The organism is Streptomyces sp. NPDC037290 (genome assembly GCF_055603245.1).
The window spans coordinates 1-50,808 of the sequence record NZ_JBVJVZ010000012.1 but is presented as its reverse complement, the minus strand read 5'-3'; the positions used below and the strand labels follow the sequence as shown (position 1 = coordinate 50,808).

The 50,808-nt window shown below is 71.9% G+C and carries 37 protein-coding genes and 1 rRNA gene; 21 read left to right on the top strand and 17 right to left on the bottom strand.

Annotated features, from left to right (window positions below):
- From ACZ7HQ_RS32395 to ACZ7HQ_RS32385, 3 genes are all read left to right on the top strand, one after another.
- Positions 1–1,527 (top strand): CDP-glycerol glycerophosphotransferase family protein (locus ACZ7HQ_RS32395; RefSeq protein ID WP_470997683.1); only part of this gene is annotated, 1,527 nt, incomplete at its 5' end.
- 115 nt (positions 1,528–1,642) lie between these two features.
- On the top strand, positions 1,643–3,847 hold the full coding sequence (locus tag ACZ7HQ_RS32390) for a bifunctional glycosyltransferase/CDP-glycerol:glycerophosphate glycerophosphotransferase (RefSeq protein ID WP_470997680.1): 2,205 nt from the start codon (positions 1,643–1,645) through the stop codon (positions 3,845–3,847).
- 6 nt (positions 3,848–3,853) lie between these two features.
- Positions 3,854–6,070, top strand: a complete 2,217-nt coding sequence (locus ACZ7HQ_RS32385; RefSeq protein ID WP_470997678.1) for a bifunctional glycosyltransferase/CDP-glycerol:glycerophosphate glycerophosphotransferase — start codon at positions 3,854–3,856, stop codon at positions 6,068–6,070.
- Positions 6,071–6,131: 61 nt separating this feature from the next.
- Here the strand turns inward: ACZ7HQ_RS32385 and ACZ7HQ_RS32380 are convergent, their stop codons facing one another.
- On the bottom strand, positions 6,132–6,545 hold the full coding sequence (locus tag ACZ7HQ_RS32380) for an organic hydroperoxide resistance protein (RefSeq protein WP_470997675.1): 414 nt from the start codon (positions 6,543–6,545) through the stop codon (positions 6,132–6,134).
- Between the two features lie 96 nt (positions 6,546–6,641).
- Between ACZ7HQ_RS32380 and ACZ7HQ_RS32375 the strand changes: the two genes are divergently transcribed.
- The gene (locus tag ACZ7HQ_RS32375; protein ID WP_470997673.1) at positions 6,642–7,136 is read left to right on the top strand and encodes a MarR family winged helix-turn-helix transcriptional regulator; all 495 of its coding nucleotides are present in this window, start codon (positions 6,642–6,644) and stop codon (positions 7,134–7,136) included.
- Here ACZ7HQ_RS32375 and ACZ7HQ_RS32370 read toward each other — a convergent pair.
- Positions 7,081–8,568, bottom strand: coding sequence for a glycosyltransferase family 39 protein (locus ACZ7HQ_RS32370; protein WP_470997959.1), 1,488 nt, complete (start codon positions 8,566–8,568; stop codon positions 7,081–7,083). The genes ACZ7HQ_RS32375 and ACZ7HQ_RS32370 overlap by 56 nt on opposite strands.
- 268 nt (positions 8,569–8,836) lie before the next feature.
- Between ACZ7HQ_RS32370 and ACZ7HQ_RS32365 the strand changes: the two genes are divergently transcribed.
- The 3 genes from ACZ7HQ_RS32365 (at position 8,837) to galE (ending at position 12,911) form a co-directional block, all read left to right on the top strand.
- On the top strand, positions 8,837–10,105 hold the full coding sequence (locus ACZ7HQ_RS32365; RefSeq protein WP_470997671.1) for a glycosyltransferase 87 family protein: 1,269 nt from the start codon (positions 8,837–8,839) through the stop codon (positions 10,103–10,105).
- 69 nt (positions 10,106–10,174) lie between these two features.
- Positions 10,175–11,866 (top strand): glycosyltransferase family 2 protein, encoded by a 1,692-nt coding sequence (locus tag ACZ7HQ_RS32360; protein WP_470997668.1) that lies wholly within the window; start codon positions 10,175–10,177, stop codon positions 11,864–11,866.
- A gap of 64 nt (positions 11,867–11,930) precedes the next feature.
- Complete coding sequence (gene galE, locus ACZ7HQ_RS32355; RefSeq protein WP_470997666.1) at positions 11,931–12,911, top strand: UDP-glucose 4-epimerase GalE; 981 nt, start codon at positions 11,931–11,933, stop codon at positions 12,909–12,911.
- A 14-nt stretch (positions 12,912–12,925) separates the two neighbouring features.
- Here the strand turns inward: galE and ACZ7HQ_RS32350 are convergent, their stop codons facing one another.
- A complete protein-coding gene (locus ACZ7HQ_RS32350) occupies positions 12,926–13,552 on the bottom strand; it encodes a TetR/AcrR family transcriptional regulator (RefSeq protein WP_470997663.1) in 627 nt (208 codons plus the stop codon).
- A 222-nt stretch (positions 13,553–13,774) separates the two neighbouring features.
- Between ACZ7HQ_RS32350 and ACZ7HQ_RS32345 the strand changes: the two genes are divergently transcribed.
- The 5 genes from ACZ7HQ_RS32345 (at position 13,775) to ACZ7HQ_RS32325 (ending at position 20,312) form a co-directional block, all read left to right on the top strand.
- The gene (locus tag ACZ7HQ_RS32345) at positions 13,775–14,689 is read left to right on the top strand and encodes an ABC transporter permease (RefSeq protein ID WP_470997660.1); all 915 of its coding nucleotides are present in this window, start codon (positions 13,775–13,777) and stop codon (positions 14,687–14,689) included.
- Positions 14,682–15,503, top strand: a complete 822-nt coding sequence (locus ACZ7HQ_RS32340) for an ABC transporter ATP-binding protein (RefSeq protein ID WP_470997656.1) — start codon at positions 14,682–14,684, stop codon at positions 15,501–15,503. Before ACZ7HQ_RS32345 ends, ACZ7HQ_RS32340 begins: the two co-directional genes overlap by 8 nt.
- Before the next feature lie 85 nt (positions 15,504–15,588).
- Positions 15,589–17,802, top strand: a complete 2,214-nt coding sequence (locus tag ACZ7HQ_RS32335) for a CDP-glycerol glycerophosphotransferase family protein (RefSeq protein WP_470997653.1) — start codon at positions 15,589–15,591, stop codon at positions 17,800–17,802.
- A complete protein-coding gene (locus tag ACZ7HQ_RS32330) occupies positions 17,799–19,463 on the top strand; it encodes a glycosyltransferase family 2 protein (protein ID WP_470997650.1) in 1,665 nt (554 codons plus the stop codon). The genes ACZ7HQ_RS32335 and ACZ7HQ_RS32330 overlap by 4 nt, the downstream gene beginning before the upstream one ends.
- A 120-nt stretch (positions 19,464–19,583) precedes the next feature.
- On the top strand, positions 19,584–20,312 hold the full coding sequence (locus ACZ7HQ_RS32325) for a rhomboid family intramembrane serine protease (RefSeq protein WP_470997647.1): 729 nt from the start codon (positions 19,584–19,586) through the stop codon (positions 20,310–20,312).
- Here the strand turns inward: ACZ7HQ_RS32325 and ACZ7HQ_RS32320 are convergent.
- The 3 genes from ACZ7HQ_RS32320 to ACZ7HQ_RS32310 all read right to left on the bottom strand — a co-directional run bounded on the left by ACZ7HQ_RS32320 (position 20,309) and on the right by ACZ7HQ_RS32310 (position 27,349).
- Positions 20,309–21,820, bottom strand: a complete 1,512-nt coding sequence (locus ACZ7HQ_RS32320) for a hypothetical protein (protein ID WP_470997644.1) — start codon at positions 21,818–21,820, stop codon at positions 20,309–20,311. The two genes, ACZ7HQ_RS32325 and ACZ7HQ_RS32320, sit on opposite strands and share 4 nt — an antisense overlap.
- The gene (locus ACZ7HQ_RS32315; protein ID WP_470997641.1) at positions 21,801–22,205 is read right to left on the bottom strand and encodes a GtrA family protein; all 405 of its coding nucleotides are present in this window, start codon (positions 22,203–22,205) and stop codon (positions 21,801–21,803) included. The genes ACZ7HQ_RS32320 and ACZ7HQ_RS32315 overlap by 20 nt, the downstream gene beginning before the upstream one ends.
- 209 nt (positions 22,206–22,414) lie before the next feature.
- A complete protein-coding gene (locus ACZ7HQ_RS32310; protein WP_470997638.1) occupies positions 22,415–27,349 on the bottom strand; it encodes an NAD-glutamate dehydrogenase in 4,935 nt (1,644 codons plus the stop codon).
- Between the two features lie 695 nt (positions 27,350–28,044).
- On the opposite strand from ACZ7HQ_RS32310, the gene ACZ7HQ_RS32305 reads away from it, so the two are divergent.
- Entirely contained in the window at positions 28,045–28,611 is a 567-nt protein-coding gene (locus ACZ7HQ_RS32305) for a DJ-1/PfpI family protein (RefSeq protein ID WP_470997635.1), read from the top strand.
- 166 nt (positions 28,612–28,777) lie between these two features.
- On the opposite strand, the gene ACZ7HQ_RS32300 is transcribed toward ACZ7HQ_RS32305, so the two are convergent.
- Both ACZ7HQ_RS32300 and ACZ7HQ_RS32295 read right to left on the bottom strand, forming a co-directional pair.
- The gene (locus ACZ7HQ_RS32300; RefSeq protein WP_470997632.1) at positions 28,778–29,446 is read right to left on the bottom strand and encodes an HAD family hydrolase; all 669 of its coding nucleotides are present in this window, start codon (positions 29,444–29,446) and stop codon (positions 28,778–28,780) included.
- A gap of 57 nt (positions 29,447–29,503) precedes the next feature.
- Entirely contained in the window at positions 29,504–30,022 is a 519-nt protein-coding gene (locus tag ACZ7HQ_RS32295) for a DUF6912 family protein (protein ID WP_470997629.1), read from the bottom strand.
- A 330-nt stretch (positions 30,023–30,352) separates the two neighbouring features.
- Between ACZ7HQ_RS32295 and ACZ7HQ_RS32290 the strand changes: the two genes are divergently transcribed.
- Positions 30,353–30,967, top strand: coding sequence for an Rv3235 family protein (locus tag ACZ7HQ_RS32290; RefSeq protein ID WP_470997626.1), 615 nt, complete (start codon positions 30,353–30,355; stop codon positions 30,965–30,967).
- Between the two features lie 183 nt (positions 30,968–31,150).
- Here the strand turns inward: ACZ7HQ_RS32290 and secA are convergent, their stop codons facing one another.
- Complete coding sequence (secA, locus tag ACZ7HQ_RS32285) at positions 31,151–33,958, bottom strand: preprotein translocase subunit SecA (protein WP_470997623.1); 2,808 nt, start codon at positions 33,956–33,958, stop codon at positions 31,151–31,153.
- Between the two features lie 252 nt (positions 33,959–34,210).
- Here secA and ACZ7HQ_RS32280 point away from each other — a divergent pair, with 252 nt between their 5' ends.
- Together ACZ7HQ_RS32280 and ACZ7HQ_RS32275 are read left to right on the top strand one after the other, a co-directional pair.
- Positions 34,211–34,780, top strand: a complete 570-nt coding sequence (locus ACZ7HQ_RS32280) for a GNAT family N-acetyltransferase (protein ID WP_470997620.1) — start codon at positions 34,211–34,213, stop codon at positions 34,778–34,780.
- 170 nt (positions 34,781–34,950) lie between these two features.
- A complete protein-coding gene (locus tag ACZ7HQ_RS32275) occupies positions 34,951–36,153 on the top strand; it encodes a winged helix-turn-helix domain-containing protein (RefSeq protein WP_470997616.1) in 1,203 nt (400 codons plus the stop codon).
- A gap of 14 nt (positions 36,154–36,167) precedes the next feature.
- Here ACZ7HQ_RS32275 and ACZ7HQ_RS32270 read toward each other — a convergent pair whose 3' ends face one another.
- From ACZ7HQ_RS32270 to mtnA, 7 genes are all read right to left on the bottom strand, one after another.
- On the bottom strand, positions 36,168–36,914 hold the full coding sequence (locus ACZ7HQ_RS32270) for a response regulator (RefSeq protein ID WP_470997613.1): 747 nt from the start codon (positions 36,912–36,914) through the stop codon (positions 36,168–36,170).
- Between the two features lie 201 nt (positions 36,915–37,115).
- Entirely contained in the window at positions 37,116–37,808 is a 693-nt protein-coding gene (gene hpf / locus ACZ7HQ_RS32265; RefSeq protein WP_470997611.1) for a ribosome hibernation-promoting factor, HPF/YfiA family, read from the bottom strand.
- A 313-nt stretch (positions 37,809–38,121) separates the two neighbouring features.
- Complete coding sequence (locus tag ACZ7HQ_RS32260) at positions 38,122–38,982, bottom strand: ComF family protein (RefSeq protein WP_470997608.1); 861 nt, start codon at positions 38,980–38,982, stop codon at positions 38,122–38,124.
- 125 nt (positions 38,983–39,107) lie between these two features.
- Positions 39,108–40,946, bottom strand: coding sequence for an LpqB family beta-propeller domain-containing protein (locus ACZ7HQ_RS32255; RefSeq protein WP_470997605.1), 1,839 nt, complete (start codon positions 40,944–40,946; stop codon positions 39,108–39,110).
- Positions 40,936–43,047 (bottom strand): MtrAB system histidine kinase MtrB, encoded by a 2,112-nt coding sequence (gene mtrB, locus ACZ7HQ_RS32250; RefSeq protein ID WP_470997602.1) that lies wholly within the window; start codon positions 43,045–43,047, stop codon positions 40,936–40,938. Before mtrB ends, ACZ7HQ_RS32255 begins: the two co-directional genes overlap by 11 nt.
- Position 43,048: 1 nt before the next feature.
- Positions 43,049–43,738 carry a two-component system response regulator MtrA gene (mtrA, locus tag ACZ7HQ_RS32245; RefSeq protein ID WP_470997599.1) on the bottom strand — a complete coding sequence of 230 codons (690 nt, stop codon included), beginning with the start codon at positions 43,736–43,738 and terminating at the stop codon, positions 43,049–43,051.
- 4 nt (positions 43,739–43,742) lie between these two features.
- Positions 43,743–44,885 carry an S-methyl-5-thioribose-1-phosphate isomerase gene (gene mtnA / locus ACZ7HQ_RS32240; RefSeq protein WP_470997596.1) on the bottom strand — a complete coding sequence of 381 codons (1,143 nt, stop codon included), beginning with the start codon at positions 44,883–44,885 and terminating at the stop codon, positions 43,743–43,745.
- 140 nt (positions 44,886–45,025) lie between these two features.
- Here mtnA and ACZ7HQ_RS32235 point away from each other — a divergent pair, with 140 nt between their 5' ends.
- Genes ACZ7HQ_RS32235 through ACZ7HQ_RS32215 form a run of 5 tightly spaced genes read left to right on the top strand, consistent with a single transcriptional unit; the run spans position 45,026 to position 50,624 of the window.
- On the top strand, positions 45,026–46,348 hold the full coding sequence (locus ACZ7HQ_RS32235) for a DUF7847 domain-containing protein (protein WP_470997593.1): 1,323 nt from the start codon (positions 45,026–45,028) through the stop codon (positions 46,346–46,348).
- A gap of 4 nt (positions 46,349–46,352) precedes the next feature.
- Positions 46,353–47,132, top strand: a complete 780-nt coding sequence (locus tag ACZ7HQ_RS32230; protein ID WP_470997590.1) for a DUF4129 domain-containing protein — start codon at positions 46,353–46,355, stop codon at positions 47,130–47,132.
- On the top strand, positions 47,129–48,325 hold the full coding sequence (locus ACZ7HQ_RS32225; RefSeq protein ID WP_470997589.1) for a DUF4350 domain-containing protein: 1,197 nt from the start codon (positions 47,129–47,131) through the stop codon (positions 48,323–48,325). Before ACZ7HQ_RS32230 ends, ACZ7HQ_RS32225 begins: the two co-directional genes overlap by 4 nt.
- On the top strand, positions 48,325–49,314 hold the full coding sequence (locus ACZ7HQ_RS32220) for an AAA family ATPase (RefSeq protein WP_470997956.1): 990 nt from the start codon (positions 48,325–48,327) through the stop codon (positions 49,312–49,314). Before ACZ7HQ_RS32225 ends, ACZ7HQ_RS32220 begins: the two co-directional genes overlap by 1 nt.
- The gene (locus ACZ7HQ_RS32215; protein WP_470997586.1) at positions 49,314–50,624 is read left to right on the top strand and encodes a DUF58 domain-containing protein; all 1,311 of its coding nucleotides are present in this window, start codon (positions 49,314–49,316) and stop codon (positions 50,622–50,624) included. Before ACZ7HQ_RS32220 ends, ACZ7HQ_RS32215 begins: the two co-directional genes overlap by 1 nt.
- A gap of 115 nt (positions 50,625–50,739) precedes the next feature.
- Here the strand turns inward: ACZ7HQ_RS32215 and rrf are convergent.
- Positions 50,740–50,808: ribosomal RNA gene (gene rrf / locus ACZ7HQ_RS32210) — 5S ribosomal RNA — on the bottom strand; the annotation flags it as partial.

Here is a 50,808-nt window from a genome sequence, read left to right as displayed (position 1 = left end):
AGGAGGCCAGGGGGGGGGGGGTGGCTCTGGGGTTTGCCCCGCCGCGTGGTTGACCCCCGCTCGACCCCCCCCCCCCCCCTCGCCCCCCCCCCCCCCCCCCCCCACGGCGACTTCCTGCGCCGGGCCCGCGCCCACTACCGCCGCTACCGCGTCCCGGGCACCCGGATGCGGCGGCGGAACATCCTGGTCCGATTCGGCCTGCACCGCACCTTCCGGGCGCTGCGGCTGGCCTCGGCCGTGTGCCGGCGCACGCTGAAGACGGCGGTGAAGCTGGCCCGGGCCGTGCGCACCGGGGTGCTGCGGCTGCACTACCGGATCCAGCTGCGGCTGCCCGTCCGTTCCGACCGGGCGGTGTTCACCTCCGGTGCGGGACGCGGCCACGGCGGCGACCCGGGCGCACTGGAGGAGGCGTTCCGCACCCACGCCCCGCACATCCGCACCGCGTGGATCGCCGGCAGCGAGCACCAGCACACCCTCCCGCCCGGCCCGCGCCGGCTGCGCCCCGGCACCTTCTCCTCCTGGACGGCGCTGGCCCGCTCCAGGTACCTGGTCACCGACGACGTCCTGGACCGCGGGCTGCGCAAGCGCAGCGGTCAGGTGGTGATCCAGACCCGGCAGGGCACGCCACTCAAGCACATGGGCCTGGACCTGCAGGAGCGCCCGGCGGCGGCCCACGGCACGGACTTCGCCGAGCTGCTGCGCGGCGTCGACCAGTGGGACGTCGTCCTGTCCGGCAACCGCCACTCGACGCTGGTCTGGGAGCGGGTCCTCCCGGGCCGCTACACGACGCTGGAGTACGGCGCGCCGCGCAACGACGTCTTCCAGCGGGCGACCTCGGCGGACGTGGCCCGGCTGCGTGAGTCGCTGGGCATCCCCGAGGGCGCGGTCGCGATCCTGTACGCGCCGACCTTCCGCGACCACGTGCGCACCCAGCGCCCGCTGCTGGACCTGGAGCGGATCGCGCGCCGCCTCGGCCCGCGCTTCGTGATCCTGGCCCGCCCGCACCCCACCCACGGCGGCCCGCTCGGCACGGGCACCCGGGTCATCGACGTCGGCGGTCACCCGAGTGTGGAGTCGCTCTGTCTGGCCTCGGACGCGCTGGTCACCGACTACTCGTCGATCATGTTCGACTACGCCAACCTGGACCGGCCGATCGTGGTGCACACCGGCGACTGGGAGGCGTACCGGGCGGCCCGCGGCACCTACTTCGACCTGCGCGCCTTCCCGCCGGGTGCGGTCGCGCGCAGCGAGGACGAGCTGATCGACATCTTCGCGACCGGCCACTGGCGCGGCTCGCGCTCGGCCCAGCTGCGGGCGGCGTTCCGGGAGCGGTTCTGCCCGTACGACGACGGACGCGCCGCCGAACGGGTCGTACGGCACGTGGTGCTGGGCGGGACGGGCCTGCCGCCGGTGGTGCCGCTCGCGGAGCGGCACCCGGTGCCGTCGGCCTGCGCGACCTCCCCGCTGGCCACCGTGCCGCAACCTTCCGGTTGCCGCCCCGTCACCGAGGGGGCCGAACGCCGTTGATCCCTGCGGGAGTTCCCCTGCCCCTCGGCTCGACGCGGCCCAGCCCGAGCCGGCCGTCCACCTGGCGTCCGGCGGGCCGGCCCGGCCGCGTCCGCAAGACAACAGAAAGTACAGAATGCCCCGCTTCAGCATCATCGTCCCGTCCCATGGGGTCGCCGCCCGGCTGTCCCAGGCTCTGGACTCGGTTCTCGGCCAGTCCTTCGGCGATCTGCAGCTGATCCCCGTCTGCGACGCCCCCGACGCCCCGGCCGCGGAGGTGGCCGCCGGGTACGCGGCGCGGGACTCCCGGGTGACGCCGGTCCACTCGCCGCCGTCCGCCGGGCTGAGCGGGGCGCGCAACGCCGGGATGCGGGCGGCAGCCGGCGCGTACGTGCTGTTCCTCGACGGCGACGACCTGCTGCTGCCGGGCGCGCTCGCGGCGCTGGACACCCGGCTGACCGAGACCGCCGGTGTGGACGTGCTCTACGTCGAGCACGAGCGCGTCCCCTGGTGGGAGGGCGAGCCGAGCAACCCGGCCCGGCCGCTGCTCGCCGGGGCCCCGAAGGACGCCTTCGCCCCCGCCGAGCTGCCGGAGCTGACCGGCGTGCAGTTCCCGGCGTGGAGCGCGGTCTACCGCCGCGCCTTCCTCACCGAGCACCACCTCGCCTTCCCCGACAGCCACTTCACCGACCTCGGCTGGGGCGGCCTGGTGACGCTCGCCGCCGGGCGGATCGCGGTGCTGCGCCGGGTCGTCGTACGGCACCGGCTGCGCCGCCAGGGCAGCCGGCTCAATCTGCCCGGGCCGCACCAGCACGCCCTGCTCGACCAGGTGGACCTGGTGCTGACCCGGGCCGCGGAGGCCGCCCTGCCCGCCGAGCGGATCCGGCCGCTGTTCGAGCAGCTCTTCTGCCACGTGCTGAGGACCGCGTCCCGGCCGGAGCGGCTGCCGTCCGGGCACCGGGCGTTCTTCCGCCGCGCGGCCCGTCTCCACCGGCGTCACCGGCCGGCCGGCTTCCGGCCGCCGGAGGGCAGCCTGGGCCTGCAGCACCGGCTGCTGGCGACGGGTGCGTACACCGCCTTCCGCGGTCTGCGCGGCGCCAACCAGGTGGCGGCCGGGGCCGCCGAGCGGCTGCCGCGGCCGCGCATGGTGCGCACCCGGCTGCGCTACGCCCGCGACCTGCACCGCCCGCTCGACCCCGAACTGGCCGTGTACTGCGCCTACTGGGGCCGGGGCTACGCCTGCAACCCGGCCGCGATCCACGCCAAGGCCCGCGAGCTCGCCCCGCACCTGCGCTCGGTGTTCCTGGTCGAGGCCGACCAGGCGCACGCCATGCCGGAGGACGTGGACCACGCGGTGATCGGCTCACGCCGCTACTGGGAGGTGCTGGCCCGGGCGAAGTACCTGATCAACAACGCCAACTTCGCCGAGGGCGTCGTCAAGCGGCCCGGCAGCGTGCATCTGCAGACCCAGCACGGCACCCCGCTGAAGACGATGGGCGTGGACCAGTCGACGTACCCGGTGGTGGCGGCCCAGTCGGGCAGCTTCACCAGGCTGCTGGGCCGGGTCGACCGCTGGGACTTCAACCTCTCCTCCAACCGCCACTCGACCCAGATGTGGGAGCGCGCCTTCCCCGGCTCGTACGAGCATCTGGAGTACGGCTATCCGCGCAACGACGTCTACTACACGGCGACCGCCGAGGACGTGGCCCGCGTGCGGCGGGAGTTGGGCGTCCCCGAGGGCAGCACGGCCGTCCTGTACGCCCCCACCCACCGCGACCACCACAGCGGCTTCGAGCCCGGCCTGGACCTGGCCGCGTTCTGCGCGGCGGCCGGCGAGGACGTGGTCGTGCTCCTCCGCGCCCACTACTTCTACGACCGGGGGCGGCTCGGCCGCGGCGACGACCGGATCATCGACGTCACCGCGCACCGCTCCTCGGAGGATGTGTGCCTGGCGGCGGACGCACTGGTCACCGACTACTCGTCGATCATGTTCGACTACGCCAACCTGGACCGGCCGATCGTCGTGTACGCCGACGACTGGGACGTCTACCGGGAGACGCGGGGCGTCTACTTCGACCTGATGACCGAGCCCCCCGGCCCGGTCGCGCGCACCCCTCAGGAGCTGGCCGCCGTCTTCCGTGACGGCTCGTACGCGGGCGAGGAGGCCAGGGCCCGGCGGACCGCGTTCCGGGAGCGGTTCTGCGAGTTCGACGACGGGCGGGCCGCCGAGCGGGTCGTACGGCGGGTGCTTCTCGGCGAGCCCGCGGAGGCGGTCCCGCCGGTGATCCCGCTCGCGGAGCGCGTCCCCGCCCCCGCCGCCGCGACCCTCGTGAGGAGCTGACCCGCCGTGCCCCGCTTCAGTGTGATCGTGCCCTGTTTCAAGGTGCAGGGCTTTCTGCGCGAGTGCCTGGACTCGGTGCTGCTGCAGTCCTTCAACGACTTCGAGCTCATCGCCGTGGACGACCGCTCCCCGGACGGCTGCGGCGCCATCCTCGACGAGTACGCCGCGCGTGACCCCCGCGTGAAGGTGCTGCACCTGCCGGAGAACGTGGGCCTCGGGCGGGCCCGCAACGCCGGGATGCGCCGCGCCACCGGCGACTACCTGTTCTTCCTGGACAGCGACGACACCCTCACCCCGGGCGCGCTGCGGGCCGTCACCGACCGGCTGGCCGAGACCCGGGACCCGGACGTGCTGGTCTTCGACTACGCGCGCACCTACTGGTGGGGCGGCACCCGGCGCAACGTCCTGGCCGACGTGCTCACGCAGGCCGGTCCGGACACGTTCACCGCCGACGCGTTCCCGCAGATCCTGGATCTGCTGATGGTGGTGTGGAACAAGGTCTACCGGCGCCGGTTCGTGGAGTCGGAGGGCTTCGAGTTCCCGCCCGGCTACTACGAGGACACCCCCTGGACCTTCCCGGCCATGCTCAGCGCCCGGCGGATCGCCGCGCTGGACCGGATCTGCCTGAACTACCGGCAGCGCCGGCAGGGCAACATTCTGTCCACGACCAGCCGCAGGCACTTCGACATCCACGACCAGTACGAGCGGGTCTTCGCGTTCGTCGAGCAGCGGCCCCAGCTGGCGCACTGGCGGCCGTACCTGCACCGCAAGATGGGCGAGCACTGCCTGGACGTCCTGGCCAAGCCGGACCGGCTGCCGCCCGCCGACAAGGCCGAGTTCTTCCGGCGTACGGCGCGGATGTTCCGCGACCACCGGCCCGCGGACGCCCTGGTCGACGGCGAGGTCCGGGCGCTGGAGGGCTCCTGGACGGCCTACCGGATCAGGCGGCGGGCGGCATGGGCCGGGCAGGAGACGGCACGGCGGGCGGCCCTGGTGCGCGGCTCGGCCGCCGAGCGGGCCCGCGCCGGCTGGGCGTTGCTGCACACGCACCGCCCGCTCGACCCGCACCTGGTCGTCTACTCGGCGTCCTCGCACCGGGGCATGCTCGGCGACCCGGCCGCGGTGTACGCCAAGGCCCGTCAGATCGCCCCGCAGCTGCGCGGGGTGTGGGTGGTCCGGGACGCGGAGACGGCGGCGCGGCTGCCGCCCGGCACCGAGCACGTGATCGTCGGCTCCCGGCGCTATCTGGAGGTCACCGCGCGGGCGGCGTTCTTCGTCAACGACGTCAACTGGCCCGGCAGCCTCGCCAAGCGGCCCGGCAGTGTGCACATCCACACCCACCAGGGCACCCCGCTGAAGTACATGGGCGCCGACCTGCGGGACAAGCCGGGTGCCCGGCTCGGCTTCGACGTGCCGCAGATGCTGCGCCGGGCCGACCGCTGGGACTACAGCCTGGTCGCCAACCGCCACTCCGAGCTGGTGTGGGAGCGGGCCTACCCCTGCCACTTCACCTCGCTGCGCACCGGCAGCCCGCGCAACGACGTACTGGTGAACGGCGGTTGCGGTGACAGCGGTGGCTTCCGCGAGCGGCACGGCATCCCTGCGGACCACACGGTCGTGCTGTACGCGCCGACCCGCCGGGACTACCGGCGCAGCGGGCACGTGGACCGGATCGACCTCGCCCGGTTCGCGGCCGACCTGGGCGAGGGGCGCACCCTCGTGGTCCGGCTGCACCCGTCGCTGGCGAACGGTCCCGCGCGCGGGATGGGCCTGGCTGAGCTGGCCCGGCGCGGGATCGTGGTCGACGCGACCGAGGAGCCGCGGGTCGAGGACGTCCTGCTCGCGGCGGACGTGCTGGTCACCGACTACTCGGCCGTGATGTTCGACTACGCCAACCTGGACCGGCCGATCGTGGTGCACGCCGACGACTGGGAGGCGTACACGGCGAGCCGGGGCGCCTACCTCGACATCACCGCCGTGCCGCCGGGCCATGTCTCGCGCTCGTACCGGGAGCTGGCCTGGCTGTTCGCCTCGGGGTCCTGGCGGGACGAGGAGTCGGCGCGGCTGCGGGCGGACTTCCGGGCCCGGTTCTGCGAGTTCGACGACGGCCGGGCCGCCGAGCGCGTCGTACGCACGCTGCTGCTGGGCGTGCCGATGAGCGGCGAGAGCGCGGTACGGATCCCCGGGCAGGCGGGCGTGCGGGACACGCTGTCGTCGGCGTAGCAGTGCGCGTGCGAGGGTGCCGGCCCCTGCCCGGCACCCTCGCTCAGCCTGTCCCGCGGTCTTACTCGATGACGAGGTCGACGTCGATGTTGCCGCGGGTGGCGTTGGAGTAGGGGCAGACCTGGTGGGCGGTCTCGACCAGCTTGCGGCCGGTCTCCCCGTCCACGGTGTCGGGCAGCTCGATGCGCAGCGTCACCTTGAGGCCGAAGCCCTCGCCCTGCTTGCCGATGCCGACCTCGGCGGTCACCGCCGCGTCGCTGACGTCCACCTTCGCCTGCCGGCCGACGAGGCCGAGGGCGCTGCCGAAGCAGGCGGCGTAACCGGCGGCGAAGAGCTGCTCCGGGTTGGTGCCCTGGCCGTTGCCGCCCAGCTCCACCGGCGGGGCCAGCTGGAGGTCGATCTTGCCGTCCGAGGACACGGCACGACCGTCACGGCCGTGGGTGGCGGTGGCGACGGCGGTGTAGAGCGCGTCCATGAAGACCATCCCTTACGAAAGTCGGGTTCCGGCGGCCCCTGTCCTGGCCGCCTCACGGTCACGAGTAGAGCACACAATTAAGTTGTGCACAACTAAATGGACCGCAAGAGCTACTCTGGAGACATGACCGACACGGAGTGGCTGCGCCTGGACCGCCAGATCTGTTTCTCCCTGCACGCGGCGTCCCGCGCCTTCAACGGCGTCTACCGCGTGATCCTCAGGGATCTCGGGCTCACCTACCCGCAGTACCTCGTGATGCTCGTCCTGTGGGAGCAGGGCGATCTGCCCGTCAAGACGCTCGGCGAGCATCTGCGGCTCGACTCCGGCACGCTGTCCCCGCTGGTGAAGCGGCTGGAGGGAGCCGGCCTGGTGCGCCGGGAGCGCAGCGCGCAGGACGAGCGATCGGTACGGGTCAGGCTCACCGAGGAGGGCGCGGCGATGCGCGAGCGGGCCCTGGAGGTGCCGCGCCGGATCATGGGCGCCACCGGCTTCGACCTGGCGGAGATCGCCGAGCTGCGCGAACGCCTCGACCGGCTCACCACCGCGCTGGACGCGGCAGCACTGGCGGAGGGGCGACAGGACGGACCCTAGGCCCGCCGGCCGCGGACGGGTGCCTGCGGACGTACAGCCGTACGGCCGTCCCGCCCCGCGGGATCTCCTCCCGCACGGTGAAGTCCCTGCGCAGTACGGCGAGTTTGGCCCGCTCGGCGGGATTGCGGGGGCTCCAGCGCCCGGCGAGCAGGGCCTGGTCCGCCACGACCCACACCCGCTCCAGCCGCGCCATCCTGCGCCGCACCTCACGGGACCCGGCCTCCCGCCCGTACAGGGTTCCCGACTCGGCGGCCCCCTCCACCAGCGCCACGTCCCGCGCACCCCGGAACGCCCGCGGATAGGCGAGGGCCACGTTCCGGGCGTTCGCCGGCAGGAACACCACCGCTTCGCCCGGCCCCAACTCCCGCGCCACGACCCGGGAGACGGCCCCGAGATCGTCCGGCCGGGTACCGGGGTCGCGATCGGCGCGCAGGACGGGGAACTGGAGGAGCAGGACGAGGCAGACCGCCGGCACACCGGCCAGGGTCACGAAGGGGGACCGCAACAGACGGCGCCCCTTCCATCCGGCCCCACCACGAACACCGGCGGACAGCCGCCCCACGACCTCGGCCACCCCCGCCGCACCCGCCGCCACCAGCAACGGCGCCCCGCTCAACGCGTACAGCACATACCGGTCGACGTACAACGGCGAGACCTGAGAGGCCAGCATCAGCATCACAGGCGGCACCACGGTCAACGGCAGCGCCACCCTCGAAAGAGTGAGACCCCGCCGCCCGACGAGCCCCGACAGCCCCGCCGAGGCAAGCAGCAGACACACCGCGAACACCCCCGTGGTGGGCCCGAGGAACCCCCGCAGCAGCCCTTCCGCCGAAGCCGCCGTGGGCCTGCGCAGCCACGCCACCTGCGCCGCCTGCCCCCGCGACACCAGGGCCATCGGAAGCAGCGACACCACGACACCGCCCGCCGCGCACGCCCAGCCCCGCCACACCCGCGCCCCTGCGGTCCGGGCCAGCACCAGCGTCCCCGCGTGGGCGCACAGCAGCAGCACCGCGAACTCGTGCAGCCAGCAGGTGAGGCCGAGGACGACGCCGTACGCCCACCAGGAGCCCCCCTGCACCGCCCGCACGAAGAGCAGCGTCGCCCCCGTGGCCCCGGCGGCCACCAGCGCGTAGGAGCGGCCCTCCTGCGCGTAGTGGCCGGCCATCGGCGCGACGGCGTAGAGCAGTCCGGCCCACAGCCCGACGCGCGGCCGGGCCAGCCGGGTGCCGAGCGCCGCCACCAGCGCGGCCGTCACCGCCGCCGCGCCCACCGACGGCAGCCGCAGGGCGACCTCGCCGGGGTGGACGGCGAGGACGGCGTGCATGAGGAGGTAGTAGAGACCGTGCACCGCGTCCACGTCGTGCAGCAGCCGCCAGATCTGCGGCACCGTACGCCGGCCGACCTGGAAACTGACGGCCTCGTCGCGCCACATCCCGCCCCGGTCGAGCCCCCAGCCCCCCAGCGTGAGTATCACCAGGGCGGGCGTGCATACTGCGAATCGGCGGCGGATCCGCGCCCGGTGGCCCTTCGACGGGTGCGCCGCCGCGACGGCTGTAGCTGCGGCCGCCTTGTGCGACTGCGGTTTCACAGGAAGCCCGACGTTCACCACGGCCCGATCTTTTCTGATTAACCAACCTTTTAACGGCCATGACGGCGTATCGGCATGGATACACCATCCGTGCGGCTTAGGCTCCCATGTGATGAACCGCCTCCGTGTCACCCCCGGTCCGGTCCTCGCCGTCACCGCCCTCTGGCTCTCCACGCGTGCGCTGATGCTGTGGCTGCTCGTCCACGACAGCGCCCCACTGCTCGGCGGGGGTTCGGTGGCCCGGGAGGTGTGGGGGCTGTACTTCCGCTGGTACGGCGTCCTGGCGCACGGCTCCTTCCCGGCGCACGACACCCTGTGGCAGTACCCCCCGGGCGCGGGCGTGGTGCTGCTCACGCCGGGCCTGCTGTCCTGGCTGACGTACTTCCAGGCGTTCGTGGTGCTCACGCTGGCCGTGGACGCGCTGGTCACGGCGGCGCTGACCCGCGCGGGCACGCGTGCCGGGCGCAGCATGCTCGGCGCGGCCCTGTGGACGGGCGGACTGCCGCTGCTGCTGCACCTCCCGCTGGCCCGGTACGACGTCCAGGTCACCGCGCTGGCCGTGCTCTCGCTGCTGGCGTCGGGCCGCTCCCCGCGCGCGGGCGGTGTGCTCGGGGCGCTGGGCGCGCTGGTGAAGGTGTGGCCGGCGCTGGTGCTGCTCGGCACGCCCCGGGGCCGGGTGACGCGCGGGGCGTGGGGGTGGGCGGCGGCCACCGGCGCCGCCTCGCTGGGTGTGCTCGCCGTGCTGTTCGACCATCCGCTGTCCTTCCTGCGGCAGCAGGGCGGGCGCGGCGTGCAGATCGAGTCGCTCGGCGGCACGGCGCTGAACCTGGCACGGCACGCCGGCTGGCCGGGCCGGACGCGCTACCAGTACGGCGCCATCGAACTGGTCGGCCCGCATGTGCACGCCGTCGCCACCGCCTCCCTGGCGCTGACGGCGGTCGCGTTCGCGCTGCTGGTGCTGTGGCGGGTGCGGGCGCGCCGCTGGAACGAGGCCACCCCGTACGACGCGGCGCTGAGCGCGGTGCTGCTGTTCACGGTCACCAGCCGGGTGATCAGCCCGCAGTACATGATCTGGCTGCTGGGTCTGGCCGCGGTGTGCCTGACCTCGCGGCACACCAGCCAGCGGCCGGTCGCGGTGCTGGTCCTGGCGGCGGTCGCGCTGAGCACCGTGGTGTACCCGATGTACTACCCCGACGTGATCAGCGGCACCTGGACCGGCTGTCTGCTGATCCTGGCCCGCAACGGCGTCCTCGCGGCCGCGGCGGTGCTGTCCTTCGTCCGGCTGTGGCGGTCGGCGCGGCCGGACGGCACGAGCGGGCGCACGGGCGGGGATCTGCCGGAGCGCGCGTACGTCCGGGAACGGGTGCTCAACGTGTCATAACGGCCCTATGCGGTCATAAAGGGGTATCGACCATTTTCTCTCCGCACCCGGCCTGTGGACGACCACCCCATGCGACCAGAACCACCCGCCCCGCCCGGCCCGGGGGCCACCACCCCGCAACCACCGCGCACCGCGCAGGTCGGCGTCGTCGTGATCGGCTACAACGACGCCACCCATGTGGGTGACGCCGTGCGTTCGGCACTCGCCCAGGGGCCGGCGGTCGCCGAGGTCGTCGCCGTGGACGACTGCTCCACGGACGGCAGCGCCGCGCTGCTCGGCCGGCTGGCCGAGGGCGAGCCCCGGCTGCGGGTGGTGCGCCGGAGCGTGAACAGCGGCGGCTGCGGCAGCCCGCGCAACACGGGGATCGACGCGGTGACGGCGTCGTACGTGATGTTCCTGGACAGCGACGACGTGCTGCCGCCGGGTGCGGTGGACGCGCTGCTGACCGCGGCCACGCGGGCGCACGCCCAGGTCGCGAGCGGGCTGTGCGTGCGGCGGGAGCTTCCCTCGGGGCGCGAACAGCTCTGGCAGGCACCCCTCTACACGGCGCACACCACCCTCGCGCGCCCCTCCCAGCGCCCGCGCCTGGTCCACGACACGCTGTGCGTCAACAAGCTGTACCGCACCGACTTCCTGCGGGAACACGACATCCGCTTCCCGGAGGGCCGCTTCCTCTACGAGGACTTCGTCTTCACCGCGCGCGTGCTGGCCGCCGGCCCGCGCATCGCGCTCGTACCCGACCGCGTGTACGTGTGGCACGTGCGGCGCGGGGCGGACCAGCTGTCGCTGTCGCTGGACCGGGAGCACATCGACAACTGGAAGGCGCGCGTGCGGGCGTGCGCGCTGGCCCACGACATCCTGCTGGGTGCCGGGCAGAAGGAGCTGGCGCGGGCGGCGCGGGCCAAGTTCCTCGACCATGAGGTGCGCATGTACGTGCGCGAGCTGGGGTTGCGCGACGTGCACTACCAGCGCGCGTGGTGGACACACACCCGGGAGTACCTCGCGCGCTACGACACCCCCGACTGGGAGCTGAACCCGAGCGCTCCCGGCCGCCTCCTCGCACGGGTCGTCCTGGAGTCGCCCGAGCCCCGTGACCTGCCCCGGCTGCGCGAGCTGGCCGCCCGCCCGGCGCGCCTGCTGCCGCCCTACGCCCGCACTCCCGAGGGCGTCCCCGTCTGGTCCGCCGACCTCCCGCAGGTCACCCTCACGCCGTTCCTGACCCGCCCGGTCGCCGTCCTCCCGCTCGCCGTCGACGCGGAACTGCGGCCACGCGCGCGTGCCGCACTGCTGCGCCTGCGGCTCCACGAGCTCTACGGCAGGGTGGCCGCGGCGAACCCCCGTGAGGTGGACGTGGAGTGGCGATCCCGCAACGACGAGCGAGGCCACGAGCGGACGACGACCCCGCTCACGAAGGGCACGGGCCCGCGATCCGGCGCGGACTCCTGGTCGGCGGAGCTGCCGGCCGACCTTGCCGCGCTCGGCGCCGGCACCTGGGACCTGCGGCTGACCGTGCGCTTCGCGGACGGCGCGCAGCGGGACGTCACGGCGCACGCCCTGGAGGGCGCCGGCCGGCTGCGCCGCCGCGCCGTCCCGAGCGCCCGGCACGGCGTACTCCTGGTGCAGCCGTACGCCACACACTCCGGCGCCCTGGCCGTGCGTGTGGCGACCGGCGTGCGCGGGATCGCACAGGTGGTGCGCGGCCGGCTCCGCCGGGTGCTGCGCCGAGCCGCCGGGTGCGCCACCACCGCGCCCACTGCTTGACTGAGAATGCCCACACGGCCGCACCGAGCGGCCGAAGGGACCGAGTGACGAGGGGACGGCCGCCATGACCTGGCTGATCACCGGCGGGGCCGGATACATCGGGGCACATGTCGTACGGGCGATGACCGAGGCCGGTGAGCGCACGGTCGTCTACGACGATCTGTCCTCGGGCGTCGCCGGGCGCGTACCGGCGGAGGTTCCGCTGGTGCGGGGCTCCGTCCTGGACGCGGACCGGGTGACCCGCGCGCTCGCCGAGCACGGGATCAGCGGTGTCGTGCATCTGGCGGCGAAGAAGCAGGTGGGCGAGTCGGTGGAGCGCCCGCTGCACTACTACCGGGAGAACGTCGAGGGCCTGCGGGTCCTGCTGGAGGCGGTGACGGCGGCGGAGATCCCGTCCTTCGTCTTCTCCTCCTCGGCCGCCGTCTACGGCATGCCGGACGTCGACCTGGTCACGGAGGAGACCCCCTGCCGGCCCATGTCCCCCTACGGCGAGACGAAACTGGCCGGCGAATGGCTGGTCCGTGCGACCGGCCGGGCGACCGGCATGTCGACGGCGGCCCTGCGCTACTTCAACGTGGCGGGCGCGGCCACCCCCGAACTCGCCGACACCGGTGTGTTCAACCTGATCCCGATGGTGTTCGAGAAGCTCACCGAGGGCGCGCCGCCGCGCATCTTCGGCGACGACTACCCGACCGCCGACGGCACCTGCGTGCGCGACTACATCCACGTGGTGGACCTGGCCGAGGCCCACGTCACCGTCGCCCGCGCCCTGGCCTCGTCCCCCGGCACCGACCTGACCCTCAACATCGGGCGCGGGGAGGGCGTCTCCGTCCGCGAGATGATCGACCGCGTCAACGCCGTCACCGGCTACGACCGCCCGCCGACGGTCACGCCGCGCCGCCCCGGCGACCCCGCGCGTGTCGTCGCCTCCGCCGCCCGCATCGGCACCGAGCTGGGCTGGCAGGCCAAGTACGACGTCCAGGACATGATCGCCTCGGCCTGGGAGGGCTGGGTGCGGCACCACCCGCAGGCGGCGCGGTCATAGCCGGGCGCGGCGCCTCACAACGCCTTCAGCGCCCCCGCCGTGGCCCTGGCCAGCTGCTCCAGATAGCCCTTCGGCATCTTCGGGGAGCGGATGACCACCGCGCGCCAGTACAGCGGGCCCGAGATCAGGTCCAGTGCGAGGTCGGGGTCGACGCCCGCACGGACCTCCCCCCGCGCCTCCGCCGCAGCCACGATCTTGCTGGCCACGCCCTCCTGGCCGTCCCGCAGGGCCTTCTGGAAGGCGTCGGCGATCTCGGGATTGCGGGCCGCCTCCGCCTGCAGGTCGGGGATGATCTGCGAGGCGACGGGGTGGCGCAGGGCGCGGGAGGTGACCTCGTACAGGAGGCGCAGGTCGCCCTCCAGGGAGCCCGTGTCGGGGACGGGGAGGCCGAGGACCGCCATCGCCGACACCACGTCCAGGACCAGGTGCAGCTTGGAACGCCAGCGCCGGTACACCGCCGTCTTGCCGACGCCCGCCCGCCGCGCGATGCCCTCGATGGACATGCGCGCGTATCCGACGGCCGCCAGTTCCTCGAAGACCGCCGCCCGGATGGCCTCGGTCACGTCCTCCCGGAGTACGGCGGCCCCCGCGGGGGTCCGGCGGCGCGGACGCGTCGGCGGGTCGTCGGCGTTCGTCGTCATGGTCCACAGCATAGGGCGTAACGACGAAACGGTTGCGTTCCGACGTCGATTGGTTCTACGCTCACGTTGCGACGATACGGTCCCGTTCCGACGTAAGAGAACGTGAAGAGAAGCGTAAGGAAAACCGCGAAGCGGAGGAAGCGTCGGACGACGGACCCACACGCCGCGCCCCGGCTGCCGGCCGGACGCGCCACCCCCTCCCCCCGAGCGAAAGCAGCGGATGTGAGCCAGGTCCTCGACACACCGCCCCCCACCCAGGCCCAGGCCGACGACGACCTCGCGGCGCTGGCCGCCCGGCACGGTCTGTCGGTCAGCGGCGCCCGCCCCTCCCTGCCGGAGTACGTCCGCCAGCTGTGGGCCCGGCGCCACTTCATCACCGCCTTCGCCACCGCCAAGCTCACCGCGCAGTACAGCCAGGCGAAACTCGGCCAGGTCTGGCAGGTCATGAACCCGCTGCTGAACGCGGCGGTCTACTACTTCATCTTCGGCGTGCTGCTCGGCACCAGCCGCGGCGTGCCGGACTACATCCCGTTCCTGGTGACGGGCGTGTTCATCTGGACGTTCACCCAGAGCTCGATCATGGCGGGCACCCGCGCGATCTCCGGCAACCTCGGCCTGGTCCGCGCCCTGCACTTCCCGCGCGCCTCCCTGCCGATCTCCTTCTGCCTCCAGCAGCTCCAGCAGCTGCTGTTCTCGATGACCGCGCTGGTCGTGATCATCCTGTCCTTCGGCATCCCGGTCACCCCGCGCTGGCTGCTCGCGATCCCCGCACTGGTCCTGCAGTCCGTCTTCAACGCGGGCGTGTCGATGATCATGGCCCGCTGGGGCGCCAAGACCCCGGACATCGCCCAGCTGATGCCGTTCGTGCTGCGCACCTGGATGTACGTGTCCGGTGTCATGTGGAGCATCAGCAAGCTCACCAAGAAGGACCACCTGCCGCACATCGTCACGGTGCTGCTGGAGACCAATCCGGCCGCGGTCTACATCGACCTCATGCGGTACGCGCTGATCCACAGCTTCCACGGCAAGCAGCTGCCTCCGCACGTGTGGGCGGCGGCCGTCGGCTGGGCCCTGGCCGCGGGCATCGGCGGCTTCATCTACTTCTGGAAGGCTGAGGAGACGTACGGCCGTGGCTGAGCAGACCGCATCCAAGATCCCCACCGTCATCGCCGAGAACGTCGACATCGTCTACCGGGTCAACGGCACCGGCGCGGGCCGTGGCTCGGCCACCGCCGCCCTGAACCGCATCATGCGCCGCAAGCAGGCCGAGCAGGCGGCGGGCGTCCGCCGGGTGCACGCGGTCAAGAAGGTGTCGTTCGTCGCCTACAAGGGTGAGGCGGTCGGACTCATCGGCACCAACGGTTCCGGAAAGTCCACCCTGCTGAAGGCCGTCGCCGGTCTGCTGCCGGTGGAGAACGGCCACATCTACACCCACGGCCAGCCCTCCCTGCTCGGCGTCAACGCGGCACTCATGAACGACCTGACGGGTGAACGCAACGTCTATCTCGGCGGCCTGGCGATAGGCATGTCCCGGGAACAGGTCAGGGAGCGCTACCAGGACATCGTCGACTTCTCCGGGATCAACGAGAAGGGCGATTTCATCACCCTGCCGATGCGCACGTACTCCTCCGGCATGGCCGCCCGGCTACGCTTTTCCATCGCCGCCGCCAAGGACCACGACGTCCTGCTGATCGACGAGGCGCTGGCCACCGGTGACCGCAAGTTCCAGGTGCGCTCCGAGGAGCGGATCCGTGAACTGCGCGAGCAGGCGGGCACGGTCTTCCTGGTCAGCCACAACAACAAGTCGATCCGCGACACCTGTGAGCGGGTCCTGTGGCTGGAGCGCGGCGAACTGCGCATGGACGGGCCGACGGAGGAGGTCATGAGGGAGTACGAGGCCTTCACCGGCGACAAGTCCGACAAGAAGGGCGGCGCCAAGAAGGCGGCGTAGAAGGCTCGGTTATCCCTTTCATCCACTTAGTGACAGTATGTTATGGAAGGTGCCACGAGCCGACGAGTCGAAGGAGTCCACTGCGATGCCCCAACTCAGCGTCATCGTCTACGGACCGAACGCACAGGGGCACCTGACAGAGCTGCTGGCCTCCCTGGAGGCCCGCCCGCTCCCCGCCGCCGAGGTGATTGTCGCCGCGGTCGGCGACTGGGCGCGGGAGACGGCCGAGGGCCACGCCCCCGAGACGGTCGTCGTACCGCTGCCGGAGGGCACCGGTGACGCGGCGGCCCGGTCCGCCGGCGCCGCCCGCGCGAGAGGCCGCTGGCTGCACTTCGTGCACGCCAAGGACGGCCTGCCGGCCGGCGCCGCCCGGCTGATCGCCGAGCGGACCGCCGAACTGGACGCCGTGGACGCCACGGGCACCGAGGTGGACGTGCTCCTCTTCGACCACGTCACCACCACCTGGCAGACGGCCGCCACCCCCTCCCGGGACGGCCGCCTCCTCGCCGCCGTCGGCCGCGAGGGACTGCCCCTGGACGAGTCCGCCGACCTGCTGCGCCTCACCCCGCTGCTCGGCAACCGCGCCCTGCGTGCCGAGTTCTGGCGGGCGCACGAGGAGCGGCTCAGCACCGACGACGAGCCGCACGCCGCGTACGCGGCCCTGCTGCACGCCGACCGGGTCGCCTGTCTGAACCAGGTGGCGTACGACCACCGCGAGCTGCGCCCCGAGAGCCTGCCGCCGCTCGCCCCCGAGGACCGCCTCGCGCTGATCGAGCGCTACGAGTCGCTGCTCCCGCTCGCCCGGGACCGCCGCGCCGCCCGCGCGGTGCTGTACGACCTGATGATGCGCGACCTGGTGCGCACCTTCGCCGGCGAGAACCTGCCCGACGCGGTGGCCCGCGAGTTCTTCCGCCGTGCCTCCCTCGCCGCGGTCCGCTGGCGCCCCGAGCACCACGAGCGCCCGGCGGGCGTGGAGGGGGTGCGGCACGCGCTGCTGGAGGAGGGCGCGTACACCAGGTACCGCGCGTTCCAGGCCGCCAACCGCGCCCGCCGCGCCGCCAGGAAGGCCGTACGGACCCGCAAGCGCCAGGTCGGCACCAAGCTCCGCGACCAGCAGTACCGGCGCGCCCTGAGCCGCCCGGTCGACCCGGACCTGGCCGTGTTCGCCGCCTACTGGGACCGCGGGGTGGCCTGCAACCCCGCCGCGATCGCCGCCAAGCTCGCCGAACTCGCCCCGCACGTCCACCAGGTGTGGACGGTGTCGAAGGAGAACGCGGCCCTGCTGCCGCCCGGCACCGACCACGTGGTCCCCGGCACCCGCCGCTACTGGGAGACCCTGGCCACCGCCAAGTACCTGACGAACAACGTCAACTTCCCCAACGCGGTGGTCAAACGCCCCGGCGCGATCCACATCCAGACCCACCACGGCACCCCGCTCAAGCGCATGGGCCTGGACCAGATGGAACACCCGGCCGCCGCCAAGGGCATGGACTTCGCCGCGCTGCTGGCCCGCATCGACAAGTGGGACTACAGCGTCAGCGCCAACAGCCACTCGACCCGGATGTGGGAGCGCGCCTACCCGGCCCGCTACACCTCCCTCGACCACGGCTATCCGCGCAACGACGTCTTCTACACGAGCGGCGCCGACGAGGTCCGCGCGGCCCGCGAGCGCCTCGGCATCGCCCCGGGCAGGAAGGCCGTCCTGTACGCGCCCACCCACCGCGACTACGAGGCCGGTTTCACCCCCCGCCTGGACCTCGCCGCCCTCGCCGACCGGCTCGGCGACGACACCGTGCTGCTGGTCCGCGCCCACTATTTCTACGGCGGCGCCGCCTCCCCGCTGACCGGCCTGCGCCGCTCCGGCCGGATCATCGACGTGTCCACCTACGACCCCGTCGAGGAGCTGTGCCTGGCCGCCGACGCGCTGGTCACGGACTACTCGTCGATCATGTTCGACTACGCCAACCTGGACCGCCCGATCGTCGTCTACGCCGACGACTGGGAGACCTACCGGACCACCCGTGGCGTCTACTTCGACCTGATGACCGACCACCCCGGCCAGGTCGCCCGCACCCAGGAGGAGCTGGCGGAGATCTTCGCCTCCGGCGCCTGGCACGACGAGGGCGCGGCCAAGGCACGGGCCGCCTTCCGCCGCCGGTTCTGCGAGTACGACGACGGACGCGCCGCCGAACGGGTCGTACGGCGGGTGTTCCTGGGCGAGCCGGAGGAGTCGCTGCCCCCGGTGGTCCCGCTCGAGGAACGCACCCCCGCCCCGACACCGGAGGAGGCCACGGCATGACGACCCCCGACGTCACGGTCACGGTGATCGTCTACAACGACGCGGCCCGGCTGCCCCGGGCGGTGGCCTCCCTGCGCGCGCAGACCCACGCGAACATCGAGATCATCATCAGCGACGACCACTCCACGGACGACACCCCGGCGGTGGCGCGCCGGCTGGAGGCGCAGGACCCGCGTGTCCGCTACCTCCGGCTGCCGCAGAACAGCGGCGGCTGCAGCGCCCCGCGCAACCGGGCCATCGACATCGCCCGGGCGCCGTATCTGATGTTCCTCGACAGCGACGACGAACTCCCGCCCCGCTCGGTCGAGTTGCTGCTGGCCGCGCACCGCGAGCGCGAGGTGGACCTCACCATGGGCGCGGTACGCCGGGTCCGGGTGGACAACGGCCGCCGTACGACCTGGATGCCGCACCTGGTGTCCGAGCGCCGCACGGTGGAGGGCATCGAGGCGGACCCCCGCCTGCTCTTCGAGCACCTGTCCACCAGCAAGATGTACGCCCGCTCCTTCCTGGACCGCCACCAGCTCCGCTTCCCGGAGGGCATCCACTACGAGGACCAGCTGTTCTCGGCGCAGGCGTACTGCCTGGCGAAGGCGTTCACGATCATCCCGGACCCGGTGTACATCTGGTACATCGACCCGTACGCGGCGGCGGCCTCGGCATCCATCTCCAACCAGCGGCACAAGGTCACCAACGTCCGCGACCGGGTGCACGTCCAGCGCCTGATCGACGACTTCCTCGTGGAGAGCGGGCACGGGGCGCTGCGGGAGGACAAGGACTTCAAGTTCCTCAAGCACGACTTCCGGATGTACGCGGGCGACCTGCCCCACCGGGACGACGACTGGCTGAGCGCGTTCGCCGAGATCATGAACCCGTACCTGGAGACGCTGTCCCCCGGCGCGTACGCCCGTCTGCCCCGCGCGGAGCGGGTGGTGCTGGAACTGCTGCGGGACGGCCGCCTGGCCGACGCCCGGCTCGCGGCACGCGGACTCGGGCACGGCGTCGCTCCGCGACAGGTCACCGCCGACGCCTCGGGTGTGCCGTACTGGGGTGACAGCGTGCCCACCACGGACCGTGCCCGCCGCGAACTGGACGTGTCCGACCTGGAGCTGGACACGCGTCCGTTCCCGAGCGCCCAGTTCCGCCACGAGATCGTCGAGCTGTCGCCCGGCCGGGGCGCCTCGCTGACGCTCTCCATCCGCACGTACGACCCCGGCCTGCGCCTGCCGGTCGGCCCGCAGCGCGCCGCCCTGCTCCTGTCACCGGGCAGCCGCCGCATGACGGTGCCCTTCCGCCTCGACCCGGTCCGCCCCGGCGTGTTCGAGGGCACGGTCCTCCTGGACCTGACGGCGGCCCCGCTCCCGCTCCAGGGTTTCGCGGGCGTACGGCACCCGCTGGTCCGCCTCCAGCAGCAGGGGCTGGCCAACTCCGGTCTGCTGCTGGCGCCCCCCGCCTTCCCCACCCTCACGGCCCGCATCGACTACCGCTCCGGCGCGACCCCGCACCAGGTCACCGTCGAGCCGGAGGGCCGCAACCCCGGCCGCCTCCAGCTCCGCTGGCGTCCGGTGGGGGTGACGGCGCGGGTGGTCCGGCCGGTGGTGCGAAGGGTGGCGCGGCCGAGGATCCGCAAGGCGGTGAAGCTGCTGTCCAGCGTGCTTCGCTGAGGGAGCTCAGGGAGCTCAGGGAGCCGGGGGAGCCGGGGGAACCGGCCGGTTCCCGGCGTGCGCTCCCGTAGAGTGCGCCGTGGCGGGAGAGCGGAATCCGCCGGGAGGGGGGATCCTGCCATGGGTACGCCGAACAAGGACCGGTCCGGCGTGATGCCGACCAGCCCCGAGCAGATGATCGCGGAGGCGCGGAAGGCGTTCTTCGTGATGTTCGGGCTGCTGGCGGTCGTCTGGCTCCTGCAGCTTGCCAACTACGCCGGCCACTACGCCCTCTCACGGGATTACGGAGTGGTCTCCGGCGACGTCGGCACGCTCCCCGACATCCTCGTCGCGCCCCTCCTGCACTGGAGCTGGGCCCACATCGAGAGCAACTCCGGGCCCCTGTTCGTCTTCGGTTTCCTCGCCGCCTACCGAGGGGTGGCGCGCTTCCTCGGGCTGACCCTGCTGATCGCGGTGACCAGCGGCGTCGTGGTCTGGTTCTTCGAGCGGGGCGATGTGGCAACGGTCGGCGCCAGCGGCCTGATCTTCGGCTACTTCGGCTACGTCGTCGTACGGGGACTCTTCGACCGGCACCTGATCGACACCCTGATCGGACTCGTCATGGGTGCCTCCTTCGCCTACCTGCTCACCGTGGCCGTGCCCGGGACACCGGGAGTGAGCTGGCTCGGGCATCTCGGGGGCCTGATCGGGGGCCTGGCGGGCGCCTGGGTCTTCCGGGACCGGCACGCACGGACCGTCACCGGCGAACGCTCCGGCGGCGCCCTTCCCGCACGCGCCTCCACCTCCGTCACCCCCGACACGCCACGCGCCGACCTGTACAAGGAACTCGACGACCTCGGTCTGCTCTAGGGCACGACCCGGTACAGCACCTGGTCACCCGGGCCGACGGTCACCTTCCGCAGTCCCGGCCCGGCCAGGCCCGCCGGTCCCACGACCCACCGCACGCCGTAGTCCCGCAGGATCCCCCGCCGTTCACCGGCGGACGTCCCGGCGGCGAAGTACCGGGAGACGGCCGCCTCCCGCCGCGCGGAGTCCCGCAGGAACACGTCCGGATACCCGGGCGCCACGGTGTACGGCCCGTACGCCGGAATCTGCCGCGCGGGGAACGTCCGTGCCATCACCACGTCCCCGTACCGCACCCACGGCGTGATCCAGTGGTACCCCACCCACGGCGTCCGGTACTTCGCCGCGACGGCCGGGGGCAGCGCGGCCCTCCCCGTCACGTACCCGAGCGTCCCGGCCTGCGTCCACGCCCCGACAGCCAGCGCGGCGCCGAGCCCGCACGCCCACCCCGCCCGTACGGCCCGCCGTCCGGCCGCCACGGCCTCCAGCGCGGCCGCCAGCTGCGCCGGCACCAGCACGGCCGGCAGGGCCCGGCCCCAGGAGAAGTGGCCGGTGAGCCCGCCCGCGGCGAACACCAGCGCGCCGAGGGCGAAGAACAGCACCAACGGGTCCCGGCGGTCCCTGCGCACGCGGAGCACCAGCGCCGCCACCCCGAGCAGCACCAGCCCGAACCGCGCGGCCAGGTGCTCGTACAGCGGCCGGTGGATGGCCTCCAGGTCCGCCCCGGCGGAGAAGAGCGCGAAGAAGTCGTAGTACGGCCAGAGCCACAGCAGGAGCAGGCCCAGGGCCGACGCGGCGGCCGGTCGCCACAGCGCCGCCCGTGCCGGGCGCGCCGCGATCACCGTCGCCAGCGCCCCGAGCGAGGCCACCACACCGGTGAACTGATGGCACAGCAGGATCAGCGCCCACAGCGCACCGAGTCCCAGCCACCTCCCCCACGCGGCCTCCTCGCGCGCCGCCCGGGTGAGCCAGGCCCAGAAGTGGAAGGTCAGGCCGAGCGCGAGGACGCTCGGGTACGACACCGTCAGCGCCAGGGAGTTCAGGCCCAGGAAGCCGGACCAGTTGAACAGCTGCGGGCCCCAGAGCAGGAGCAGGCTCAGCAGGGCCAGGGCGGGTGCGGCGCGATGCGTGCTCAGCGTGCGGACGTATCGCCGTACTCCGGTGACCAGCAGCGCCAGCCCGACGAGCGCGGCGATCCGCAGGACCACGAACACCGACAGGCCGGTGAGCCGGGCGAACACGCCCAGCACCAGCATCCACGGCGAGTAGTAGGGGCTCTGCGTGTCCGCGTCGACCAGCGGGTCGCCGGGATGCAGCGGGTCGTGGCCGAGGCGCTGGACGGTGGCCGCGTGCATGCCGAGGTCACCCGCCCACGGCAGACGGACGATCACCAGGAGCAGCAGCACGACGACGAGCGCGGCGGCGGCCTGCGGCAGCGCCCGGCCGGCCCGGGCGGCGGCGGACGGCGGCCCGGTGCGGCTCACCGGCCCGGTGTCAGACGGCGCGGTGCGCATCCTGCTGGAACACCCAGGTGCGGTAGACCAGGAAACGGAAGGCGGAGGCGAGCACGATCGACAGTGCCTTCGCCGCATTCGACTGCAGGACGCTGTGCAGGCCGAGACCGTGGTAGCCGACCCAGAACAGGCCGATTTCCATCACGACACCGAGACCGCTGAACACGAAGAACAGCACGATCTGGCTGCGGGTGCGCGAGGCCCGGTCGCGGTAGGCGAAATAGCGGAAGCCCAGGTAATTGGTCGCCATCGCGATACAGCTGGCCAGGACCGTCGCGGTCATCGCCTGCCAACCCAGGCCGTGCAGCAGCAGGTTGAAGACCAGGAAGTTGATCAGGACACCGCTGCCGCCGACGATCCCGAATTTCACGACCTCCAGCACCACACGGCCGACGGGCCGGGGCGGAGCGGGTGCGGGTCGTGTGACCGGGCGGGTCTCGGTGAGGTTCACTGTCACATCGCAGACCCTATCCGAAAGGTACCGATCAACAGGAAACGGTAAATTCGCTGATCTTTTTCAGCTAAGGATCGGCAAGAAAGGGAACGCCCCGGACCGAATCGTCGTCGGCCCGGGGCGTTCTCGTCGTCGTACGACTACGAATGCGTGCGCAGCAGCGTCCGCATCGTCCGCATCGCCACCGACAGGTTGGCGAGGTCGAAGGAGTCCGAGCTGCGGATCTCCTCGAGGGTGGTGCGCGCCCGGCTCAGGATGGGCGCGTTCTTCTGCTCCCAGGCCTTGAACCGCTGCTCGGGAGTGGAGGTGCCGTTGCCGGCCGCGAGGACGTCCGCGGTGAGCGCCGCGTGCGCCGCGTACAGGTCCTCACGGATGGAGGCGCGGGCCATGGACTGCCAGCGGTCGGCACGGGGCAGCTCGATGATGCGGTCCATCAGCTGCGTGATGCTGAGCCGGTCGGCGAGGTCGTAGTACACCTCGGCGACGTCCAGCGGCTCCTTGCCCATGCGGTCGGACACCGAGACGATGTCGAGCGCCGGGAAGGCGGAGGAGAACCCGGCCACGCGCGTGGCGAGTTCGTCCGGGACACCGGCCGCGGACAGCTCGTCGTAGACGTGCTGGTACCACTCCAGGTCCGCGCCGCGCAGCAGCTTCGGCAGCTCCTGCCACACCCGCTCGACCCGCTCGGCGAAGAACTCGACCGTCTCGGCGAGCTGCAGCGGCTGCGGCCGGTTGTTGAGCAGCCAGCGCGTGCCGCGCTCGACCAGGCGGCGCGAGTGCAGCCGGATCCGGGTCTGCACGGCCGCGTCGACCCTGTTGTCCAGGCCCTCCACCGCGTCCCACACCGGCGCCGAGCAGAAGATCGCGCGGGCCGCGGTCTGCGCCCGGACGATCTCCTCCAGGGAGGCCCCGGTCTCCTCGCGCAGCCGGTGCAGATACGTCGTACCGCCCGTGTTCACCGTGTCGTTGACCAGCACGGTCGTGGTGATCTCACGGCGCAGCGGGTGGTTGTCGATGGCCTCGGTGAACTTCTCGCGCAGCGCCGTCGGGAAGTAGGCGTGCAGCAGGCCGCGCAGGTACGGGTCGTCCGGCAGGGAGGTGGCCAGCAGTTCCTCGGCCACCGTGATCTTCGTGTACGCCAGGACGACGGCGGTCTCCGGGCTGGTCAGACCCTGGCCCTGGCCGAGGCGCTCGCGGATCTGGCGGTCGGTGGGCAGGAACTCCAGCGCCCGGTCCAGGTGGCCCTCGCGCACCAGGTGGCGCAGGAACCGCTGCTGGGCATGGAGCATGTCCTTGGCCTGGAACAGGGCGTTGGCCAGGGCGGTGTTCTGCGCGTAGTTGTTGCGCAGGACCAGCGCGCCGACCTCGTCGGTCATCTCGGCGAGGATCTTGTTGCGCTGCTTGACGGTCATGTCGCCGTCCGCGACCAGGCCGTTCAGCAGGATCTTGATGTTCACCTCGTGGTCGGAGGTGTCCACGCCGGCGCTGTTGTCGATCGCGTCGGTGTTGATCTTGCCGCCGTGCATGGCGAACTCGATCCGGCCCAGCTGGGTCAGGCCCAGGTTGCCGCCCTCGCCGACGACCTTGACCCTGAGGTCCTTGCCGTCGACGCGGATGGCGTCGTTGGCCTTGTCGCCGACGTCCGCGTTCGACTCGACGGACGACTTCACGTACGTGCCGATGCCGCCGTTCCACAGCAGGTCGACCGGCGCCTTGAGGATCGCCTTCATCAGGTCGGCCGGGGTCATCTTGGTGACCTTGTCCTCGATGCCGAGGGCCTCGCGGATGTGGGCGTTGATGGGGATCGACTTGGCGGTGCGCGGGAAGATCCCGCCGCCCGCCGACAGCAGCTCGGTGTTGTAGTCGGCCCAGCTGGAGCGGGGCAGCTCGAACAGCCGGCGGCGCTCGGCGTACGACGTGGCCGCGTCCGGGGTCGGGTCGATGACGATGTGCCGGTGGTCGAAGGCGGCGACCAGGCGGATGTGCTCGGAGAGCAGCATGCCGTTGCCGAACACGTCACCGGACATGTCACCGATGCCGACGACCGTGAAGTCCTGGCTCTGCGTGTCCACGCCCAGCTCACGGAAGTGCCGCTTCACGGACTCCCAGGCGCCGCGCGCGGTGATGCCCATGCCCTTGTGGTCGTAGCCCGCGCTGCCGCCGGAGGCGAAGGCGTCACCGAGCCAGAAGTTGTACTTCTCGGCGACCCCGTTGGCGATGTCCGAGAAGGTCGCGGTGCCCTTGTCGGCCGCGACGACCAGGTAGGTGTCGTCACCGTCGTGCCGGACGACGTCCTGCGGCGGCACGACCTCACCGGCGACCATGTTGTCGGTGATGTCGAGCAGCGCCGAGATGAACGTCTTGTAGCTGGCGATGCCCTCGGCCAGCCACGCGTCACGGTCCTTCGCCGGGTCCGGCAGCTGCTTGGCGACGAAACCGCCCTTGGCGCCGACCGGCACGATGACGGTGTTCTTCACCATCTGCGCCTTGACCAGGCCGAGGATCTCGGTACGGAAGTCCTCACGCCGGTCGGACCAGCGCAGACCGCCTCGCGCGACCTTGCCGAAGCGCAGGTGCACGCCCTCGACGCGCGGCGAGTACACCCAGATCTCGAAGGCCGGGCGCGGCGCCGGCAGGTCCGGGATGGCCTGCGGGTCGAACTTCATGGAGACGTATTCGTGCGGCGTGCCGCCGTGCGCGTCCTGGAAGAAGTTCGTGCGCAGGGTCGCCTTGATGACGGTGAGGAAGGAGCGGAGGATCCGGTCCTCGTCCAGGCTCGCCACCTGGTCCAGGGCCGCGTCCAGCTCCTCCAGCAGCGCGTCCGTGATCTCCAGCCCGGCCTTCTGCCGCTCCGGCGACATCCGCGCCTCGAACAGCGAGACGAGGAGCCGGGTGGTGTGGACGTTGTTGCGAAGGGTGTCCTCCATGTAGTCCTGCGAGAAGGTCGAACCGGCCTGCCGCAGGTACTTGGCGTAGGCGCGCAGCACCATCGCCTGCCGCCAGCTCAGCCCCGCGCTCAGCACGAGCGCGTTGAAGCCGTCGTTCTCCGCCTTGCCGGTCCAGGTGGCGGCGAAGGCCTCCTGGAAACGCTCACGGGCGTCGTCGGCGAGGTGGTCGCCGCTGCCCGCCTTGGGCATGCGCAGACCGAAGTCGTAGATCCAGGCGGTGGTGCGGTCGACGCAGCGCAGCTCGTACGGCCGCTCGTCGGTGACCTCGACGCCGAGGCGGCTGAGCACCGGCAGCACCTTGGAGAGGGAGACGGTGCCGCCCTTCTGGTAGATCTTGAACCGGCGCTCCTCGGGCCCGGCGCCCACCGGCTCGTACAGGCTCAGGCTGAAGGTCTTGTCCTCGCCGAGCTGCTCGAGGTGGACCAGGTCGGCGACCGCCGAGCGCGGCGTGTGGTCGGCCTTGTAGCCCTCGGGGAAGGCGTTGTTGTAGCGGCGCAGCACCTCGGCCGCGCGCTCCTCGCCGCACTCGGCGGTCAGCGCCTCGGCGAACGCGTCCGCCCAGGAGCGGGCGGCCTCGACCAGGCGGGCCTCGATGCGCTCCTTGTCGGCGTCCGACAGTTCGGGCAGCTCGGTGCCCGGCGGGACCCGGACGACGAAGTGCAGACGGGAGAGGATCGACTCGGTGTTCCAGGCGGTGAAGTCGACGCTGACGCCGCCGAGCTCCTCCTTCAGGATGTCGATGATCCGCAGCCGCACGCCGGTGGTGTAGCGGTCACGCGGGAGGTAGACGAGGGCCGAGTAGTAGCGGCCGTACTCGTCCTGGCGCAGGTAGAGCCTGAGGCGCCGCCGCTCCTGCAGGTACAGCACGGACGTGACGATGGACTGCAGTTCAGCGACGGGCGTCTGGAACAGCTCGTCGCGCGGGTAGGTCTCCAGGATCTGCAGCAGGTCGCGGCCGTCGTGGCTGTGGGCCGAGAACCCGGCGCGCTCCAGCACCTCGTCGACCTTGCGGCGGATGACGGGGACGCGGCGCACCGACTCGGTGTACGCGGCCGAGGAGAACAGCCCGAGGAAGCGGCGCTCACCGACGACGTTGCCGTCCGCGTCGAACTTCTTGACGCCGATGTAGTCCAGGTACGACGGCCGGTGCACGGTGGCGCGGCTGTTCGCCTTGGTCAGCACCAGCAGCTTGTGCTCGCGGGCCTTGGCCCGGGCGTCGGCCGGCAGCCGCTCGAAGGAGGGGCTGACCGGGTGCTGCTCGTCCTCGGCGTGGTGCGGGTCGGAGCGCAGGATGCCGAGGCCGGTGCCGGGCACGGCGGCGAGCGTGTCGTCGTCGCGCAGCTGGTACTCGCGGTAGCCGAGGAAGGTGAAGTGGTCGTCGGCCAGCCAGCGCAGCAGCTCGCGGGCCTCCTCGAGCTCGCCGGTGGCCAGGTCGCTCGGGGCGGCGTCCTCGGGCAGCCCGTCGGCGATCCGGGTCGCCGTGCTGCGCATCTTCTCCCAGTCCTCGACGGCCTCGCGGACGTCGGACAGCACGCGCAGCAGGTCGGCGGTGATCTCCTTCAGGTCGGCGCGGTCGGTCTCCCGGTCGATCTCGACGTGGATCCAGGACTCGAAGTGCGCGTCGTGCGGGAGGTCGCCGGACGGCGGGGTGGGCAGGACCTCGATCAGCTTGCCCGTCAGGTCGCGGCGGACGACGAACTGCGGGTGGACGACGACGTGGATGCCGCGCCCGCGCCGGGTCAGCTCATTGGTGACCGAGTCGACGAGGAAGGGCATGTCGTCGGTGACGACCTCCACGACCGAGTGGCTGCAGGTCCACCCGTTCTCCTCCACGGTCGGGGTGTGGACCCGCACGTTCGCCGTGCCCTGGGGGCGCATCTCGGCGAGCCGGTAGTGCGAGACCGCGGCGCCGAAGACGTCGACCGGGTCACGGCCGGTGAGGTCTTCCGGGGCGGTGTGCAGGTAGTAGCGCTGGAGGAACGCGAGCACGGACTCGCTGTCCGGGGTGTCCGGGGAGCCCTTGCCCGTGGTCCCGGTCGGTAGGTGCCCCCCGACCGGGCTGTTCTCAGCTACCCGGGCAGCCCTCTCGAGCAGCTCGGCCTTGGCTTCGTCCAGCTTGGTCTGCATTGTCCTCTGACTCCTGTCGCGCGCCGTTGCGTGACGTAGAAGGAAGTACGGTCTCTTTCCCTCCGGCTCGACGCCACGGCCCGGGGTGTCCGGTCCGGTTCGACGCTATGCCGCGAGGTGAGATACGCGGGGGGAATTCGGCCATTCTCGACACGCCCGTGGGTTGTGACGCTGCTCTCGGCGCCGCCGTGTCCGGGGTTGTCCTCGGCGTCCCGGGGGCTCCTGCGGCCCCGTCCCGCCCGCGAAGACCAGCGACCGCCGCCCGGTCACGGAGGTGTTCCGTGCAACCCGGGCGCAGGGCAGGGGCAGGAACGCCCCCGCGAGATATCGCGCTGATCACGCCACAAGGCTATCGCTCCTCCCCCGGGGCCCGTCATGAGCCGTATGTGTACAAAACCGAGGGGTGAAGTTTGACGTTCTGCACAGGGGTGGGCCGGGGAGCGGTGGCGTATTCGCCGGGCGGGGTCGACGGGGCGCCGTTTGCGCGGGTACGGGGGCGTCCGTTGCGCGAGCAGGGCGCCGACCGCACTCTGAGAACAGGGCACCCCGACACCTGGCACGGCTCCCCGACGCCCGAGGCCGCACCGGAACCGCGACGGCCCCCTTGGCAAGCTCACCCGGTGTTGGCACCTTGCCCAGGGACAGTGCGTCCCGCCAAGGAACACCGGAACACCGGAGTACCCCAAGGAGCCGACATGCCCGCGAAGATCCTGATCGTCACCGGCGACGCGGCGGAGTCCCTGGAAGTCCTCTACCCGTACCAGCGCCTGCGCGAGGAAGGCTACGAGGTCCATATCGCGGCCCCCTCCCGCAAGACGCTCCGCTTCGTCGTCCACGACTTCGAACCCGGCTACGACACCTACACCGAGAAGCCCGGTTACACCTGGCCCGCCGACCTGGCCTTCTCCGACGTGGACCCCGGCGAGTACGCGGCCGTCGTCATCCCCGGCGGCCGGGCCCCCGAGTACCTGCGCAACGACCCCGAACTCCGCAAGATCCTCAAGGCGTTCTTCGACTCCGACAAGCCGGTCGCCCAGATCTGCCACGGCCCGCTGCTCACCGCGGCGATCGACAGCCTGCGCGGCCGCCGGGTCACGGCGTACCCCGCGCTCGAGCCGGACATGCAGGCAGCCGGAGCGGGCTTCCAGGACACCGAGGCCGTGGTCGACGGCACCCTGGTCTCCTCCCGAGCCTGGCCGGACCACCCGGCCTGGATGCGCGAGTTCCTCAAGGTGCTGAGGAGCAAGGCACCGGCGAGCTGAGGGGCGGCCCTGGCGGGGGCGGCCGGAGCGGAACCCGCCGGTTGGGTGCGGTGCGTTGCCACGTGGCGGGTGGTGCGTTGCCGCGCGGCGGGTGGTGCGTTGCCGCGCGGCGGGCGGCAGGTGGCCGGTCCGTAGCGGTAGGCCGCGCAGTTCCCGGCACTCGCGGCTACGCCGCTATTCGCTGCGCTTCCTCCACCGCCTCGGCCAGCGTGTCCACCACCGGCACCCCCACTTCCTCCAGGCTGGCCCGGCTGTGCGATCCCCCGGTGTACAGCACGGCCCGCGCCCCCACTTCCCGCGCCGCGACCGCGTCGTCCGCCGCGTCCCCGATCACCACGGTCCGCGCCGGCTCCGCGAAACCGCTCAGCGCCTGCAGATGCCGCACCATGTGCTCGGCCTTGCTGCCCCCGGACGGCCCCGTACGCCCGTCGACGCGCAGGAAGTGCGCCTCGATCCCGAACCCCCGCACGAGTGGCACCAGTTCCTCGTGCACATACATGCTCAGCAGCGACTGGCTGTGCCCCGCCGACCGCCACCCCGCGAGCAACTCCTCCGCACCCTCGGTCAGAGCGCACCGCACCCGGTGCTCGGCGTAGTACCGGTGGAAGACCCCGTCCATCAGCTCCCACTCGGCGTCGGTGGGCAGCCGGCCGATCAGCCGCTCGTAGAACCTGGGCACCGGCACGCAGTACAGCGACCTGTACTGCTCCAGCGTGATCGGCGCGAGCCCCAGCTCCGCGAAGGCCGCGTTCGTCGCCCCGATGATCGCGTCATTGTCGTGGAACAGCGTGCCGTTCCAGTCCCAGACGATGTGCGCGCTTTGCTGCATCCCCATGCCAAAGACCGTACCCGCCCCCACTGACAACGACGGCCGCCGGCCGACCCGGCCGGGTCAGGCCTGCCCGACCAGGTTGGGGATCTCCTGGGTGGCGTACCACAGCAGCTCGTGATCGTCCGCTCCGTCCACGGCGAACTGCGCGTCGTCGTCCCCGCCGTCGGCCGCCTCCAGCGCCTGTGCCGCCGCGGCCACGTCCTGCTCCGCGTCATCGGCGTCGACATGCACCGCGGCCGCCTTCGCGAGCGGCACGGTCGCCGTCACGGTCACCTCGCCGAGGGCGGTGGGGTCGAGCCCGCGGTCCGGGTCGGCGCTCGCGGCACCGTCGGCCACGTCCACGTCCACGGCGACCACGACCCGGCGCCGTACCGCACCCGGATCCGCCGCGAGCAGCCGCAGCGAGGCCAGCGCGGCCCGGCTGAGCGCGGCGTACTCCAGCTCCTCGAGGTCCTCGGAGAGGTACCACTCGCGCAACGCGGGTGTGACGGCGTACGCGACGAAGGCGCCGCTCCCCAGCTCACCCGTCTTGTGCGCCTCGGCGAGACCGGGGAGGGTCAGGGGGACGTAGACGCGCATGCTGGCCGCTCTTTCCTGCTCAATGGCTCCGCTGAGGCCCCGGGAAGACCGGCTGACGCGTCTCCCGGAGGGCCTTCAGGATACGTGCGGCCGTCCCCTTTCGGGTCTGTGCCCACGCCCTCGGAGCCGTCCACTGCGGGCCGCGCATTCACCCGGGGCACCCGCCACGTCCCACCGCTCACCCCCTCCCGCTTCCCTCGGATAGGTGAACCTCTCGCCCCCTCCCCAGCCCTCCCCGACGTCCTTGCCACCCGGCTCCCGGCCCCCGTACAAGATCCCCACCAGCGAGTTACCGCCCGGTATCAACCGGGCCCGCCGAACGGGGACCCCATGAACAAGGTCATGAGCCGCACCACGGACAAGGCGCCGCGCCGCACCTCCCAGCCCCGACCGCGCCACCGTCCGCCGACCCGTCACGACACCCGCCGCCCGGCAGGAGCTCCGCCCAGGATTCCGCCCCGCCGCCCGACGGCCCACCAGCCGGCCACCGCCCTCACGGCGCCCCACCCGCCCACCGACGCGGAATCGCCCCGCACCCGCCCGACCCCAGGTCCGGAAACGACCGGTACCCGCCCGCCCGCCGCGCCGGAGACGGCCCGCACGACGCCACAGACGGGCGTACGGCAGCTCCAGCCCACCGACCTCTTCGCCGACCGCCTGCTGGCCGTCCTGAGCGGTCAGCGGCCCGTCCACTGGATGCTCCGCCACACCGCGGGCCGCGCCTACGACGATCTGATCCGCCTCGCCGAACGCAGCCCCCTGCGCACGCGCGGTTCCCGCCCCCGCGTCCACGACATCGGCTACTACGTCCCCCGCGACGGCGCCCTCGAGGTCTTCGCCCGTATCGCCGCCGGCGACCGGCTCCGCGCCCTCGCCTTCCGCCTGGAACTCGGCCAGGACCTCCGCTGGCGCTGCACAGCGGTGGAAACCGGCACCCGCCACTAGAGCCTGTCCGGCGGAGGAGGGCGCCGACGCGGAGCGTCAGGGCCGACGACAACGCCGCAGACGGGCGTGCCCCTGCCCCGCGACTCCGGCATGATCCGCCGGCCAGGCCCTGGCAGCCACCAACGCAGCAGGGCCGGGTTCCCAGAGGAACCCGGCCCTGTTGGGCGGCTAACGCGCCGCAGGTCACTTCTTGCGACGCCGTCCGCCCTTGGCCTGCCGCCGCCGCTCGGCACGCGTCAGTCCGTCCGACTCCGACCGCACCGGCTCGTCGTCCTCGAGGTCACGCTCCACGATGCCGCCCTCACCGTCCACGGTCGGCGCCGAGAAGTGCAGATCCCGCCGCTGCGGAACGTCCAGCCCCTTCGCGCGGATCTCCGGACGCGCCCCGGCCTGCGCCGGAACCGTGTCGTGGACACCCTCGCCGACCGGCTCCTCCTCGACCGGGACTTCCTCGACCTGCTGCTCGACCTGGACCTCCAGGTTGAACAGGTAGCCGACGGACTCCTCCTTGATGCCCTCCATCATCGCGGTGAACATGTCGAAGCCCTCGCGCTGGTACTCGACCAGCGGGTCCTTCTGGGCCATCGCGCGCAGGCCGATGCCCTCCTGGAGGTAGTCCATCTCGTAGAGGTGCTCACGCCACTTGCGGTCGAGGACCGACAGCACGACCCGGCGCTCCAGCTCACGCATGATCTCGGAGCCGAGCTGCGTCTCCCGGGCCGCGTACTGCTCGTGGATGTCCTCCTTGATGGACTCCGAGATGAACTCCGCGGTCAGACCCGCCCGGTCACCGGCGGCCTCCTCCAGCTCCTCGACGGTGACCTTGACCGGGTACAGCTGCCGGAAGGCACCCCACAGCCGGTCCAGGTCCCAGTCCTCGGGGAAGCCCTCGGCGGTCTCGGCGGCGATGTACGCGTCGATCGTGTCGTCCATGAAGTGCTGCACCTGCTCGTGCAGGTCCTCGCCCTCCAGGACGCGCCGGCGCTCGCCGTAGATGACCTCACGCTGGCGGTTGAGCACCTCGTCGTACTTCAGGACGTTCTTACGGGTCTCGAAGTTCTGCTGCTCGACCTGCGACTGCGCGGACGCGATCGCGCGCGTGACCATCTTGTTCTCGATCGGCACGTCGTCCGGGACGTTGGCCATGGACATCACACGCTCGACCATCTGGGCCTTGAACAGGCGCATCAGGTCGTCGCCGAGGGAGAGGTAGAAGCGGGACTCACCGGGGTCGCCCTGACGGCCGGAGCGGCCGCGCAGCTGGTTGTCGATCCGGCGCGACTCGTGCCGCTCGGTGCCGAGGACGTAGAGGCCGCCGAGGGACTCGACCTCGTCCTTCTCGGCCTTGACGGCCTGCTCGGCCTTCTCCAGGGCGGCGGGCAGGGCGTGCGCCCACTCCTCGATGTGCTCCTCGGGGTCGAGGCCGCGCTGGCGCAGCTCGGCCTCGGCGAGGTCCTCGGGGTTGCCGCCGAGCTTAATGTCCGTACCACGGCCGGCCATGTTGGTGGCCACGGTCACCGCGCCCTTGCGGCCGGCCTGGGCGACGATCGACGCCTCGCGCTCGTGGTGCTTGGCGTTCAGCACCTCGTGCTGGATGCCGCGCTTGGAGAGCTGCTGCGAGAGGTACTCCGACTTCTCGACGGAGGTCGTGCCGACCAGGATCGGCTGGCCCTTCTCGTGCTTCTCGGCGATGTCGTCGACGACCGCCTCGAACTTGGCGACCTCGGTGCGGTAGATCAGGTCCGACTGGTCCTTGCGGACCATCGGCCTGTTGGTCGGGATCGGGACCACGCCGAGCTTGTAGATCTGGTGGAACTCGGCGGCCTCGGTCATCGCCGTACCGGTCATGCCGGAGAGCTTGTTGTAGAGGCGGAAGAAGTTCTGCAGGGTGATCGTGGCGAGCGTCTGGTTCTCGTCCTTGATGTCCACCCCTTCCTTCGCCTCGATCGCCTGGTGCATGCCCTCGTTGTAGCGGCGGCCGGCGAGGATACGGCCGGTGTGCTCGTCGACGATCATGACCTCGCCGTCGATGACGACGTAGTCCTTGTCGCGCTTGAAGAGCTCCTTGGCCTTGATGGCGTTGTTCAGGTAGCCCACGAGGGGGGTGTTCACCGACTCGTAGAGGTTGTCGATGCCCAGCCAGTCCTCGACCTTGGAGACACCGGACTCGTGGATGGCGACGGTGCGCTTCTTCTCGTCGACGTCGTAGTCGCCGGTCTCCTCGACGCCCTTGAGGGGGTTGCCCGCCTCACCCTTCTTCAGGCGCGTGACGAGCTTGGCGAAGTCGCCGTACCACTTGGTGGCCTGGTCGGCCGGGCCGGAGATGATCAGCGGCGTACGGGCCTCGTCGACCAGGATGGAGTCGACCTCGTCGACGATCGCGAAGTTGTGGCCGCGCTGCACCAGCTCGTCCTTCGACCACGCCATGTTGTCGCGCAGGTAGTCGAAGCCGAACTCGTTGTTCGTGCCGTAGGTGATGTCGCACGCGTACTGCTCGCGGCGCTGGGCCGGCGTCATGTTGGCCAGGATGCAGCCGACGTCCAGGCCCAGGAACTTGTGGACGCGGCCCATCATCTCGGAGTCGCGCTCGGCCAGGTAGTCGTTGACCGTGACGATGTGGACGCCGTCTCCGGAGAGGGCGTTCAGATACGCGGGCAGGGTGCCGACGAGGGTCTTGCCCTCACCGGTCTTCATCTCGGCGACGTAGCCGAGGTGGAGGGCGGCGCCGCCCATCAGCTGCACGTCGTAGTGCCGCTGGCCGAGGACGCGCTTAGCGGCCTCACGGACGGTGGCGAACGCCTCGGGGAGCAGGTCGTCCAGGCTCTCACCATCGGCGTAGCGCTGCTTGTACTCCTCGGTGAGGGCTCGCAGCTCGGCGTCGGAGAGGTCGACGAAGTCCTCTTCGATGGAGTTGACCTGGTCCGCGATGCGGTGCAGCTTGCGCAGGATCTTGCCTTCGCCTGCACGCATGATCTTCGAGAGGACGGACACGGGGGTTTGTCTCCTTGCCGGTCGGGCCTGGGACGGTCGGTTTCCATTTGACGTACTGAGCAACGGCCATCGTATGCGAGGACCCGGCTGGGTCGGGAGGCCTGGCTGCCCGACGGCTGCTTCATCCAGGACAACGGACGGGCCACGGCGATAGTGCCGCATCGGCGCGAGGAATTGCGCGAACTGTGGTCACGCGCTCACGTATAGCGAAATCCGATGGCCCGTATCCGCTCCGCCGAGCACAATCGGGCGATGGAACCCGTCACACTCAGCACGGACCGCCTGGTCCTGCGCACGGTAGGCCCGCACGACACCCAGGCGGTGTACGACGCCGCGCAGGACCCCGACATCCAGCGCTGGACCACGGTGCCCTCGCCGTACCTGCCCGAGCACGCGAGCGGCTTCACCGAACAGCTGGTCCCCGACGGCTGGGCAGACGGTTCGATGTTCACCTTCGGAGTCTTCCTCACCGGCGGGGAACTCTCCGCCATGCTCGGGCTCACCATGCGCTCGCTCGGCGTGGCGGAAGTCGGCTTCTGGGCGGCCAAGGAGCACCGCGGGCACGGCTATGTCACCGAGGCCACGCTCACCGCCTGCCGGTGGATCTTCACCGAGGTCGGTGTCGACCGGGTCGAATGGCGCGCCGAGGTCGGCAACCACGCGTCCCGCTCGGTGGCCGAACGCGCGGGTTTCACCATCGAGGGGACCCTGCGCTCCGCGCTCAACAACAAGGGCGTGCGCCGTGACTGCTGGGTCGGTTCCCTGCTCCCCTCCGACCTGGGTCTGCCGTCCACGGCGCCGTACCTGCCCGCACGTGTCTAGGGCCTGTCCGGCGGGTCAGGCCGGCACCGGGCAACGGCGTCGTGTCAGTGCGGGCAAGTGGGGCATGGTGCGTGCCATGCCCCCGCGACTCCGGCATGACCCGCCGGACAGGCCCTGGCGAAACCGCAGGTCAGCCGGGACTGTCAGTGGCACCCCCTATCGTCCGGGGCATGACGACCCTGCCGCGCCCGACCATCACTCTCACCGCGGACGACGCCCGCCGTATCGCCCTGCGGGCCCAGGGATTCCTCGGTGCGCCCGACCGGCGGGCCGGAGTCCGCGGGGTGCTGCGCCACCTCGGCGCGGTCCAGCTCGACACGATCTCGGTGCTCGCCCGCTCCCATGAGCTCGTGCCCTACGCCCGGCTCGGCGCGGTCGGCCGCAAGACGGTCGAGGCCGCCTACTGGAAGCCCGCAGCCGCGGGCGTGTCGCCCGCGCGTCCGCACGCCTTCGAGTACTGGTCGCACGCGGCGTGCATCCTGCCCATCGAGGAGTGGCCGCACTTCGCCTTCCGCCGCCGCGCCTACCGCGACCGCCCGCACTGGAACCACGAGCTGCCCGAGGGCGCGTACGACCAGGTCCTCAAGCAACTGCGCACGGAGGGCCCGCTGACCTCCACGGAGCTGGGCGGCGCGAAGAAGACCAACGAGTGGTGGGACTGGTCCGGCACCAAGGTCGCGGTGGAGCGCGCGCTGATGTACGGCGAGGTCGTGTGCGTCGAGCGACGCGGCTGGAAGCGGGTGTACGACCTCGCCGAGCGCGCCGTCCCGGACGCGCTGCTGCACGACGAGCTGGACGACGGCGAGTGCCTGCGCCGCCTGGTCCGGCTGGCCGGCGAGTCCCTCGGCGTCGGCACGCGCGCGGACATCGCCGACTACCACCGCCTCAAGGGCGAGCAGGTCGACGCGGTCATCGCCGACTCGGGCCTGGTGCCGGTCGAGGTCGAGGGCTGGTCCAAGCCCGCCTGGGCCGACCCGGCGGCCCTGGCGACACCGCCGCGCGGCCGTCACCGCACCACGCTGCTGTCGCCGTTCGACTCGCTGATCTGGGAGCGGGCGCGGACGGAGCGCATCTTCGGCTTCACCCACCGCCTGGAGGCGTACGTGCCCAAGCCGAAGCGCATCCACGGCTACTTCGCGATGCCGGTGCTCGCGGGCGGCCGGCTGGTCGGGCGGGTGGATCCGGCGCGCGAGGGGCGCACGCTGGTGGCCAGGCAGGTCACGCTGGACGGCCCGAAGTCGGTCCCGGCGGTCGCCGAGGCCCTGGTCGAGGCGGCGAGCTGGGTGAACTGCACGGACGTCCGCGTGGAGCGGGTGGACGCACCCACCCTGCGCGAGCCTCTGACGAGGGAACTCGCCCGCACCCTCGCCTAGCGCACGCGCTACCGCTACCGGATCTCGAGGATCTTCTCCCGCATCGCGTAGACAACGGCCTCCATCCTGGAGTGCAGCTGGAGCTTCTCCAGGATGTTGCGGACGTGGTTCTTCACCGTGTTCTCCGAGATGAACAGCTCCTTGGCGATGTCCCGGTTGTTCATCCCGGTCGCGACGAGCTTGAGGACCTCCAGCTCCCGGTCGGTCAGCCGCGGCGCGGGCACCAGCCGGCGCTCGTCGGTGCGCTGGATCATCGACTTGAACTCGGTGAGGAGCTTGGACGCCATGGACGGGCTGATCTGCGACTGTCCGTCGGCCACCGCGCGAATGGCGGTCGCCACCTCGTCCGTGGAGATCTCCTTCAGGAGGTATCCGGTGGCGCCCGCCTTGATCGCGTCGTAGAGGTCGGCCTCCTCGTCGCTGATCGTCAGCATGATGATCTTCGCGCTGGGAGCAACCTCCTTGATGGAGGTGCAGGCCTCGATCCCGCCGCGCTTGGGCATGCGAACGTCCATCAGCACGATGTCGGGCAGCAGGTCGGCGGCCTTGTCCACGGCCTCGGCGCCGTCTCCGGCCTCGCCGACGACCTGGATGTCCTCCTCGGCAGCGAGCACGATCTCCAGGCCTCGCCGGAAGAGGGCGTGATCGTCCACGACCAGGACTCTGATCGGCTCCGCGCGTACGGCGCCCGTGTCGGGCCGCATGCCGATGACGCCGTCGTCGCCATCCTCGTCCCGCATCGGTCCGAAGGTGTCCGCCATCGTTCCTCCCCCTGAGGCTGTGGCCTGTGGTCCTGTGCCATCGCCAACCCAAGGCAGCGGCCCACCGGTTGGGCCGGTCCGGCCATGATTTCATGCCCGGGCGACACAGAGGTGACGTGCGGGGCGTGAAGTGGTCGCACACAGGTGCCCCTGGGGGCGCACACGCGCTTCCAGGGGCACCCGCTCGACGTGGGTCGGATGTCAGCCGCCCAGCGTGCCACCCGCCGCGGGGGCCTGCGCCTCGGCGACCATCGGGTCCGTACTGAGGTGGATCACACCGTAGTCGTAGGCGTGCCGCCGATAGACGACACTCGGTTCCTTCGTCTCCGCGTCGACGAACAGGTAGAAGTCGTGGCCGACCAGTTCCATCTCGTAGAGGGCCTGGTCGAGGCTCATCGGGGAGGCGACGTGGGTCTTCTCGCGGACGACGAGGGGACCCTCACCCTTGACCTCCAGCGAGCCGATCTTCTTCGTCGGCACTCCCTCCGTGTCTTCCTCCCGGATCGGCAGGCCGTTCCCGCTGAGCGTCGCCGCGCCCGGGACGTGGTCGGGGACCTCGGCCGCCGAGATCCGGCGTGCGCCCCGGCGCGAGAAACGCTTGTCGTGCTGCTTGCGCAGCCGGGCGTCCAGCTTCTCCGCCGCCAGGTCGAGTGCCGCGTACGGATCGCTGGCTGCTGCCTCCGCCCGGATCACCGGACCGCGGGAGCGGAGCGTGATCTCCACTCGATCGCAACGGTCGGCCTGTCGGGGGTTCGGTTCCTTGGACACCTCGACGTCGAGGCTGATCACCTTGGCATCGAGCCTCTGGATCTTCTCCAGCTTCAGCTTCTCGGCCACGTGCTTGCGGAACCGCTCGGGCACCTCGGTCTTGCGGCCTTTGACGACGATGTCCACGCAGAACTCCGTTCCCGGATCACTCCGCTCGGTCGGCGGAGCATCTCCCTTTCGCACCAGGCCCGGTGAGCACCGGACCTCGGACTCGGTGACTTCCACCTCCTCCTCCCCCATGGGCGAGATCTCCACCCCACCGCCACGGGTGATTGCGGAAAACCCCGTGGCACGGCATTCCGATATGAGAGGTGTGGCCTGCGCCTTTCCTCACAACCGAACATATCTCGCCCGGACGGATGTCGTCACCCTCTACTCCCGCGTACCTCCGTTCAGGTGAATTACCCCTCTCACTACCTGCAACGATGCAGGTCAGCGGTCAGTTCCTGTTCAATTCGAAAGAATCCCGCGGAGCGGCGATCACGGCGGCATGGAGTGCATGCCCGGGGGCGTTCCCCGTCGTCTTTTCCGGTGCACCGTGCACCCACTTCTCGCCCTCCGTCCGTGCTCCGATCCGTTGTTCATCCCTTCCTTCCCGAGTTACGGCCCCGTACACGGCTCTGCTCACCCGACTTCGCTCCTCTGCCACCTCCCGCAGGGCCCGTGCCGCCTCCGCGAGGCTGGCACCCGTCGTGATCAGGTCGTCAACGAGCACGACGGGGCCGGAGCCGAGCAGCCGGCCACCGCCCGCCGTCACCTCCAGCGCCCCCGCGAGGTTCGCGAGGCGCCGCTGCGCGTCGAGCCCGGCCTGGTCCGCCACCGGCCGCCGCTGCCGCAACACGGCCGCCACCCTGGCCGGCCTCCCGGCGCGCCGCAGCTCACCGGCCGCCGCGAACGCCATTCGCCGCACCGGATCGTGCCCCCGCGCCCGCACGGCCCACCGGGCGGAAGGCACGGGGACCAGCAGCACGGTCCCCGGGCACCCGGCAGCGGCATCGGCACCGCACCCGTCGAGCCCTGCCCGCACAGCCCCCGCCAGAGCCGCGCCCAGCTCTCCCGCGAGGGCCAGCGCGCCCCGCTCCTTGTGAGCCAGAAGAAGCGCACGCACCTCCTCCGCGTACGGAGCCGCCGCATGAACCACCGGCAGCCCGGCCAGCTCCGGCACCGGCCGCACCCGCCGCGGCACGCGACCGCACAGAGCGGCCCGGCAGCGCGGGCAGAGCACCGTACGAGGTGCCCCGCAGCCCGCGCACTCGGCCGGCAGCACCAGGTCGGTGAGGTCTCGCCACCACCCCCGCATGTCCACCACTGTGCCAACGCCGAAGCGGCCCGGCCACCCCTGTGGACAAGCACCTGTGGACAACCCGGAGGACCGCGCACCACCCATCACCCACACGGGTGAACGGGCGGTGCGCGTCGCGACGCTCAGCCCGGATAGACCGGCGCTGTGCCGTCCTTGTCCACCTTCTGCCACTGCGATCCGGACGGCAGCCGTACGATCCCGTCGTCCTCCGAGTAGGCCACCAGCGGCACCCGCTCGTCCTCGGACGCGGCGATCGCCTTGACGCCGGTGAGCGCGCCGGGCGCCGGCCCGTCGAGCGTGGAGCCGTCGACCTGGACGTACCGCGTCTGCAGCACGCCGCCCTGCTCACGGCCGACGACCAGCAGCCTGCTGTCCCCGGCCCACGACAGGGCGCTGACCTGCTCCAGGTCGGGCGCGGCCGAGCGCAGTTCGACCACCGACGTGCCCTGCCCGGTCCCGTCGTCGCGCTGGATCCGGCCGATGAGCAGGGACTGCTTGCCGTCCTTCTCCACCACCAGCGCGATCCGTACCCCGTCGGCGGCGACCCGCGCGTCCTTGATCCGGCCGGACAGGCCCGCAACCACGACCTCCCGCGGTTTGGCGAGGCCCTGTTCCATGACGTACAGCCTCGGACGGCGCGGGTCGCGGTCGGCCACCCACAGGTCGCCGGGGGCGTCCCAGCTCGGCGTCGTCAGCCGGTCGGCCGCGGTCGCGCCCTGGCTGGTCACCAGCGCGTCCCCGAGCGAACCGCCCGACGCCAGCGACGTCACGTACAACGACCTGCCCTGATCGCCGACGCCGGCGGCGCTGTGCTCGTCCCGCGACACCGCCACCGACTCGAGCGCCTTGTCGCCCTCGCCCAGCGCACCCGGCACCGGAACCGCGTTGGTGGTCGTACTCCCCGTCGGCATGCGCACCAGCCGGTGCTTGCCGTCGAGGTAGTACAGGTTCTCGGGGCTCTTGGCCGCCCCGTGCCACGCGGTGGACTCGGCACGCTCCTCGCTGAGATCGCACAGCCGGTGGCCGCCAGCCCCCTGCAACTCCACGGACTCCAGCGTCGGCGCCAGGTTCCGCAGGGTGAACAGCACCTGCGTCGCCATCTCGGTGCACTTGGGCCCCGCGACCTGGGACGCCTTGAGGTTCAGCGGCACCGTCAGCTTGTTCTGGTCGTCCGGCGCCAGCCCCGACACATCCTTCTGCAGGGCCGCACCGGTCGGGAAGCTGGATCTGACGACCGGCCCCAGCCAGCGGGAGGGCCCGCTCAGCAGCGAGCGGACCGTCTGCGTCATCGGATCCACCTTGCCGCGCACGAACACCGGGTCGGCGACCGCCACCGGCTGCCCCGCCGACCCGACCGCCGTGTCGGAAGCGAAGTAGTACTTGTCGACGGAGGTGTAGTTGCGCTGGAAGTCCGACTTGCCCATGACGACGCCGTCGGGCAGCCCGTCGATGCGCCACTGCCCGTCCTTGGGGCTGCGCGTGAGGTGGACCTTCTTGCGGTAGGCACCGCCAGCCGGCTCGTACGCCAGCTGCTCGTCCACCGTCGCGACCCGGCTGCCCGCCAGCACACAGGTGACGCTGTTGGTCGGCTCCGTGCCGGTGCCCGCCCGGCAGTCCGGCTCGATGCTCGGGCCGCCCGCGAGGACCGTGGTCGACTGTTCCGGCCGCCAGCGGTGTGCCGCGTCGGACGCCAGATACTTGCGGGCCGTGTCGTAGTCAGGGTCGTCACTGGTCAGCGCTTCCAGGAAGCCCTGCATGATCTCGGCGGGCCCGGCGCCCTCGGCCGGCGGCATGGCGAACACCCGGACCCGGGTGTCCTGCCGCGGCGTGGACTCCACGTTCCGCAGATCCCCGCTGTCGGGCATCGAGGCGCACCCGGCCAGCAGTACGGCTCCCAAGGCGGCGTAGACCACTGCGCGTCCCGGCCTGGGCCGGACGCCCCCCTTGCGGTCAGCGCCCACGAAATGCCTCCCCTGGCTTGCTCGAGTCCTCCGCCCGGTCCGCATCCGGCCGGGCCGCGCCCGGGTCGGGTGCCGGAGCCGTGGCGGGCCTGTCGTCCCCGCGCTGGGTGCCGCCGGTGGGCCGGGGCACCACGCGCGCGCCGTTGCCGTTACCGGGCAGTGCGGCCGGGTCGGCGGCGACCAGCCGGGGCCCGGCCGGGGCGCGCGGCGGCAGCGCGGAGGCCTGGGCGCCGCCCTGCTGCACGGGGACGGTCGCCCGCTTCTCCTCGCCCCCGCCGGGCAGACCCGCTGCGTTGAGGCCACGGTTTCGGCGCGAGTCCTTGGGCTCCAGCGGTATCGGCGAGCCCCGCAGCGGCTCGTCGGCGGTCCGGGGCAGCGTCAGCCGGAACTGGGAGCCGCCACCCGGCTCGCCCCAGGCCTGCAGCCAGCCGCCGTGCAGCCGCGCGTCCTCCAGGGCGATCGACAGGCCGAGGCCCGTACCGCCCGTGGTACGCGCGCGTGCCGGGTCCGCCCGCCAGAAGCGGCTGAAGACACGCGTCGCCTCGCCGGGCTTGAGTCCCACGCCGTAGTCGCGCACCGCGACGGCGACCGCGCCGCCCGCCGCGGCGAGCTTGACGACGACGTCCCTGCCCTCGCCGTGCTCGACGGCGTTGACGACGAGGTTGCGCAGCACGCGCTCCACCCGCCGGGCGTCGGCCTCGGCGACGACGGGCTGCTGATCGCCGACCACGCGTATGTGCGTGCCCTTACGCTCGGCGAGCGGCTCGGCGCCGCTGACCACGCGCCGGACGACATCCCTGAGGTCTATCGGCTCGGCCTCCAGCGCCGCCGCCCCCGCGTCGAAGCGGCTGATCTCCAGCAGGTCCGCGAGCAGTGACTCGAAGCGGTCCAGCTGGTCGGCGAGCAGTTCGGCCGACCGCGCGGTCACCGGATCGAAGTCCTCGCGCGCCTCATGGATGACGTCGGCGGCCATACGGACGGTCGTCAGCGGCGTACGCAGCTCGTGCGAGACGTCCGACACGAACCGGCGCTGCATCCGCGACAGGTCCTCCAGCTGCTGGATCTTCACCTGGAGGTTCTGCGCCATCTTGTTGAAGGCCTCACCCAGACGCGCGATGTCGTCCTCGCCGGTGACCTTCATCCGCTCCTGCAGCCGCCCGGCGGACAGCCGCTCCGCGATCCCGGCCGCCATCCGCACCGGCGTGACGACCTGCCGCACCACCAGCCAGGCGATCGCGCCGAGCAGCACGACGACGAACAGCCCGGCGGTCGCGAGCGTGCCCTTGACCAGGCTCAGTGACTTCTCCTCCTGCGTGAGCGGGAAAAGGTAGTACAGCTCGTACGGCCGCCCGTTGGGGTCGTTGACCTGCTTGCCGATGACCAGCGCCGGCTGCGAGTCCTTGCCGTTGGAGTACACGATCCGGCTGTAGCTCTGGGCGGCGGTCGTTCCGCTGTTGACCCGATCGCGCAGGTCGGCGGGCACGCTGGAGGTCGGATTGACGTTCCCCGAACCGCGCGGGCTGCGTCCGCCGCCGCTGTCGTCCCCGACGGGCAGCGTGACGACGTCGAAGGCGCCCGCACCGCCGCTGGACAGCGACTCCACGAGGTCGCTCATCCACTGGATGACGTTCTGCGACTGCCGGCCGTCCACGGACGCCGTGCCGTCGGGGGTGCCGGTCCCGGTAGCACCGGCGCCGGCACCGCTACCGGCGCCGCTGGCCGCCTCGTCGGCCCTCTGCTTGGCCACCGCGAAGCCGCCAGTGGCCTGGCTCTGCGAGGCCTTCACCTTCGCGTCCAGCAGGCCGTTGCGCACCTGCCCGATCACGACGAATCCGAGCAGCAGGACGACACCCAGGGACATCACCAGCGTCGTCGCGACGACGCGCAGCTGGATGTTGCGCCGCCACAGCCGCATCACCGGCAGCAGCGGACGGCGCACCCAGCGCAAAAGCAGCCTGATGACCGGGCTGCGCTGGACCCCGCCCTCGAGCAGACCGCCCTCGAAGAGACTCCTGAAACGCGCACCCGCCGTCCGGCCGACAGGCCGCTCCGGACGGGCCCCGGACCGGCCGGGAGCCGAAGCGGCACTGTCCCCGGACATGTCAGCTCGGTCCGGCCTTGTAACCGACACCACGGACGGTCACCACGATCTCCGGCCGCTCCGGGTCCTTCTCGACCTTGGAACGCAGCCGCTGGACGTGCACGTTGACAAGCCGCGTGTCGGCGGCGTGCCGGTAGCCCCACACCTGCTCGAGGAGCACCTCGCGCGTGAACACCTGCCACGGCTTGCGGGCGAGTGCGACCAGCAGGTCGAACTCCAGCGGGGTCAGCGCGATCGACTGCCCGTTCCGCTTCACCGAGTGCCCGGCCACGTCGATGACCAGGTCACCGATGGTCAGCTGCTCCGGGGCCGGCTCCTCCGACCGCCGCAGCCGCGCCCGGATCCGGGCGACCAGCTCCTTCGGCTTGAACGGCTTGACGATGTAGTCGTCGGCGCCCGACTCCAGGCCCACGACCACGTCGACGGTGTCGCTCTTCGCCGTGAGCATCACGATCGGCACCCCGGACTCCGCCCGGATCAGCCGGCACACCTCGATGCCGTCCCGCCCGGGCAGCATCAGGTCCAGCAGCACCAGATCGGGCTTGGTCTCCCGAAAAGCGGCCAGCGCCTTGTCGCCGTCGGCTACAAAAGACGGCTCAAAACCTTCACCACGCAGCACGATCCCGAGCATCTCGGCCAGTGCGGTGTCGTCGTCGACGACAAGGACTCGTCCCTTCATAAACGACATCATCCCATTAGCTAATCGTTACCTGGCGTGACCTGGCACACAGCTCGGCAAGAGCCTCGGCTGTCACGGGTGAAACGGCTCCCTCCTCGGTGACGATGGCCGTCACCAGCTCGGGCGGCGTCACGTCGAACGCCGGGTTGTACGCCTGGGTCCCCAGGGGTGCCACCGGAATCCCGCCTCCTGCTCCCGTCACCGGCACCTGGGGTGCTGTGACCTCGGTCACCTCGAAGCCGGCTCGCTGCTCGACCTCGATGGACGCACCGTCAGGTGTGTCCGGGTCGACCGTCGTCACCGGCGCCACCACGATGAACGGCACATGGTGGTACCGCGCCAGCACCGCGAGCGGATAGCTCCCCACCTTGTTCGCCACCGAGCCGTCGGCCGCGATCCGGTCCGCACCGATCAGCACCGCGTCCACCTCACCCGCCGCGAACAGGGAACCCGCCGCGTTGTCGGTGAGCAAGGTGTACGCCATTCCACTGCGGGCCGCTTCGTACGCCGTCAGGCGAGCACCTTGCAGCAACGGACGCGTTTCGTCCACCCACAGCCGCCGCAGCCGCCCCTCGCGGTGCGCCGCCAGGGCCACCGCGAACGCCGTGCCCTCGCCGCCCGACACCAGCGAACCGCTGTTGCAGTGGGTGAGAATCCGGTGCCCGCCACCGGACAGCAACTCGTCCAGGAGCGCCAGACCGTGGGCCGCCATCCGGGAGCTGGCCTCGGCGTCCTCCCGGTGCAGCGTCCGCGCCGCGCCCAGCGCCGCCGCGGCCGCCTCCGTGGCGTCGCCGGTCCTCGCCAGCGCCGCCTCGTACGCGGCCCGGGCCCGGCGCACGCCCACGGAGAGGTTCACCGCCGTGGGCCGGGCGCCCTCGAGCGCTCGTGCCGCCTCGGCCACGTCGAAGCCACGTGCGGCGGCGAGCGCGACACCGTACGCCCCCGCGATCCCCAGCAGCGGAGCCCCGCGCACGGCGAGCGCACGGATCGCCTCCACCAGCGCCGACGCGTCCGTGCACACCAGCTCGACCTCCTCGGCCGGCAGCCTCGTCTGATCGAGGAGGACCAGTACAGGGCCCTCGGGTGGCTCCTCCCATCGGATCGCAGGTATCTCGGTCGACCGCTTGTCCCCGTCGGTTCGCGCCTGCTGATCAGCCATGCGGTCAGTCTGCCCCGGATCCGGCGGACAATTGAAGGGATCCGGGCCCTACCGCGGCCGGTCACCCGGTGACCACCCCATGGCACGATGGCTGCCAACCTGCCACCGCGACCGCGGACGGGCACCGAGAAGGAGCTTCGATGACAGACACTCCGGGCTGGGCCTCGCCCGGATCCGCCCCGTCCGAGGGGCGGGAACCCGGCGCGTCCGGCCCCGCCGAGCCTGCCGACCGCCCCGGCGACACCGCACCCGCACCGCAGCCGGGCGCGAACGCGCAGGGTCCAGGCGTGAAGTGGTCCAAGGAGCAGCCGCCACCGGGCCAGTGGTCCGCACCCACCGGTGCCCCCAGCCCCAACCAGACCCCGCCGCCCCCGCCGCCCGGTCCGGGCTGGGGTGGCCGGCCGCACCTGGGCCCCGGCCCCGGCGGCTACGGAGCCTGGGGCGGCGGCTGGGGCGGTCCCCCGCCCGCGGCCAAGCCCGGCGTCATCCCGCTGCGCCCGCTCGGCGTCGGCGAGATCCTCGACGGCGCCGTCTCCACCATGCGCACCCACTGGCGCGCGGTGCTCGGCCTCTCGCTCGCGGTCGCTCTGTTCACGACCGTCACCCTCGTCCTCGTGCAGGGCTTCGTCCTGACCGGCGCCGTCGCACAGATCCAGCTCGGCAGCCGGAACGCCAATCCCGACGATGTCTACCGGGCCCTGCCCGACATGATGGCCGGCACCGGCGTCGTCACGGTGATCTCCGCGATCGCCGTGATCATCGCGACCGCCATGCTCACGACCATCACCAGCCGCGCGGTCCTCGGCAGGCCGGTCAGCATCGGGGAGGCGTGGCGTGACGCCCGCCCGCAGATCCCGAAGCTGTTCGGCCTGATCCTCCTGCTGGGCCTGATCACCATCGGCGTGTGGGTCGCCGGAGCGCTGCCCGGCATTGTCGTCATGCTCGCCGGCGGCGACGTCGTCGCGGGGGCGGGCCTGCTGGCCCTGGGCTTCCTCGCAGCCGCCGTCGTCACGACGTGGCTGGTGATCCGCTTCTGCCTGTCCACGCCCGCCCTGATGCTGGAACGGCAGAGCATCGTGAAGGCCATGAGCCGCTCGGCGAAGCTGGTACGCGGCTCCTGGTGGCGTACCTTCGGCATTCTGCTGCTCACCGGGCTCATCGTCAGGATCGTCCAGGCCCTCATCGCCATCCCCTTCACCGTCATCGGGGTCGCCGTGAGCAACGACGGGATCAACGACCTGCTCGGCACCAGTGGCGGACACCCCGGCTGGACGTCCCTGATCATCCAGGGAGTCGGGACACTGATCGGCGGCGCCCTCACCCTGCCGATCAGCGCGGGCGTCACCGTGCTCCTCTACATCGACCAGCGCATCCGCCGCGAAGCCCTCGATCTGGAGCTGGCCCGCGCAGCTGGTGTCCAGGCGTCCGGCACCGGCGTGCCCCGTCCCGTCCCTGGGAGCTGATGCGGTGAGTCCCACGGGGGGAGTGCTCACGGCGGCGGCCTCGTCCGGCGCCGGCGAAACGGTCGTGCGAGGCCTGCTGCGCGCCGCGCACACGGCCGTCCGCGCAGCCGGCGGCTCGGGAGACCAGCCGCCCGTGACCATCCCGCGGGGGCCCGCACGGGAGGCGGCTCGCCGCGAGCTGTCCAAGCGGATGTACCACGAGAACGATCCCGGACTGTTCCAGCGCGCGCTGAACGCGTTCTGGAACTGGCTCGACCGGCTGTTCAGCTCGGCCTCCTCGGCGACCCCCGGCGGCATGGTCGGCCTGATCGTCGTCGTCCTGTTCGTCGTTGCCGTGCTGGCCGCCCTGTGGTGGCGCCTCGGGACCCCGCGTCGGCAACCCTCCTCCGCCGCCGTCCTGTTCGACGACCGCCCCCGCAGCGCCGCCGAACACCGCGCGGCCAGCGAGGCACACGCCGCCCAGGGCCACTGGAACCAGGCCCTGCAGGAACGCATGCGGGCCATCGTCCGCTCCCTGGAGGAACGGACCCTGCTGGACGCCCGCCCCGGCCGCACCGCCGACGAGGCAGCCGCCGAGGCAGGACGTGCCCTGCCTACGCACACGGACGGACTGCGCGCCGCGGCCCGCGAGTTCGACGACGTGACATACGGCGGACGCACGGCGACCGAGCAGTCGTACCGCCGCGTCGCCGAACTCGACCGCGACCTCGAACGCACCAGGCCCGCCCTCGCCCACAGCACCACCAGCACGGCCCCCAGCACCCACCAGGGGGCCGCCGAGTGACCGCCGAGGCCACGCTGCCGTCGACCTCCACCGCGCCGACCGTCCGTCAGGTGTGGACTCGCGCGCGGGGCGTCACGCTCGCCGTCGTGCTGATCCTGGCGGCGGCCGTCGCCATGGCGGCCGTACGCTCCACCGCCCGGCACGGCGAGCTGGACCCGCGCTCCGCCGACCCGTACGGCAGCCGGGCCGTCTCCCAACTCCTCGCCGACCGGGGCGTCTCCACGCGTGTGGTCACCACCCTCGGTGCGGTACGCACGACCGCCGGCCCGGACACCACTGTCCTGGTCGCGGTACCCGACCTGCTGACTACCCGTCAACAAGACCGGTTGCGCAAGGCAACCGCCGCCTCCGGTGGGCGCACCGTCCTCGTCGCGGCCGGCAGCTCGTCCGTCCAGCGACTGGCTCCAGGAGTGAGCGCGGACCCGGCCACCAGCCCCGGCACGACACTCGCCCCCGACTGCACCCTGCCCGAAGCCCGGCGCGCGGGCAGCGCCGACACCGGCGGGATCCGCTACACCACCACCCACCTCGACGCGGCCTCCTGCTACCCCAGCGCGCGCCTCGCCACCCTGCTGCGCATCCCCGAGGCGTCCGGGGGCGGTGACACCGTCGTGCTCGGCGCGCCGGACATCCTCTACAACGACCGCCTCGGCAACGAGGGCAACGCCTCGCTCGCCCTCCAACTCCTCGGTTCCCGCCCCCATCTGGTCTGGTACCTCCCCTCGCTCTCCGACGCCTCGGCCACCGGCACCGGCGACCAGAAGAACTTCCTCGACCTGCTTCCCTCGGGCTGGCTCTGGGGGGCCCTGCAGCTGTTCGTCGCAGCGGTCCTCGCCGCCTTCTGGCGGGCACGCCGCTTCGGCCCCCTCGTGCCCGAGAAACTCCCCGTCGTGATCCGCGCCTCCGAGACCGCCGAAGGCCGCGCCCGCCTCTACCGCAAGGCCAACGCCCGCGACCGCGCCGCCGCCGCTCTCCGCTCCACGACCCGCACCCGTCTCGCCCCCCTCGTCGGCGTCCCCGTCCCCCAGGCGCACACGCCCGAGGCCTTGCTCCCCGCCCTGTCCGCCCACCTCTCCGGCGACGGACAGGCCTTGCACGCCCTCCTCTTCGGACCGCCGCCCGGCGACGACGCGGCCCTGATCGCACTGACCGACCAACTCGACGCCCTCGAAAGAGAGGTACGCCGTTCATGATGGACCCGACCACTGACAATGCCGGGAACACCGGGGACGCGGGCACCGCCCGAGCATCCCTGGAGGCCCTGCGCGCCGAGATCGCCAAAGCCGTGGTCGGCCAGGATCCCGCCGTGACCGGCCTCGTCGTCGCTCTCCTCTGCCGCGGACACGTTCTCCTTGAAGGAGTCCCTGGAGTCGCCAAAACGTTGCTCGTCCGCGCCCTGGCATCCGCACTCGAACTCGACACCAAGCGCGTCCAGTTCACCCCCGACCTGATGCCGAGCGACGTCACCGGCTCCCTCGTCTACGACACCCGCACCGCCGAGTTCTCCTTCCAGCCCGGACCGGTCTTCACCAACCTCCTCCTCGCGGACGAAATCAACCGCACCCCTCCCAAGACGCAGTCCTCCCTCCTCGAAGCCATGGAGGAGCGCCAGGTCACAGTCGACGGCACCCCGCGCCCGCTCCCCGATCCCTTCCTGGTCGCGGCGACCCAGAACCCCGTCGAGTACGAGGGCACGTATCCGCTCCCCGAAGCCCAACTGGACCGTTTCCTGCTCAAGCTGACGGTCCCTCTGCCCTCACGGCAGGACGAGATCGACGTCCTCACCCGACACGCCTCGGGCTTCAACCCGCGCGACCTGCGCGCCGCCGGCGTACGCCCCGTGGCCGGCCCCGCCGATCTGGAAGCGGCCCGCGCCGCCGTCGCCAAGACGACCGTGTCTCCCGAGATCACCGCCTACGTCGTGGACATCTGCCGCGCCACCCGCGAGTCGCCCTCTCTCACCCTCGGCGTCTCCCCGCGCGGCGCCACCGCCCTCCTGGCCACCTCGCGTGCCTGGGCCTGGCTGACGGGCCGCGACTACGTCATCCCCGACGACGTCAAAGCCCTCGCCCTGCCGACTCTGCGGCACCGGGTCCAACTCCGCCCCGAAGCGGAGATGGAAGGCGTGACGGCGGACTCCGTCATCAACGCCATCCTCGCCCACGTCCCGGTCCCCCGCTGATGGCGCTCACCGGACGCGCCGCACTCCTTGCGGCCCTCGGCTCGATCCCCCTCGGCATCCTGGAGCCCGGCTGGACAGGGATGCTCGCGGTCAACGGCCCGCTGGCCCTCGCCTGCGCCTGCGACTACGCGCTCGCCGCGCCCGTACGACGCCTCGTCCTGGACCGGTCCGGCGACACCTCCACCCGCCTCGGCGAGACCGCTGACGTCACCCTCACGATCACCAACCCGTCCCGTCGCCTCCTGCGGGCACGGGTGCGGGACGCCTGGCCGCCCAGCAGCTGGCAGCCCGGCACCGAGATCGACGCCTCCCGCCACCGTCTGACCGTCCCCCCGGGCGAACGCAGACGCGTGACGACGAGGCTGCGCCCCACCCGCCGCGGCGACCGCCAGGCCGACCGCGTCACGATCCGCTCCTACGGCCCACTCGGCCTGTTCTCCCGCCAAGGCACCCACAAACTGCCCTGGTCGGTACGCGTCCTGCCGCCCTTCACGAGCCGAAAGCACCTCCCGTCGAAACTCGCCCGACTGCGTGAACTCGACGGTCGTACCTGCGTGCTGACACGCGGTGAGGGAACGGAGTTCGACAGCCTGCGCGAGTACGTCCCCGGAGACGACACCCGCTCGATCGACTGGCGGGCCACCGCCCGCCAGTCCGCCGTCGCCGTCCGCACCTGGCGCCCGGAGCGCGACCGGCACATCCTGCTCGTGCTGGACACCGGCCGGACCTCCGCCGGACGCGTCGGCGACGCACCACGGCTGGACGCCTCCATGGACGCGGCACTCCTCCTCGCGGCACTGGCCTCCCGAGCCGGCGACCGCGTGGCGATGCTGGCCTACGACCGCCGGGTACGAGCCCTGGTCCAGGCCCGCTCGGCGGGGGACGTGCTGCCGGGCCTGGTGAACGCGATGGCCACGCTGGAACCGGAACTGGTCGAGACCGACGCCCGGGGGCTCACCGCAACGGCTCTGCGTACGGCGCCTCGCCGGTCGCTGATCGTGCTGTTCACGACGCTGGACGCCGCTCCGGTGGAACAGGGCCTGCTCCCCGTCCTCCCGCAGCTCACTCAGCGGCACACGCTCCTGGTCGCCTCGGTGGCCGACCCGCACATCGCCCGCATGGCCGAAGCACGAGGGAACGCGGAGGCGGTCTACGAGGCCGCAGCGGCGGCTCAGGCGCAGAGCGAACGGCAGCGCACCGCGGAACAGCTACGACGGCACGGTGTGACCGTCGTGGACGCGACACCGGAGGATCTGGCGCCGGCGCTGGCGGACGCGTATCTGGCTCTGAAGGCAGCGGGTCGGCTCTAGATCTCTTGGTCCGTTCCGGCTCCGCCGCCCTGGGGGGAAATGTGTGTACTGCGGAATTACGAGCCCTGAACGCAGAAAGGCCCACGCCGTCCGGCGTGGGCCTTTCTCAAAAATTGTTCGGCGGTGTCCTACTCTCCCACAGGGTCCCCCCTGCAGTACCATCGGCGCTGTGAGGCTTAGCTTC

Coding starts and splice junctions, on each gene's coding strand:
- ACZ7HQ_RS32390 (WP_470997680.1), top strand. CDS start 1,643: ATGCCCCGCTTCAGCATCATCGTCCCGTCCCATGGGGTCGCCGCCCGG.
- ACZ7HQ_RS32380 (WP_470997675.1), bottom strand. CDS start 6,545: ATGGACGCGCTCTACACCGCCGTCGCCACCGCCACCCACGGCCGTGAC.
- ACZ7HQ_RS32375 (WP_470997673.1), top strand. CDS start 6,642: ATGGACCGCAAGAGCTACTCTGGAGACATGACCGACACGGAGTGGCTG.
- ACZ7HQ_RS32370 (WP_470997959.1), bottom strand. CDS start 8,568: ATGTGGCGCGACGAGGCCGTCAGTTTCCAGGTCGGCCGGCGTACGGTG.
- ACZ7HQ_RS32365 (WP_470997671.1), top strand. CDS start 8,837: ATGAACCGCCTCCGTGTCACCCCCGGTCCGGTCCTCGCCGTCACCGCC.
- ACZ7HQ_RS32360 (WP_470997668.1), top strand. CDS start 10,175: ATGCGACCAGAACCACCCGCCCCGCCCGGCCCGGGGGCCACCACCCCG.
- galE (WP_470997666.1), top strand. CDS start 11,931: ATGACCTGGCTGATCACCGGCGGGGCCGGATACATCGGGGCACATGTC.
- ACZ7HQ_RS32350 (WP_470997663.1), bottom strand. CDS start 13,552: ATGACGACGAACGCCGACGACCCGCCGACGCGTCCGCGCCGCCGGACC.
- ACZ7HQ_RS32335 (WP_470997653.1), top strand. CDS start 15,589: ATGCCCCAACTCAGCGTCATCGTCTACGGACCGAACGCACAGGGGCAC.
- ACZ7HQ_RS32330 (WP_470997650.1), top strand. CDS start 17,799: ATGACGACCCCCGACGTCACGGTCACGGTGATCGTCTACAACGACGCG.
- ACZ7HQ_RS32325 (WP_470997647.1), top strand. CDS start 19,584: ATGGGTACGCCGAACAAGGACCGGTCCGGCGTGATGCCGACCAGCCCC.
- ACZ7HQ_RS32320 (WP_470997644.1), bottom strand. CDS start 21,820: ATGCGCACCGCGCCGTCTGACACCGGGCCGGTGAGCCGCACCGGGCCG.
- ACZ7HQ_RS32310 (WP_470997638.1), bottom strand. CDS start 27,349: ATGCAGACCAAGCTGGACGAAGCCAAGGCCGAGCTGCTCGAGAGGGCT.
- ACZ7HQ_RS32305 (WP_470997635.1), top strand. CDS start 28,045: ATGCCCGCGAAGATCCTGATCGTCACCGGCGACGCGGCGGAGTCCCTG.
- ACZ7HQ_RS32300 (WP_470997632.1), bottom strand. CDS start 29,446: ATGGGGATGCAGCAAAGCGCGCACATCGTCTGGGACTGGAACGGCACG.
- ACZ7HQ_RS32295 (WP_470997629.1), bottom strand. CDS start 30,022: ATGCGCGTCTACGTCCCCCTGACCCTCCCCGGTCTCGCCGAGGCGCAC.
- ACZ7HQ_RS32290 (WP_470997626.1), top strand. CDS start 30,353: ATGAACAAGGTCATGAGCCGCACCACGGACAAGGCGCCGCGCCGCACC.
- ACZ7HQ_RS32280 (WP_470997620.1), top strand. CDS start 34,211: ATGGAACCCGTCACACTCAGCACGGACCGCCTGGTCCTGCGCACGGTA.
- ACZ7HQ_RS32275 (WP_470997616.1), top strand. CDS start 34,951: ATGACGACCCTGCCGCGCCCGACCATCACTCTCACCGCGGACGACGCC.
- ACZ7HQ_RS32270 (WP_470997613.1), bottom strand. CDS start 36,914: ATGGCGGACACCTTCGGACCGATGCGGGACGAGGATGGCGACGACGGC.
- ACZ7HQ_RS32260 (WP_470997608.1), bottom strand. CDS start 38,982: ATGCGGGGGTGGTGGCGAGACCTCACCGACCTGGTGCTGCCGGCCGAG.
- mtrB (WP_470997602.1), bottom strand. CDS start 43,047: ATGTCCGGGGACAGTGCCGCTTCGGCTCCCGGCCGGTCCGGGGCCCGT.
- mtrA (WP_470997599.1), bottom strand. CDS start 43,738: ATGATGTCGTTTATGAAGGGACGAGTCCTTGTCGTCGACGACGACACC.
- mtnA (WP_470997596.1), bottom strand. CDS start 44,885: ATGGCTGATCAGCAGGCGCGAACCGACGGGGACAAGCGGTCGACCGAG.
- ACZ7HQ_RS32235 (WP_470997593.1), top strand. CDS start 45,026: ATGACAGACACTCCGGGCTGGGCCTCGCCCGGATCCGCCCCGTCCGAG.
- ACZ7HQ_RS32220 (WP_470997956.1), top strand. CDS start 48,325: ATGGACCCGACCACTGACAATGCCGGGAACACCGGGGACGCGGGCACC.
- ACZ7HQ_RS32215 (WP_470997586.1), top strand. CDS start 49,314: ATGGCGCTCACCGGACGCGCCGCACTCCTTGCGGCCCTCGGCTCGATC.